General features: G+C 41.7%; 61 protein-coding genes and 1 riboswitch (2 of these 62 running past the window's edge). Of the genes, 19 read left to right on the forward strand and 42 right to left on the reverse strand.

The window, feature by feature from the left end; translation table 11 throughout:
- Positions 1–454 carry the 3' portion of a tRNA 5-(aminomethyl)-2-thiouridylate-methyltransferase MnmM gene (gene mnmM / locus D469_RS0102550; RefSeq protein ID WP_018921795.1) on the forward strand. 122 nt of this gene lie to the left of the window's left edge, so 454 of the gene's 576 nt are visible here — the last part of the coding sequence; its start codon lies beyond the left edge, outside the window; the stop codon is at positions 452–454.
- A gap of 236 nt (positions 455–690) precedes the next feature.
- Positions 691–1,344, forward strand: coding sequence for a YczE/YyaS/YitT family protein (locus D469_RS0102555; protein WP_018921796.1), 654 nt, complete (start codon positions 691–693; stop codon positions 1,342–1,344).
- Between the two features lie 228 nt (positions 1,345–1,572).
- Here D469_RS0102555 and D469_RS0102560 read toward each other — a convergent pair whose 3' ends face one another.
- Both D469_RS0102560 and D469_RS0102565 read right to left on the reverse strand, forming a co-directional pair.
- Positions 1,573–2,631 carry a tetraprenyl-beta-curcumene synthase family protein gene (locus D469_RS0102560; protein ID WP_018921797.1) on the reverse strand — a complete coding sequence of 353 codons (1,059 nt, stop codon included), beginning with the start codon at positions 2,629–2,631 and terminating at the stop codon, positions 1,573–1,575.
- Between the two features lie 57 nt (positions 2,632–2,688).
- Entirely contained in the window at positions 2,689–3,483 is a 795-nt protein-coding gene (locus tag D469_RS0102565; RefSeq protein WP_018921798.1) for an alpha/beta hydrolase, read from the reverse strand.
- Positions 3,484–3,572: 89 nt separating this feature from the next.
- Here D469_RS0102565 and D469_RS0102570 point away from each other — a divergent pair, with 89 nt between their 5' ends.
- Entirely contained in the window at positions 3,573–4,130 is a 558-nt protein-coding gene (locus D469_RS0102570) for a gamma carbonic anhydrase (protein WP_018921799.1), read from the forward strand.
- A 149-nt stretch (positions 4,131–4,279) separates the two neighbouring features.
- On the opposite strand, the gene metK is transcribed toward D469_RS0102570, so the two are convergent.
- Both metK and D469_RS0102580 read right to left on the reverse strand, forming a co-directional pair.
- Positions 4,280–5,482, reverse strand: a complete 1,203-nt coding sequence (gene metK, locus D469_RS0102575; protein WP_018921800.1) for a methionine adenosyltransferase — start codon at positions 5,480–5,482, stop codon at positions 4,280–4,282.
- A gap of 270 nt (positions 5,483–5,752) precedes the next feature.
- A riboswitch (SAM riboswitch) is annotated at positions 5,753–5,868 on the reverse strand.
- Positions 5,869–5,940: 72 nt separating this feature from the next.
- Entirely contained in the window at positions 5,941–6,348 is a 408-nt protein-coding gene (locus D469_RS0102580; protein ID WP_018921801.1) for a thiol-disulfide oxidoreductase DCC family protein, read from the reverse strand.
- A gap of 151 nt (positions 6,349–6,499) precedes the next feature.
- Between D469_RS0102580 and pckA the strand changes: the two genes are divergently transcribed.
- A complete protein-coding gene (gene pckA, locus D469_RS0102585; RefSeq protein ID WP_018921802.1) occupies positions 6,500–8,083 on the forward strand; it encodes a phosphoenolpyruvate carboxykinase (ATP) in 1,584 nt (527 codons plus the stop codon).
- A 192-nt stretch (positions 8,084–8,275) separates the two neighbouring features.
- On the opposite strand, the gene ytkD is transcribed toward pckA, so the two are convergent.
- On the reverse strand, positions 8,276–8,752 hold the full coding sequence (gene ytkD, locus D469_RS0102590) for an RNA deprotection pyrophosphohydrolase (RefSeq protein WP_018921803.1): 477 nt from the start codon (positions 8,750–8,752) through the stop codon (positions 8,276–8,278).
- Between the two features lie 478 nt (positions 8,753–9,230).
- Here ytkD and D469_RS0102595 point away from each other — a divergent pair, with 478 nt between their 5' ends.
- On the forward strand, positions 9,231–9,851 hold the full coding sequence (locus D469_RS0102595; RefSeq protein WP_018921804.1) for a stage II sporulation protein M: 621 nt from the start codon (positions 9,231–9,233) through the stop codon (positions 9,849–9,851).
- 14 nt (positions 9,852–9,865) lie between these two features.
- Here D469_RS0102595 and D469_RS0102600 read toward each other — a convergent pair whose 3' ends face one another.
- The 4 genes from D469_RS0102600 to D469_RS21925 form a co-directional block, all read right to left on the reverse strand.
- Positions 9,866–10,351, reverse strand: coding sequence for a YwpF family protein (locus D469_RS0102600; RefSeq protein ID WP_018921805.1), 486 nt, complete (start codon positions 10,349–10,351; stop codon positions 9,866–9,868).
- Between the two features lie 178 nt (positions 10,352–10,529).
- On the reverse strand, positions 10,530–11,720 hold the full coding sequence (locus tag D469_RS0102605) for a MalY/PatB family protein (protein ID WP_018921806.1): 1,191 nt from the start codon (positions 11,718–11,720) through the stop codon (positions 10,530–10,532).
- A 374-nt stretch (positions 11,721–12,094) separates the two neighbouring features.
- On the reverse strand, positions 12,095–12,328 hold the full coding sequence (locus D469_RS21920) for a hypothetical protein (protein WP_156816879.1): 234 nt from the start codon (positions 12,326–12,328) through the stop codon (positions 12,095–12,097).
- 191 nt (positions 12,329–12,519) lie between these two features.
- Complete coding sequence (locus D469_RS21925) at positions 12,520–12,684, reverse strand: hypothetical protein (RefSeq protein WP_018921808.1); 165 nt, start codon at positions 12,682–12,684, stop codon at positions 12,520–12,522.
- Positions 12,685–12,937: 253 nt separating this feature from the next.
- Here D469_RS21925 and D469_RS19435 point away from each other — a divergent pair, with 253 nt between their 5' ends.
- Positions 12,938–13,957, forward strand: coding sequence for an ion channel (locus D469_RS19435; RefSeq protein ID WP_018921809.1), 1,020 nt, complete (start codon positions 12,938–12,940; stop codon positions 13,955–13,957).
- On the opposite strand, the gene D469_RS0102625 is transcribed toward D469_RS19435, so the two are convergent.
- Positions 13,946–14,344, reverse strand: coding sequence for a YugN family protein (locus D469_RS0102625; RefSeq protein WP_018921810.1), 399 nt, complete (start codon positions 14,342–14,344; stop codon positions 13,946–13,948). The genes D469_RS19435 and D469_RS0102625 overlap by 12 nt on opposite strands.
- A 272-nt stretch (positions 14,345–14,616) precedes the next feature.
- Positions 14,617–15,975: a glucose-6-phosphate isomerase gene (locus tag D469_RS0102630; RefSeq protein WP_018921811.1), complete on the reverse strand. Its 1,359-nt coding sequence runs from the start codon at positions 15,973–15,975 to the stop codon at positions 14,617–14,619.
- 213 nt (positions 15,976–16,188) lie between these two features.
- Here D469_RS0102630 and D469_RS0102635 point away from each other — a divergent pair, with 213 nt between their 5' ends.
- Positions 16,189–16,416: a DUF378 domain-containing protein gene (locus D469_RS0102635; protein ID WP_018921812.1), complete on the forward strand. Its 228-nt coding sequence runs from the start codon at positions 16,189–16,191 to the stop codon at positions 16,414–16,416.
- A 99-nt stretch (positions 16,417–16,515) separates the two neighbouring features.
- On the opposite strand, the gene yugI is transcribed toward D469_RS0102635, so the two are convergent.
- Complete coding sequence (gene yugI, locus D469_RS0102640; protein WP_018921813.1) at positions 16,516–16,935, reverse strand: S1 domain-containing post-transcriptional regulator GSP13; 420 nt, start codon at positions 16,933–16,935, stop codon at positions 16,516–16,518.
- A 169-nt stretch (positions 16,936–17,104) separates the two neighbouring features.
- Here yugI and D469_RS0102645 point away from each other — a divergent pair, with 169 nt between their 5' ends.
- On the forward strand, positions 17,105–18,469 hold the full coding sequence (locus D469_RS0102645) for a sodium-dependent transporter (RefSeq protein ID WP_018921814.1): 1,365 nt from the start codon (positions 17,105–17,107) through the stop codon (positions 18,467–18,469).
- 165 nt (positions 18,470–18,634) lie between these two features.
- Here D469_RS0102645 and D469_RS0102650 read toward each other — a convergent pair whose 3' ends face one another.
- Together D469_RS0102650 and D469_RS0102655 are read right to left on the reverse strand one after the other, a co-directional pair.
- A complete protein-coding gene (locus D469_RS0102650; protein WP_018921815.1) occupies positions 18,635–19,807 on the reverse strand; it encodes an aminotransferase in 1,173 nt (390 codons plus the stop codon).
- A complete protein-coding gene (locus D469_RS0102655) occupies positions 19,804–20,298 on the reverse strand; it encodes an Lrp/AsnC family transcriptional regulator (protein WP_018921816.1) in 495 nt (164 codons plus the stop codon). The genes D469_RS0102650 and D469_RS0102655 overlap by 4 nt, the downstream gene beginning before the upstream one ends.
- Positions 20,299–20,472: 174 nt before the next feature.
- Between D469_RS0102655 and D469_RS0102660 the strand changes: the two genes are divergently transcribed.
- Positions 20,473–21,099: a cysteine hydrolase family protein gene (locus tag D469_RS0102660; protein WP_018921817.1), complete on the forward strand. Its 627-nt coding sequence runs from the start codon at positions 20,473–20,475 to the stop codon at positions 21,097–21,099.
- Positions 21,100–21,193: 94 nt separating this feature from the next.
- Here D469_RS0102660 and D469_RS0102665 read toward each other — a convergent pair whose 3' ends face one another.
- From D469_RS0102665 to D469_RS0102675, 3 genes are all read right to left on the reverse strand, one after another.
- Positions 21,194–21,664 carry an S-ribosylhomocysteine lyase gene (locus tag D469_RS0102665; protein WP_018921818.1) on the reverse strand — a complete coding sequence of 157 codons (471 nt, stop codon included), beginning with the start codon at positions 21,662–21,664 and terminating at the stop codon, positions 21,194–21,196.
- A gap of 66 nt (positions 21,665–21,730) precedes the next feature.
- A complete protein-coding gene (locus tag D469_RS19440; RefSeq protein WP_018921819.1) occupies positions 21,731–22,492 on the reverse strand; it encodes a glycerophosphodiester phosphodiesterase in 762 nt (253 codons plus the stop codon).
- Positions 22,493–22,511: 19 nt separating this feature from the next.
- Positions 22,512–22,778 carry a late competence development ComFB family protein gene (locus tag D469_RS0102675; protein ID WP_018921820.1) on the reverse strand — a complete coding sequence of 89 codons (267 nt, stop codon included), beginning with the start codon at positions 22,776–22,778 and terminating at the stop codon, positions 22,512–22,514.
- A 250-nt stretch (positions 22,779–23,028) separates the two neighbouring features.
- On the opposite strand from D469_RS0102675, the gene D469_RS0102680 reads away from it, so the two are divergent.
- On the forward strand, positions 23,029–24,255 hold the full coding sequence (locus D469_RS0102680) for an MFS transporter (protein WP_018921821.1): 1,227 nt from the start codon (positions 23,029–23,031) through the stop codon (positions 24,253–24,255).
- Positions 24,256–24,356: 101 nt separating this feature from the next.
- On the opposite strand, the gene D469_RS0102685 is transcribed toward D469_RS0102680, so the two are convergent.
- The 3 genes from D469_RS0102685 to D469_RS0102695 form a co-directional block, all read right to left on the reverse strand.
- Complete coding sequence (locus D469_RS0102685) at positions 24,357–27,506, reverse strand: YhgE/Pip family protein (protein ID WP_018921822.1); 3,150 nt, start codon at positions 27,504–27,506, stop codon at positions 24,357–24,359.
- A gap of 101 nt (positions 27,507–27,607) precedes the next feature.
- Positions 27,608–28,195, reverse strand: coding sequence for a TetR/AcrR family transcriptional regulator (locus D469_RS0102690; protein ID WP_018921823.1), 588 nt, complete (start codon positions 28,193–28,195; stop codon positions 27,608–27,610).
- A 186-nt stretch (positions 28,196–28,381) separates the two neighbouring features.
- Positions 28,382–28,780: a hypothetical protein gene (locus D469_RS0102695; RefSeq protein WP_018921824.1), complete on the reverse strand. Its 399-nt coding sequence runs from the start codon at positions 28,778–28,780 to the stop codon at positions 28,382–28,384.
- Positions 28,781–28,926: 146 nt separating this feature from the next.
- Here D469_RS0102695 and D469_RS0102700 point away from each other — a divergent pair, with 146 nt between their 5' ends.
- The gene (locus D469_RS0102700; protein ID WP_051081163.1) at positions 28,927–29,562 is read left to right on the forward strand and encodes a biotin transporter BioY; all 636 of its coding nucleotides are present in this window, start codon (positions 28,927–28,929) and stop codon (positions 29,560–29,562) included.
- Positions 29,563–29,753: 191 nt separating this feature from the next.
- Here D469_RS0102700 and D469_RS0102705 read toward each other — a convergent pair whose 3' ends face one another.
- The 3 genes from D469_RS0102705 to D469_RS0102715 are packed head-to-tail and all read right to left on the reverse strand — an operon-like array spanning position 29,754 to position 32,766.
- Positions 29,754–30,839: a DctP family TRAP transporter solute-binding subunit gene (locus tag D469_RS0102705; protein ID WP_018921826.1), complete on the reverse strand. Its 1,086-nt coding sequence runs from the start codon at positions 30,837–30,839 to the stop codon at positions 29,754–29,756.
- Positions 30,840–30,890: 51 nt separating this feature from the next.
- The gene (locus tag D469_RS0102710) at positions 30,891–32,165 is read right to left on the reverse strand and encodes a TRAP transporter large permease (protein WP_018921827.1); all 1,275 of its coding nucleotides are present in this window, start codon (positions 32,163–32,165) and stop codon (positions 30,891–30,893) included.
- A gap of 19 nt (positions 32,166–32,184) precedes the next feature.
- Positions 32,185–32,766: a TRAP transporter small permease gene (locus D469_RS0102715; RefSeq protein WP_018921828.1), complete on the reverse strand. Its 582-nt coding sequence runs from the start codon at positions 32,764–32,766 to the stop codon at positions 32,185–32,187.
- A gap of 475 nt (positions 32,767–33,241) precedes the next feature.
- On the opposite strand from D469_RS0102715, the gene D469_RS0102720 reads away from it, so the two are divergent.
- On the forward strand, positions 33,242–33,721 hold the full coding sequence (locus D469_RS0102720) for a divergent PAP2 family protein (protein WP_018921829.1): 480 nt from the start codon (positions 33,242–33,244) through the stop codon (positions 33,719–33,721).
- Positions 33,722–33,747: 26 nt separating this feature from the next.
- Positions 33,748–34,551 carry a cobalamin-binding protein gene (locus tag D469_RS0102725; RefSeq protein ID WP_018921830.1) on the forward strand — a complete coding sequence of 268 codons (804 nt, stop codon included), beginning with the start codon at positions 33,748–33,750 and terminating at the stop codon, positions 34,549–34,551.
- Between the two features lie 4 nt (positions 34,552–34,555).
- On the opposite strand, the gene D469_RS0102730 is transcribed toward D469_RS0102725, so the two are convergent.
- From D469_RS0102730 to D469_RS0102745, 4 genes are all read right to left on the reverse strand, one after another.
- Positions 34,556–35,197 (reverse strand): 3D domain-containing protein, encoded by a 642-nt coding sequence (locus tag D469_RS0102730; RefSeq protein ID WP_018921831.1) that lies wholly within the window; start codon positions 35,195–35,197, stop codon positions 34,556–34,558.
- Positions 35,198–35,339: 142 nt separating this feature from the next.
- The gene (locus tag D469_RS0102735) at positions 35,340–35,663 is read right to left on the reverse strand and encodes a YuiB family protein (protein WP_018921832.1); all 324 of its coding nucleotides are present in this window, start codon (positions 35,661–35,663) and stop codon (positions 35,340–35,342) included.
- A gap of 182 nt (positions 35,664–35,845) precedes the next feature.
- A complete protein-coding gene (locus tag D469_RS22255) occupies positions 35,846–35,983 on the reverse strand; it encodes a YuiA family protein (RefSeq protein ID WP_169577106.1) in 138 nt (45 codons plus the stop codon).
- 217 nt (positions 35,984–36,200) lie between these two features.
- Positions 36,201–37,412 carry an NAD(P)/FAD-dependent oxidoreductase gene (locus D469_RS0102745; protein ID WP_040606461.1) on the reverse strand — a complete coding sequence of 404 codons (1,212 nt, stop codon included), beginning with the start codon at positions 37,410–37,412 and terminating at the stop codon, positions 36,201–36,203.
- A gap of 564 nt (positions 37,413–37,976) precedes the next feature.
- Between D469_RS0102745 and D469_RS0102750 the strand changes: the two genes are divergently transcribed.
- Entirely contained in the window at positions 37,977–38,966 is a 990-nt protein-coding gene (locus tag D469_RS0102750; RefSeq protein WP_018921834.1) for an NAD(P)/FAD-dependent oxidoreductase, read from the forward strand.
- A gap of 352 nt (positions 38,967–39,318) precedes the next feature.
- On the opposite strand, the gene D469_RS0102755 is transcribed toward D469_RS0102750, so the two are convergent.
- The 3 genes from D469_RS0102755 to D469_RS19445 form a co-directional block, all read right to left on the reverse strand.
- Positions 39,319–39,900 carry a hypothetical protein gene (locus tag D469_RS0102755; protein ID WP_156816881.1) on the reverse strand — a complete coding sequence of 194 codons (582 nt, stop codon included), beginning with the start codon at positions 39,898–39,900 and terminating at the stop codon, positions 39,319–39,321.
- A gap of 566 nt (positions 39,901–40,466) precedes the next feature.
- Complete coding sequence (locus tag D469_RS0102760; protein ID WP_018921836.1) at positions 40,467–40,820, reverse strand: HesB/IscA family protein; 354 nt, start codon at positions 40,818–40,820, stop codon at positions 40,467–40,469.
- An 81-nt stretch (positions 40,821–40,901) separates the two neighbouring features.
- Entirely contained in the window at positions 40,902–41,105 is a 204-nt protein-coding gene (locus tag D469_RS19445; protein WP_018921837.1) for a hypothetical protein, read from the reverse strand.
- 338 nt (positions 41,106–41,443) lie between these two features.
- Between D469_RS19445 and mqnE the strand changes: the two genes are divergently transcribed.
- A complete protein-coding gene (gene mqnE / locus D469_RS0102770) occupies positions 41,444–42,538 on the forward strand; it encodes an aminofutalosine synthase MqnE (RefSeq protein ID WP_018921838.1) in 1,095 nt (364 codons plus the stop codon).
- Positions 42,539–42,909: 371 nt separating this feature from the next.
- Here mqnE and dapF read toward each other — a convergent pair whose 3' ends face one another.
- Genes dapF through D469_RS0102785 form a run of 3 tightly spaced genes read right to left on the reverse strand, consistent with a single transcriptional unit; the run spans position 42,910 to position 44,309 of the window.
- A complete protein-coding gene (gene dapF, locus D469_RS0102775; protein ID WP_018921839.1) occupies positions 42,910–43,770 on the reverse strand; it encodes a diaminopimelate epimerase in 861 nt (286 codons plus the stop codon).
- A gap of 9 nt (positions 43,771–43,779) precedes the next feature.
- Positions 43,780–44,019 (reverse strand): hypothetical protein, encoded by a 240-nt coding sequence (locus D469_RS0102780; RefSeq protein WP_018921840.1) that lies wholly within the window; start codon positions 44,017–44,019, stop codon positions 43,780–43,782.
- A 53-nt stretch (positions 44,020–44,072) separates the two neighbouring features.
- Positions 44,073–44,309, reverse strand: coding sequence for a YuzB family protein (locus D469_RS0102785; RefSeq protein ID WP_018921841.1), 237 nt, complete (start codon positions 44,307–44,309; stop codon positions 44,073–44,075).
- A gap of 241 nt (positions 44,310–44,550) precedes the next feature.
- On the opposite strand from D469_RS0102785, the gene D469_RS0102790 reads away from it, so the two are divergent.
- Complete coding sequence (locus D469_RS0102790) at positions 44,551–46,179, forward strand: FAD-dependent oxidoreductase (RefSeq protein WP_018921842.1); 1,629 nt, start codon at positions 44,551–44,553, stop codon at positions 46,177–46,179.
- A 370-nt stretch (positions 46,180–46,549) separates the two neighbouring features.
- Here D469_RS0102790 and D469_RS0102795 read toward each other — a convergent pair whose 3' ends face one another.
- Positions 46,550–46,849, reverse strand: coding sequence for a DUF1462 family protein (locus D469_RS0102795; protein WP_026286070.1), 300 nt, complete (start codon positions 46,847–46,849; stop codon positions 46,550–46,552).
- A 244-nt stretch (positions 46,850–47,093) separates the two neighbouring features.
- Here D469_RS0102795 and D469_RS0102800 point away from each other — a divergent pair, with 244 nt between their 5' ends.
- Complete coding sequence (locus D469_RS0102800; RefSeq protein ID WP_420834846.1) at positions 47,094–47,318, forward strand: NifU family protein; 225 nt, start codon at positions 47,094–47,096, stop codon at positions 47,316–47,318.
- A 104-nt stretch (positions 47,319–47,422) separates the two neighbouring features.
- Here D469_RS0102800 and thrB read toward each other — a convergent pair whose 3' ends face one another.
- The 4 genes from thrB to D469_RS0102820 form a co-directional block, all read right to left on the reverse strand.
- Positions 47,423–48,346: a homoserine kinase gene (gene thrB / locus D469_RS0102805; protein WP_018921845.1), complete on the reverse strand. Its 924-nt coding sequence runs from the start codon at positions 48,344–48,346 to the stop codon at positions 47,423–47,425.
- Entirely contained in the window at positions 48,343–49,407 is a 1,065-nt protein-coding gene (gene thrC, locus D469_RS0102810; RefSeq protein ID WP_018921846.1) for a threonine synthase, read from the reverse strand. The genes thrB and thrC overlap by 4 nt, the downstream gene beginning before the upstream one ends.
- Positions 49,404–50,723, reverse strand: coding sequence for a homoserine dehydrogenase (locus D469_RS0102815; RefSeq protein WP_018921847.1), 1,320 nt, complete (start codon positions 50,721–50,723; stop codon positions 49,404–49,406). The genes thrC and D469_RS0102815 overlap by 4 nt, the downstream gene beginning before the upstream one ends.
- Before the next feature lie 452 nt (positions 50,724–51,175).
- Positions 51,176–52,186: a protein kinase family protein gene (locus D469_RS0102820; protein ID WP_018921848.1), complete on the reverse strand. Its 1,011-nt coding sequence runs from the start codon at positions 52,184–52,186 to the stop codon at positions 51,176–51,178.
- 129 nt (positions 52,187–52,315) lie between these two features.
- Between D469_RS0102820 and D469_RS0102825 the strand changes: the two genes are divergently transcribed.
- Positions 52,316–52,801: a phosphatidylglycerophosphatase A family protein gene (locus tag D469_RS0102825; protein ID WP_018921849.1), complete on the forward strand. Its 486-nt coding sequence runs from the start codon at positions 52,316–52,318 to the stop codon at positions 52,799–52,801.
- A 392-nt stretch (positions 52,802–53,193) separates the two neighbouring features.
- On the opposite strand, the gene D469_RS0102835 is transcribed toward D469_RS0102825, so the two are convergent.
- Together D469_RS0102835 and D469_RS0102840 are read right to left on the reverse strand one after the other, a co-directional pair.
- Entirely contained in the window at positions 53,194–53,988 is a 795-nt protein-coding gene (locus D469_RS0102835; RefSeq protein ID WP_018921851.1) for a TIGR01457 family HAD-type hydrolase, read from the reverse strand.
- Entirely contained in the window at positions 53,975–54,442 is a 468-nt protein-coding gene (locus D469_RS0102840; protein ID WP_018921852.1) for a DUF86 domain-containing protein, read from the reverse strand. Before D469_RS0102840 ends, D469_RS0102835 begins: the two co-directional genes overlap by 14 nt.
- Before the next feature lie 354 nt (positions 54,443–54,796).
- Between D469_RS0102840 and glpX the strand changes: the two genes are divergently transcribed.
- Positions 54,797–55,774, forward strand: a complete 978-nt coding sequence (gene glpX / locus D469_RS0102845; RefSeq protein WP_018921853.1) for a class II fructose-bisphosphatase — start codon at positions 54,797–54,799, stop codon at positions 55,772–55,774.
- Positions 55,775–55,898: 124 nt separating this feature from the next.
- Here the strand turns inward: glpX and D469_RS19450 are convergent, their stop codons facing one another.
- Complete coding sequence (locus D469_RS19450; protein WP_018921854.1) at positions 55,899–56,219, reverse strand: YutD family protein; 321 nt, start codon at positions 56,217–56,219, stop codon at positions 55,899–55,901.
- A gap of 191 nt (positions 56,220–56,410) precedes the next feature.
- A protein-coding gene (lipA, locus tag D469_RS0102855; RefSeq protein WP_018921855.1) for a lipoyl synthase crosses the window boundary here: on the reverse strand, positions 56,411–57,283 show its 3' portion. Its footprint extends 51 nt past the window's final position; the window shows 873 of its 924 coding nt (coding positions 52–924); its start codon lies beyond the right edge, outside the window; the stop codon is at positions 56,411–56,413.

Here is a 57,283-nt window from a genome sequence, read left to right on the forward strand (position 1 = left end):
AGTTGGAGAAAAAGGCCGCGTCCATAGCTTTGATATTCAAGAACAAGCTCTAACGAACACCACTCAAAAGCTTCAAGAACACGAAGTTTATTCGCGGGTCAATCTGCATCATGCTGGACATGAACAACTGAAAAAGAAAATAGATCAGGAAGAATGGCCTCAGGTAAAAGCCGCTATTTTTAACCTGGGGTATTTGCCAGGCGGGGATAAATCCATTGTTACTACAGCTGATACTACGATTACTGCCTTACAAACACTGAAATCATCCCTCTCTCCTGGCTCCGTTATCCTTTTAGTCGTTTATCACGGCCATGAAGAAGGTAAACAAGAACGCGACGAATTAATGAGCTATGTCCAATCATTAAACCCGGTTGACATACAAGTCGCCAAATATGAATTTATGAACCAAACTAACAATCCTCCCTTTTTGTTAATCATGGAACGAAAAGGGTAGATACTCCTGATCACTTTCATAAACATAAAAAGTTTTCCTATCTGCTAAAACCGTCCATCATGGGCGGTTTTTTTGTGGGGAAGGGCAGACATCTATTCAGTCTGTACAAAATTTTTTGTATTCACCGCTTGCCAAACATGATTAATTCGGTTTACAATTCCTCTTACGCCATATAGAGACTATTAAACTGATTATGTTTAAATAAATAACTACAACTCGCCCGGAGGTGATTATACATGCTTTTTTCTCGTGTGCTCTTATATTCCATTGGAATGCTAATCAATTTTTTCGGGGTAGCGCTTGTCATCCACTCCACCTTAGGAACTGGCTTTTGGTCAGCACTCTTTGTCGGTCTAGCTGACTTGGTTGGGGGGACTGCTGGTTTATGGTACGGTATTTTCCAATTTATATTTATTTTTGTAAATGCTCATCTAATGGGCGCACGACCTGAAGTTGCCGCCCTTATTCCGCTCGTGTTAGAGAGTTTTATATATGATTTCTGGCTTGAAATTGTTTTTGCTGGTCTTAATTTAGCACAGGCCCCCTTGTACTTGCAGGTTGGTACATTTGCTGGCGGCTTGCTATTAATCGGCCTGGGAGTTGCTTTGTACATTTTGCCGATGTTCCCTCGTGCCCCAGTGGATCAGCTATTTTTAGCTATCAGTCAACGCTTTCAATTTAGTATACGTACGTCACAGACTCTGGTGGCAATAGGAGCCGCCACAGGTGGTTTGCTTATCGGTGGTCCAGTAGGTGTTGGCACCATCATTGTAGCTTTTACATTAGGCCCTATCATTCAATTCTGGCATGAAAAGCTACTAGTCGTTTTTCCTGATTTCCATGAAGAAGTGATCTGGGAAGAAACAGCTTGGGACGAAGTATATGAATAGTCAATCGATCAGCCTTGCCTGATATTTCTTTCTTATTTGCTGCCGCGTAAAAAAAACCGATTTCAGGTCTTCTCACCTGAAATCGGCTTTTTTAAACGGTTGCTACTTAGTAACGGGGTGACACTTTGAATTCACTACAGGCGGATGCTTTCATCACAGCAATAGTACCGCCTTTTGCTTCTTATAGGTAGCGAAACAAACAAGTATGTTTACGATGACAGCCTTTTATTATGAATAGTTTTTTCTAAACATCCAGCTGTTCACATAAAAGAAGATCGTCGGTAAGCCTCCTAAACGTACAAAGCGTTTAGCCGTTTCTTTCACTTCTTTTTGTTTCTGCACCTTTTCATCAGCAAGGTAAAGAGCCATGATTCCACGATTTAGCAACTTATGAAATTCTGCATCCGGAAGACGTTGTAAGTGCTTTTCTGCTTGCGCTTTAAAGTACGTAAACCGCTCCACTAAATGATCTTCATTTTCATAATAAAAACAGAAGTTCAATTCCCCATCTTTTAAGTCTTCTTCTTGATCTATAAAGTAATCAAGTAAAATATGAAAACCTTGCACCCATGGAAAATAACCATTTTTAATCAAAGTTGCTTTATTTTCAGCCATCTTTCCTTGTGAGGCATATCCAGCCAGAGAATATACACCTAAGGTAGAGCCAGTACTAGCAGCAAATTCAAACCAGTGCATGCCAGGGAACTTAGCTTCTTCTCCTTCAAACCACTCTTTTAATAGGGGGATCCTGTCTTCTTCACGAACATGTTTGTAGACTTGTAAATCTCGATAGTAACGGGACAAATCCTCCATTTGATTTTGCACATCATAAAAACCAGGCAATTTTAAAAGTGCTTGCTGACAGGTCTCAACAAGTCCCACTAAAAAGCCGTTGTCGCCCTGATGGTTGCGGTAGCGGTAATAATCCGTCTGCTCCATGTCAGGGTGCAATGCTTGCTCCATCGCTTCATGGAGTGCCCGAAAATCATCAGGGTCCTGCGATTCACTTTTATCACACAGATTATCTAAATAATCCGCAATTGTTTGGTACGCTACAATAAAACGAATGACATTTTTTCTCCCACTTGGAGCAAGTAATGCATACGAGCCCCCGCCTTCACAATGAAAAGTCTTTTCGGTTAAGCAATGCATTGCCTGTTCCTTAAATAACGGATCCGGAATATTTACTGCTTGTTCTTTCCATCGTTCAATTTCTTTATGAACCTCTGGGATAATCCTTTTGTTCATCTTATATAGTAACGTCCATGATTGAGTTGGTACTTTCACTTTGCGCCTCCTTCTCCTGCCTTCAGTTCGAACAATAATAACTCTCGACAAAGAGTATCATATTGTGGCAGATACCGACAGTCTTGCATCGATAAATGTCATCATGTATTCAAAAACATCATGTTTTTCAGGCTCATTAAACAATTCATGGTATAACTCTGGAAAACGTTTAAACGAACGGTCAGAAATCCATAAAGCGTTGAACCACTCATTCGTCCGGTGGGCATCAACCACAAAATCGTCCCCTGCTTGCATAACAAGAAGTGGTATATCAGGAAACTGATTCGCATATTCAAAACTTTCTCTTATCGCTCTAAGCAATTCATTATACCAGCGGAGAGTTACAGTAGAAACACGGTACTGATCCTTGATAAATTCAGCACGAATCGATGGATCTCTTGTAATAGACTCGGCAGTAATCCTGCTTTTCACGCTGAAACCCGGAAGAATCCGGTGCAATACTTTGCCAGTAACCGCCACTGCTTTATTAGGGTTGGTATACAAGCCAAAGCAAGGAGAAGACAAAATAATACCTGTTATGTCCATATATTTATACAGAGCTGTCTGAACAACGGCAAGACCACCCATACTATGACCCACTAAATAAATCGGCAACGAAAATTGCTCTGCTTCTTTATACCAGCTGTACACTGTATCAATATATTGGTCAAAATGTTCAACGTGGCCGCGCTTGCCTCGTGTCCGGCCAAAACCAGGAAGGTCCCCGCTTATAACATGAAAACGCTGTTGTTGAAACTGATCTATCAACCATTTATACCTTCCATGGTGCTCACCTGCTCCATGCACTACAATGACGATTCCACGTGCTTGTTCCACTTCCCACGTTCGCATACAGGCACCCCTTTCCCTTGCTCTGCTGTCATTTTTCAAAATATTTTGCTACACTTACACCAATCACTTACAGAAAGGAGCAGTAGCCGTTGTTTTATACGTATGGCGACAAAACACCACAAATTGCACAAAGTGCTTATATAGCTGATTATGTCACGATTACAGGTGATGTCAAGGTTGGAGAGGAAGCAAACATTTGGTTCAACACTGTAATACGAGGCGATGTAGCCCCTACACTCATCGGCCAACGCGTTAATATCCAAGATCAATGTGTGTTGCACCAAAGCCCAAAATATCCGCTCATTTTAGAGGATGATGTCTCTATAGGTCATAAGGTGCTGTTACATAGCTGTACTATTCGAAAAAATGCACTAATTGGCATGGGAGCACAAGTGTTGGATGGTGTCGAAATTGGAGAAGGAGCATTTGTCGGTGCAGGGAGCTTAATTCCACCTGGCAAAACAATCCCTCCGCGCACGCTTGTTTTCGGTCAGCCTGCTAAAGTAATTCGTGAATTAACCGAGGACGATATCGAAGAAATGCAACGGATCCGTGAAGTCTATGTAGAACGTGGCCAATACTATAAAAATTTACAAGAGACCCAGCAGCAGTTAAGCCGGGAAGATGTAACTCCAAAAGAAGGATAAGAAATCATCCTCATTCAAGTTTTTTGTTTACTTCATTCTTTATTAGCGAATTCGTTCACCATAAGAAAACCCCAGTCAAAGGAGACCGGGGTTTTTCTTATATGGTTCTCGGACAAACTCCTCCGTAGTGGAAGATCTCCACTCATTCTTTAAACATACGCCTGGTCACGCAACACACTTGCTTTATCTGTAGCTTCCCATGGGAGTTCAATATCCGTGCGGCCAAAATGACCGTACGCTGCAGTTTGTTCATAAATAGGACGGCGCAAGTCGAGCATTTTTATAATGCCAGCCGGTCGGAGATCAAAGTGCTCACGAACTATAGCGACAAGTACTTCTTCAGATACGTTGCCTGTGCCAAATGTATTAATAGAAATAGATACTGGACGGGCCACGCCAATAGCATAAGCGAGCTGGACTTCGCACTTCTCTGCAAGTTCTGCGGCCACAATATTCTTTGCTACGTACCGCGCTGCATAAGACGCCGAGCGATCTACTTTTGTAGGGTCCTTACCGGAGAAGGCTCCGCCTCCATGTCTAGCAAAGCCGCCATACGTATCTACAATAATTTTTCGGCCAGTAAGGCCCGCATCTCCCTGTGGGCCTCCGATAACGAAACGCCCGGTTGGGTTAATATAATACTGGGTCTGCTCGTCCAGCCAGTCTTCAGGAACTACAGCTGAAACGACATGTTCCTTTAAGTCTTTTTCAATCGTCTCCATTGTCACCTTAGGATGATGCTGTGTCGAGATCACAATAGCATCCACCCGCTTAGCGTTGCCTTCGTCGTCGTATTCTACAGTGACTTGCGTTTTGCCGTCAGGCCGCAAATAAGGAATGGTTCCGTCTGTGCGAACTTCGGTTAAGCGGCGGGCAAGCTTTTGGGCAAGGGAGATAGGCATTGGCATCAATTCTTCTGTTTCATTATCTGCATAACCAAACATTAATCCCTGATCACCAGCACCAATACTTTCAATCTCTTCTTCTGTCATTTGCCCTTCTCTTGCTTCAAGGGCTTCATCTACTCCTTGAGCAATGTCTGCAGACTGTTCATCAATAGATGTTAATACAGAACAGGTATCTGCATCAAACCCGTATTTCGCCCGTGTATATCCAATTCGCTTCAACGTATCACGTGCTACTTTGGGAATATCTACATACGTAGAAGTAGTAATCTCTCCTGTTACAAGCACTAAGCCTGTATTTACCACCGTTTCACAAGCTACCCGAGCATTCGGGTCTTCTTTTAACATCTGATCAAGAATCGCATCAGAAATTTGATCACAGACTTTATCAGGATGGCCTTCTGTCACTGATTCAGATGTAAATAATCTTCGTCCTGTATGTTCCACGTCATTTCCTCCTTTTAGAGCTCTATGATACGGCACTCATTCCCGGACCAAAAGCCGGTAGGAAAAGAGAACGACATCCAGCGGTTTAGGTACTATCAGCCTAAAAAGAGAAAATCTCCGCTTCATATCCATGGAGAAAAGCTTTTATTTTAAGGAATAAAAGCTTTTCTTATCCTTTTTACATTTAAGAGAGCAAAGCTTTCTTAAAGTGTAAAAATACCCTTTTCCATTAGGCGAGGAAAAGGGTTATTGTCGGTTCACCTTTTTCGCCTCTTATCTTCCAAGGCATATACGGCCTTGCCAGGTTAGCACCTTTCCTCCATTGTTACCTGGGGATGGTTGCTGGGTTTCATTGGGCCTGTCCCTCCACCAACTCGGGATAAGAGTATCCGTTCGCGACATATGATATCGTTTTTCCTCGACCATGTCAACGAATGTTGCTTGATTCTCCTTACTTTCTATTTGTTTCCCCCTTGCTTTTGTTGAATTTGACACAAACCATCATTACAAGATGGTGCTTCTTTTTTAAACCGGTAACGATTATACGCAACCCAAGCATAGAGACGTTCTCCTAAAGGCCGTGCCATTGGAAGATAAGATAATAAAGCAAGAGCAGATGTAAGAGGAAGGGCAAGCATTATTCTCCTTACTGCGCTAAAACCGTGATACACATAGGTATCATCAACAAGAAGGTGCATTGAAGCCTGGACTGCCTCTTCTGATAAGAAAAAATAACTTTCGATAACCCCATTCTCATGTATCGATTTCCATTCGAGGCGGTTCCACCAGTCCAGTTGTTCCAGCCTGCGTTTGGTTTCTACGCACAGCGGGCATTTTCCATCATAAAATACGAGTAAAGACTGCATCCTAATTCTCCTCTCTTTTAACTAATTAATCACACTATATTTTGAAGTTTTTTAAAAATAGTGTGGACCAAATGAATAAATGTGTTATACTAATTCCAACAAAGCGATTACAAATTTAGTTTTGCACATTTGCAGAAAGGGTTTTGCCTTTATGAGTATTGTGAGCCTTACAAGCGAATTAGAGCGGATGATTGAAAACCGGCCTACAAAAACAGACTTAGCTGTTTCTTCGCTCGTAGAAGAAGCACTCCATAAGAAGGAAGGACACCTTACCGCCTCAGGAGCCTTAAATGTTTCCACAGGCTTATATACGGGCCGATCCCCGCAAGATAAATATATAGTAGATGAACCTTCTGTACGGGAACGCATTGATTGGGGTCCTGTTAATCAACCTATGGAAAAATCCACTTTTAAAAATTTGTATAAAAAGGTGCTCACATACCTTGAAACTAAAGATGATTTATACGTTGGCCATGCATTTGCAGGTGCAGATCCCTCTTATCGGCTTCCACTTAGGGTGGTAAATGAATATGCCTGGCATCAACTGTTTGCCCGGCAACTGTTTATCAAGCCTACCGAAGAAGAATTAGAAGATATCGTACCAGAATTTACGATTGTCTCGGCCCCAAATTTTAAAGCAGACCCTGCTATTGACCATACCCGCTCTGAAACGTTTATTATCATTTCGTTTGAAGAACGGATTATTCTAATAGGCGGAACGGAGTATGCAGGAGAAATGAAAAAATCTATTTTCTCTATTATGAATGCACTTCTGCCTGAACGAGATGTACTACCCATGCACTGTTCAGCAAATGTCGGCAAGGAAGGTGAGGTCTCCCTCTTCTTTGGCCTTTCCGGCACAGGCAAAACTACCTTATCAGCCGACCCTAACCGTTACCTTATTGGAGACGATGAACACGGTTGGTCCAGCAACGGCATTTTTAATATTGAAGGCGGTTGTTATGCAAAATGTATAAACTTGTCTGCTGAGAAAGAGCCTGAAATCTATAATGCTATTACGTTTGGGTCCGTGCTAGAAAATGTAGTAACAGAACCAGCTTCCGGCCAACCTGATTATGACAATACCGATTACACTGAAAACACACGGGCAGCTTACCCTATCCAACATATCCCGAATGCCATCACACCTAGCAGGGCAGGGCACCCGCACACAATCATTTTTTTAACAGCAGATGCCTTTGGAGTCTTACCTCCTATTAGCCGTTTAACAAAAGAACAGGCAATGTATCATTTTCTAAGTGGTTATACCAGTAAATTAGCTGGTACAGAACGCGGAATCACCGAGCCAGAAGCTACCTTTTCAACGTGCTTCGGTTCACCATTTCTGCCGCTGCCGGCTTCAGTATATGCAAAAATGCTTGGGCAAAAAGTGCTCGAACAGAATGTTAATGTATATCTAGTCAACACCGGTTGGTCTGGAGGGCCTTACGGAACTGGAAAGCGCATGAATTTAACCTATACTCGTGCTATGGTGCAAGCGGCCTTAGAGGGCGATCTGCAATCAGTTGAAACTGTCGTGGATCCCATTTTTGGTCTTCATATACCGACACGCTGCCCCGGGGTACCTGATAATGTACTGCAGCCCCGTCAAACCTGGGAGGACCCCCATGCTTATGACCAAAAGGCAAATGAACTTGCTGAACAGTTCAAGCAGAACTTCAAAAAGTTTGCAGACGTAGACACTTCGATTCAACAAGCTGGCCCACAAATTTAAGACTACTCATTTATACGTTGTGCACTTCTGAAGCAGATAAAACCTCTCCATCTCTTTTTACGAAAGGGTGGGGAGGTTTTAACGATGGCAGAGTTAAGCCGAATTAAAATGTTGAATCATATACTTCCTACTGAATAGGAATGCTGGCCAGAAACGTGTGAAAAGGGGGAGTAGCATTTCCGTTTCCCTTCTTCATGTGGACATAAGGTGGTTCTTTATATATGTTAATGATTCCTTTAAAACTTCATCTTTCATTATAAAACTAAAGGAAGAGTCTTCGCGGATATTTTCTGGAAGCAGGTCATATATGGCAGGGCCTTTTGTTTCCATATAGTCCCTTTTTTCAATCAACTGGCTTAAATTAGCGGCGTAGATATTCTTAATTACTACATCAGCTCGTCCGCTAACTTCATATTGCCCCAGATAGTGTAAGTTTTCAATTCGCCCACCCGTTTCTTCCCATACTTCACGTATAGCTGCTGCTTCAGGCAATTCTCCCTTTTCCACCTTGCCGCCTGGAAACTCATATCCTCGTCGTGGGTGGTTAGTTAACACCCAGCGTCCTTTATATTGGCATATCACCCATACATGTTTGGCCTGGGTAGAGAAAGGTTCATATTCAAAAGATAGACGAACTTGATTGTTATAATAATCCAAAAATGTTTTCATGAAATGTACTTCCTCCGCTCCTAAGTATGCTACCTATGAAGAAGCTTACACTTCTCTGCTGCAATTTTATTAATTCATTATTGCTTGCTTTTCCTCTTGGTACGTTTATTCACTTTGACTCTCTTCCCCCTTCTATTCAGCAAGGTACAAATACGGGACTAATGCGGCGTAATGATCGTTGATTACCCCCGGCAGCCGGGACAGTACTAATAGCTCTCGTTATCCAGCCTTTAATTTAAGCTAGAGAATGTGTACGTAGACAAAAAGTGAACTTCATATAAAATAACCTTTATTCTCATACCCTTCTAATTCGCTAAATATGCTAGTAAAAGTCCTACATTTTTGCCTGCGCTAATTCAGGTAATTTAGAATATAGAAAAGAAAGCTACATCGCTTATGAGCAGGGTTTAGGTAATTTACCAAGAGGGTAAAACCGTACTAGCTGTGTACTAAAGGTTTGAAGAAAGGGCGGCAACTGATGAAGACTTTTTACAAGGAACAATGGGAGCAATTTAAAAATAAATATTTAATGGCTTTCCTAGTAGCCATGATAGTTTCACTAGTGGCCGGTATTGGCGTTTATGCATTTCTTCTGGCTAATTCCGGGCTTCTTGAAATGGTTATGGGAGAACTAGAAGCTCAGTTTTCAGACCTCGGTGTGCAGTCAGACACCGGCCACCAAGAGTTGTTTTGGGTTATTTTATTAAATAACCTGCAAGTTTCCTTGCTCGTTGTACTGCTCGGTTTTATCCCCATTGTTGTTCTTCCTCTTCTAAGTCCAATAGCTACTGCAGGGTCAGTAAGTGTAGTTATGGCCTATGTACAAATTCACGGCGGCGAAAGCCCGCTCCCGCTTTTTGTTACTGGTATTCTTCCACACGGCATTATTGAAATGGTTGGCTTATTTTTAGCCAGTGCCGTAGGAATTGTCCTAAGTATCGATACAGCCAAAAAGCTGTTCACTGAAGCACGACGCGACATTCGTTTATCCGAGTCCATACACCAGGCCTTTAAAATGTATATCGGTGTGGTTGCTCCGCTTATTGTGCTAGCAGCTCTCATAGAAGGGTTTATTACACCTTTATTATTAACCTCATAGTCAGGTGTAATAAACTACTTCTTATACGACTCACGTTTAACCTCGCTATAAAGTTTTTTGGCCACTTGTTCGGACCACGATCCTTGATTTTCTTTGCGGTTTTTAAATTCTTCCAATAAGGCATCCCCAGAATAACCGTCTGCAATTAACGTCTCTAAAATAAAATTAAAAACGTCTTCTTGCTGAATCGCCATTTTCGCATCAAATAAAACTCCCAGCTCTTCCGATAATTCATGAATTTCTCGGACATGGCCAATCATTGTCGCCGGGTCATTATTTTCATCAGTAATGGTCACTTCCATTACGAAAGGCTCTTGGCTCTCGAGAAGAGTGTTAAACCGTTCTCTATACTTAGGCGAAATAACAGCATCAACCAGCCACCAGCCAGTTCCCTCTTCACGGTTGATAACAAGGCCTTCCTTATAGGAAATTGACTCATGAACAGGAGACTCATCCTTTAAAAATACTAATTCCAATCCTTTAAGTCGAAAGGTTTTCATCCTTGCCCCTCCTGTTTTCTTTCTCTCATTTAATCACACTTTTACCCATTAAGAAAAGGCTAGCCCATATTAGAATAGAACGTTCAAGCTGCCTGCCCCATTTTGTTAAAGCCCCCTACCTTTCACCACAGTGAGAAGGCAGAGGGCTCAAGTTTTCCCAATCTATATTAAGTTCTGTTTAGGAAGATGAATGTTCCTGATGTTTAGGCAGCTTTTTGTAAGCTTCTTTTAATCGCCGCACCCCTTCTTCGACATGACCTTTTGGACAAGCCACATTCATTCGGGCAAATCCACTGCCTTCTTTTCCAAATACGTGCCCTTCTCCTAACGCCAAACCAGCCTCTTCACGCAGCCATTTTTGTAAGGAAGTGCTCGTAAACCCAAGCTTGCGGAAGTCAATCCAAATTAAGTAGGTTCCTTCTGGCTCATGAACTGTCACTTCAGGCAGGTGGTTTTTTATTTCTTTCTTTACATAACTAATGTTTTCTTGGATATAAGCAAGAAGCTTCTCTAACCACGGCTCTCCTTTACGATAGGCAGCTTCACAAGAGGCGACTGCAAATGGACTGATGCCACCGACAAAATTTGATTTTAACTGAGCTTCATAAGACTTCTGTAAGGTAGAATCATCAAAAATGACATAGGACATCTGCAGCGCAGCCAAATTGAAAGTTTTGCTAGGAGCCATACAAGTGGCTAGATTTATACTATAGTCTCTTGCCACATTGGAAAATGGCAGGTGCTTCCCTTTAAAAATTAAGTCAGCATGAATCTCGTCGGATACTACAAATACTCCATATTTTTCACAGAGCTCTGCTAAACGTCTCTGTTCTTCTTCTGTCCATACCCGGCCGATTGGATTATGGGGACTACAAAGAATAAGCATTTTAGCTCCGTTCTTAAACTGTTCTTCCAAATGCTCAAAATTCATAGTGAAGCCTGAAGTCTCATCTGTCAGCGGATTTTCAAGAAGCTTGCGGTTATTTTCTTTGACAAGCGCAAAAAATGGATAATACACAGGTGTCTGAATAACAATGCCATCACCTTCATTTGTAAAAGTCTGTATCAAATGATGGATTGCCGGTACTACCCCAGGGGTAAAGACAATTTGTTGAGGGTTAATCGCATAATCAAAGCGTCGGTCCAGCCAAGACCGGATTTCTTCTTTTAACGAATCTGGAGGGAAATGGTAACCAAAGACACCGTGGTCCACGACCTCTTGCAGGGCATCTAGAATTTCCTGTGGCACTTTAAAGTCCATATCAGCTACCCACATAGCCCACAAGTCGTCAGACTCATAACGTTCTTGCAGCATATCCCATTTCATAGAATGCGTATGTTTTCGTTTAATCTCTTCATCAAAGTTCACGAAACGATCTCTCCTTTTCCAACTTCCGAATTCAAACTTTTCAATTCTCTCCTCATTCTACTGGACGATCAAAAAAGATGGAAGGTGGAACACTTATTTTACTTTCCCCCCTTGCCTTTTAATCGTCAGATCTTATCCTTGCTTTTAAGCTGCGCTGTGGATTAGAGGACCACGGTTTAGAGGAGCTCCTTAATGTAACCAACTCTTTCGATTTATACTCCTTCTCCATCTTTCTCCTCTATGTAAAGAAAACTTAGCAAAGCCAAGCCTACGGCGAAGGAGGAGCCTTAGTTGCACTTATACCGCTTCCTTCAACTATTTATTCATTCTTACGGTGCAAAAAATCGCCGTGGCATCACGGCGATTGTGAAAGCTTATGCAGCTGTTTTAAGTGTTGGCTTTTCTCTTTTAGGGAGAGGATACTTTTGAAACCATTCCCGCAAGTGGGGCTGAACGTAACGATCACCACCAAAACGGCCACTGTTATGCCCTCCAGCCATTAAGAAAATAGCAAGCAGAATTATAAGCGGATTGGTGGATACGGTGCCAGCAAACAAAAAGGCAAAGTTCATAACTGAACCAAAGAACGCTGCGTAAACAGTGAACATGCCTACTATCAATCCTAGCCCTACGAAGATTCTCCATAAGCTACCATAAAGCTGAATACACCTGACATTGGATCTGTTACTACACTCTCTTTTGGCAATATCTATAAGCACTTCCTATCTCTGTATATGTATTCTGTTCCAACGTTTCCTTTTGCTTTTTAACGTTACCATTCATTCAAAGTGCCACCATCTTAGAAGCTTAATATCACATCTAAAATCAACCAGCCTCCTGCCCCTATGGCCGCTGCAATCAGGGCTTCAACTACTTTTTCTTTACGAATCCGTTTTTCATTCATCCAATCAAGGAATAACCAGCCGACAAACATGGCAATCCCGAAAGAAATTGCTTGTATCATGAGCTCATCCCAATCTCTTTTTCTTTGATCTTACCAAGTAGTGATTAACACTGCAATAATTTGGTGAAACTACTTATGGACCGCTTCTCTATCATAATAAGCACCTGTATAAGCTTAGTCTGCCTCGATTAATAAAGAAACTTGGCAAAGCCAAGCCTACGGCATAGGCTGAGCCTTAGTTGCACGTATACTGTTTCTTTAACTAATTATACATTCTTACGGTGTGAAAAAACGAAGAAAAGGAGAACCCTTTATGGCTTTTCAATCAAACTCTAATTCGTCTAATAATCCAAGCCGTTCTCTTTTGTTCCGCCTTATATTAGTACTTACTCTCCTATTATCAACAGCCGCCTATGTAGCTACAAAATTGGAACCTGATACCTTCCCCCACTTTACTGACGGCTTATGGTGGTCAATTATAACTTTAACTACCGTCGGTTATGGAGACTATGTTCCAGAAGAAGGTATAACCCGTGTCGTGGCTGGGTTGCTTGTTATTGGAGGCTTCGGCTTTGTCACTGTTTTTGTATCTAATTTTGCTTCCACCATTATTACTGACAGAACGAAACGAGAACAAGGCACCAAACCATTTCACAAGGAGAATCATATGATTATTATTGGCTGGAATGCCCGTTCGAATAAAGCTATTAAACAGCTTACATCACTCTATCCTACTCTCAGAATTGTACTGATCGATAACCATTTAGAAGAACACCCGCTTCCTTCCGTTCCGCAATTAACGTTTATAAAAGGTGACCCCAGTTCACAGGAAACACTTAAAAATGCAAATACCACCCAGGCGAGTACAGTTCTTATCACTGCTGGGTCCGCTAGTGAAGATGAAACTACAATCGATGCGTTAAGTGTGATGACGTTATTAACAGTTAAAGCTGTTAACCCTTCGTTGTTTACTGTTGTGGAACTTTTAACTGAAGAATATGTTTCCCATGCAAATCATGCAGGCGCAGATGAGCTTATTTCTTCATCGAGCATTATGAGTACGATCATGGCCGATACTTCCCACCAGCATGGTACATCGGAACTCTTTGTTGAACTAATGACCCCAGGCCATAACGCCTTACAACTTCAGGCCATTCCGCAAGTTTGGGCAGGAGATTCGTTAGAACGCCTTAGCGAACGACTGTTTAAAGAAAACAAAAAAGTGATTGGCTATCAAAGAGAAAAGGTTAATTATTTTTCCCCTTCTCCGACCACCCCTATTTTCAGTGAAGATCGATTAATTGTTATTCAATTAGCTGAATCAGGGAGTTAAGGTCTTTTCTAAAGAACGAAGGACCTTCTCCCCTTCGCTGAGATCATCAGGGTCTACTTTCGCGTCGGGGTCTTCTGGGCTAGCGAATTGATTCATAAGAGCATTGTAATTATCTACCTCTTCATCCACTCCGTCCTCATAAGCATGGTTTAATACAAAGGGCTGTCCTAATTTCACCAATGCTTCTTTATCACTAACTTCTCCGGAGACCGCAAAAAATGGAATTCTTACAAAGTGGTACATCCCGTCGTCTTTTACCTTATAATCCAAATAACCGTGATCGTATTCCCAACCCCCTCCGACTTCAAAACCAAGCGGCTCACTTTGCTTTATCAGCTCTTTCATGGTTATCTCCATACCCACTAACTTTGATTGAAGTTCTTCCATGATTAAACCTCCTTTTGTTTAACGCCTAGCTTTCCCTCTGCCCCCTTCACCTATGCACTCTGCCACACCCCAATCAAATTGGATAAACTATTCCATTAAAAAGACAAGGCCCATCTTTACCGACGGAAACCTTGCCTTAGTGTTAACATAAACTTTTCAAAAATGTGGTGTTCTCCCTGCTAAAAATCTTCAAGAAGCCGAAGCTAAGACACCGGTGAGAAAAATAGTTTGAAGCGAAAGCCACCTTTACCCAAGTCGTTTAATAAAGCAGCCTACTCAGAACGAAGGCGCTGTTCAAGCTCTTCTTTTCTTGCTTCAAACCCTGGTTTACCTAAAAGAGCAAACATATTTTTCTTATATGCTTCAACTCCCGGCTGGTCGAATGGATTAACTCCTAATAAGTACCCGCTGACGGCACAGGCCTTTTCAAAAAAGTAAACAAGGTAGCCAAAGCTCTCTTCGGAAAGTTCAGGCAAGCGAATAACCATATTCGGCACGCCTCCGTCCGTATGAGCAAGCAATGTCCCTTCGAATGCTTTTTTATTAATGGTGTCTATGGTTTCGCCTGCTACGTAATTAAGGCCGTCCAAATCATCTTCTGTCTTAGGCAGCTTAACATCCTTTCCTGGTTCATCTACTTGAATGACCGTTTCCAACAGATGTCGTCGGCCTTCTTGTACATATTGGCCCATCGAATGAAGGTCGGTGGAAAAGTTTAAAGAAGCTGGAAAAATACCTTTATTATCTTTTCCTTCACTTTCTCCGAATAATTGTTTCCACCATTCAGAAAGGTGGTGAAGCTTTGGTTCATAATTGACAAGCAGTTCAATTTCTTTTCCTTTTTGGTGTAAAGCCGTCCGAACAGCCGCATAACGATATGCTGGGTTTTTCTTAAGATCTGGCTCGGACAATTCCTCTTTTGCCTTGGCAGCCCCTTTCATAAGGCCATCAATATCAAGGCCACTTGCTGCAATCGGCAGTAACCCAACCGCTGTTAACACGGAGTAACGACCGCCTACATCGTCTGGCACGACAAACGTTTCATATCCTTCTTCGTCAGCAAGGGTTTTGAGCGCGCCTTTTTCCCGGTCGGTTGTCGCGTAAATGCGCTTTGCCGCTTCTTCATTCCCATAAGTATTTTGCAACCATTCGCGAATAATACGAAAAGCAATTGCTGGTTCTGTCGTCGTTCCTGATTTAGAAATAACATTTACCGAAACATCTTTACCCTCTAGTGTTTCCAGCAAATCCTGAATATATGATGGGCTCATATGGTGGCCAAGGAAATATATTTCTGGTGCCTGTCTCTTCTCTTTACTCAACTGATTGCGAAAACTATGCGACAGTGCATCAATTACTGCTCGCGCTCCTAGATATGACCCACCTATACCAATGACAAGCAGAACATCTGATTGCTGCTTGATTCGTTCAGCAGCTTTATGAATGCGGGGATATTCTTCCCCCTGTATGGCTTCAGGCAAATCCAGCCATCCTAAAAAGTCAGAGCCTGCTCCCGTTTGGTTGTGTAACTGCTCATGGGCAAGAGAGATTGCTGGCTGCAGTTGCTCTAATTCTTGAGCAGAAACCCAGTTTAACGCATAACTCTCGTCTAATTGAACATGATAAGTCATGTTATGCCTCCTTTGTTAGATCTAGATTGAATAGCATTTCACATTCATTTACCGAACATGCAAAGATTCTTAAAGTATAAGAAATTATTGGAATAAAATCAAGAACTGGACCGCGATACGCAAAGCAGCGCTATATTTATGTAAAGGGTACGGCCTTAATCTTATGAAGTCGCTCCCTGGTCCATCCATCATTTAGTGAAGGGAGGTGAGAAGATGAATGGATTGCAACGCACATCACTCGTTCTCATCATCATAGGAGCCATAAACTGGGGGTTAATTGGCTTTTTCGGATTTGACCTTGTAGCTGCCCTTTTCGGTGGCCAAACAGCTGCTCTTTCCCGGGTCATTTACGCCCTTGTTGGTCTGGCTGGTCTTTATGCAATTACCTTATTGTTTAAACCTAGTGATGAATTTGAAAGAGACCCTGAGCCACAAACGTAAATATAAGCGGTGCTTCTGTTGCATGGGTTTCTGAAGATTAGAGCACCTTCCGTAAAAAAGACCCTGAGCAAATCTGTGCTCGGGGTCTTTTCACGCCTTTTATTTACGTGCACGCTTGTTCAAATCTGCTTGAATTTCATTAGATTGTTTTAACCAATCCTTCAGTTTGTCTTCAAGCGTGTTGAAGCCTTGATTTTGTTGTTGGTTTTTCTTTTGGCCACCTTGTTTTGGTGCGCCTCCGCCTCCGCTACGACGCTCTTTGCGCTCTGGAGCTTCTTGAGTAGCGCGGATTGATAGAGAAATTTTCCCTGAATCTTCTTCAATGGACTTCACTTTAACTTTCACTTCATCACCAACGGAAAGCTCGTCATTGATGTCTTGAACGTAGCCGTGAGCCACCTCCGAAATATGGACCAAACCTTGGTTGTTATCATCAAGCGCAACGAAAGCACCAAAAGGTTTTACACCGGTAACTTTTCCTTCTACAATGGTGCCTACTTCGTATTGTGTTACTGACATGCAAACATCCCCTAACTATTTATTAACTACGTTAGGGTAACATATTTTCGTTGATTTGACAACGCATATCCAAGGAATTAGCGCAATGACCCCCTTGCCCACTTGACAGAATACAAAGGATGTTGCAACTTAATACTATTACATTTTACTGATTTAAAGGAGAAGAATCGTGACTAATCAATCTGAACAGTGGACATCTAAAATTGGGTTTATCTTAGCAGCTGCCGGTTCTGCCATTGGATTGGGGGCCGTGTGGAAACTTCCTTACGTTGCCGGAACTAATGGCGGAGCGGCTTTTTTTCTAATTTTTATTTTATTAACGCTTACGTTAGGGGTTTCCTTGCTGCTCGCGGAATTTATTTTAGGAAGAAGCACAGGGAAAGATGCCATTCAGGCCTATAAAACAGCGGCTCCAGGGACGCCGTGGTACTTTGTCGGTCTCCTCGGTATTGCGGCCTCTTTCTTGCTGCTCTCTTTTTATAGTGTCGTGGGCGGCTGGATCGTGATTTATTTTGTTCGTAGTATTACTGGCCAGTTATCACCGCCGGACGGAAATTTTGAATTGTTGTTTGAATCTATTACTGCCAATCCATTAGAGGTAGGTTTGGCTCATCTGGCATTTATGGTAATGGCAGTCCTGGTTGTTCAAACTGGTATTCAAAAAGGAATTGAGCGAGCAAGTAAATGGCTCATGCCTGCACTCTTTATATTATTTATTATCATTGTAATTCGTTCAGTAACATTGGACGGAGCCATGGAAGGCGTAGCATTCTTTTTGCAGCCTGACTTTTCCGAAGTGACTGGAGAAACTTTTTTATTTGCCTTGGGTCAAGCCTTCTTTGCTTTAAGCCTGGGCGTCTCCGTAATGGTTACGTACAGCTCTTACGTCCCCAAACGTGAAAGCTTAACGCGTTCAGCAGGTTCTATAGTTGGCTTAAGCTTATTCATTGCCTTACTGTCAGGTCTTGCTATTTTTCCTGCTGTCTTTGCACTAGGTTTTGAACCAAGTGAAGGACCACCTCTCATTTTTATCGTTTTGCCGGCTGTATTTAATGAGCTTGCATTCGGAACTTTCTTTTTTGCATTATTTGCAGCTCTGCTTTTATTTGCAACGCTCACATCAGCTTTTTCATTGCTAGAGATACTGATTGCACCATTCACAAAAAAAGATCCGAGCAAACGTAAAAAAGTAGCTTGGACCTCAGGACTGCTTGTCTATTTGATGGGGATACCTTCTGCCCTTTCATTCGGTATTTTAAGCGATTGGCTGATCTTTGGAGACATATTTTTCAATCAAATGGACTATCTTGTAAGTAATATTCTACTTCCACTTGGAGCATTGCTTATTTCCTTATTTGTCCCATGGAAAATCAGCAAAAGTGTCTTAAGAGACGAACTGCTGCAAGGAAGTAATCTGGGGAGCGGATTTTTCTCAACTTGGCTCTTCATGCTGCGGTTTGTTACTCCGTTGGCCATTATTATCGTTTTCCTTTATGTACTGGGCTGGTTGCCTGGCATCGGGCCGACTATTTAAACTATTTTTTGCTAGTGAACTAAAATTACATCTTAGGAGATGGATTAAAACCTTAAAAAGGGGGAATACTTTTAGTAATTCCCCCTCTATATAGGCAGAGCCCCCAGGCTTTGTCTTTTTTAAATTGTGCATCTTTTTCAGGCCGTTTCATGACCAAAATCTTACTTACTTTCTGCTCGACGTAAATTGTTCAATTCGTTCAATCGCTAGCTTCAAGGACTCTAAAGAAGTTGCATAAGAACAACGAATATGACCTTCTCCTCCAGCTCCAAACACATCGCCTGGTACGACCGCTACTTTTTCCTCCAATAGCAATTGTTCGGCAAATTCATGCGCGTCACTGTTAAACTCTTCTACAGAGGGAAACGCATAAAATGCCCCACCTGGCATATGACAAGAAAGCCCAATGTCAGTAAAAGATTTCACAATATAGTTGCGTCGCTGCCGGTAACTGGCCACCATGCGTTCCAGGTCTTCCCTGCCATTTTTAAGGGCTTCCAGTGCTCCGTGCTGGGCTTGAGACGGAGCGCACATCATTGCGTATTGATGAATTTTAAGCATAGCGCTTACAATATCCTCAGGTCCGCAGACATAGCCAAGGCGCCAACCGGTCATGGCAAATGCTTTAGAAAATCCAGAAATGACAATCGTCCTTTCTTTCATTCCTTCTAATCGAGAAAAGGCATAGTGCTCCTCTTCATATGTTAATTCAGCATAAATTTCATCAGAAATGACGAGCAGGTCGTGGCGTTCAATCACATCAGCAATTTGGCGAAGCTCTTCTTTCGTCATAACAGCGCCAGTCGGATTGTTTGGAAAACAAAGCATCACTGCTTTTGTCCGGCTCGTAATTGCATTCTCAAGTTCTTCGGGGGTTAACTTAAAGGCATTTTCTTTTTTCGTGCCAATCGTTTTGCACACCCCTCCAGCTAGAGAAACGATCGGAGCATAAGAAACAAAGGTTGGTTCTACAACAATCACTTCTTCTCCAGGATCTACAATCGAGCGGATCGCTAAATCCAGCGCTTCACTCGCACCTACCGTTACTAGAATTTCCTCCATAGGGTCATAGGAAACGTGGAAACGCCCCTCCATATAACGGGCAATTTCTTCACGTAATTCAGGCAATCCAGCATTCGCTGTATAAGCGGTGTACCCTCTTTCCATGGACGCAATACTTGCTTCTCTTACGTTCCAGGGAGTAACAAAATCTGGTTCGCCAACGCCAAGAGAAATAACATCTTCCATCGTTGAAGCCAAATCAAAAAAGCGTCGAATGCCAGAAGGTTTAATACGTTGGACAGCTTGAGACAATCTTGATGTTTGTTTTACAGTCATGGTGAGAACACAATCCTTTGATCACCTTCACCCTTTTCAAATACCACACCATCATGCTTATATGTTTTTAATTGAAAATGAGTGGTGGTTGAAATGACAGGATCAAGTGTAGATAGCTTTTCTGACACAAAACGAGCAATCTCGGCCATCGTTTTGCCTTCAATTACGACAGAAAGATCATATGCACCAGACATTAAATACAAGGCACGCACTTCTGGAAAGCGATAAATACGCTCTGCTACTTCATCAAAACCTACTCCGCGCTGCGGCGTTACTTTGACATCAATCATTGCTGTTACGCCTTCCTGATCACTTACTTTACTCCAATCAATCACAGCAGTGTAATTAAGCAAGATTTTTTCATTTTCAAGGCTTACAATTTGTGCTTTGACTTCTTCTTCACTTTGATCTGTCATTTTAGCGATCGTTTCTATATCCGTTCTTGCATTTTCTTCTAAAATACGAAGAACTTCTAATTTTTTAGCATCCATTTAATCGGTGCTCCTTTCTCATTCCCTTTTCATAGGACAAGCTAACACTTTTCAGATATCGTCTATGTTATCATACGTAAGAGGATGGATGGTTGTTTGTTTTTTAAAATTCAGACGATACGTTGTAAAAGATTCGTTATAAAATAAGTCAATTCGATATCAAGGAGGCCCACAATGTCAACGATTGATAAAACAACTGGCCATGTACCTGATACCTCAACAGTGGCACTATTATTCATTGATTTTATAAATGACTTAGAATTTGTGGACGGGGAAAAGTTATATCCTCACGCCCTTGAAGCGGCAAAAAAGGCTGCTGCTTTAAAACAACAAGCAAAAGATCACAACATTCCCGTCATTTATGTGAATGATAATTACGGGCGCTGGCAAAGTAACTTTGAACAAATTATTCAGCACTGCCTGCAAAAAGAAATGCGCGGCAGTTCCATCGTCTCTTATTTAGAACCCGATAGAGAAGATTATTTTGTATTAAAGCCACAGTTTTCCGGTTTTTTCTTTACGCCGCTTGAACTCTTGCTCGAATACCTAGATGTAAAAACTTTAATCATAGCCGGGGTGGCTACCAATATGTGTGTCCAATTTACGGCAAACGATGCCTATATGCGTAAATATGATTTAATTATTCCAGAAGATTGTTCGGCATCGAATACGAACGAAGACCATAACTTTGCAATCCGCCACCTTCAAGACGTATTAAAAGCCGACACTACACCTCAGGCCGAATTGGACATGCCCCAGATCATTGAAAAAGCAATAGCCTATTATCAAAGCTGCAAATAAAATAGTAAAGCTAGTTTTCCATTTTGAACAGTATAAAAAAGCCCATTTCTCTTGTGAAATTAAAGGAAATGGGCTTTTTCTTTATCACTGCTTATTAAAATACGTCATGAAGACTTTTTTTATCTTGGCTGAGCCAATATTTCATCCATTTTTTCGCACCATTTAGATCGTGAAGCTTCGCCTGTCCGCACTGTTCTTCTGTAGCGGCTGGCACTTCCTCATAATCCAAAGCATACTCCATTGTTTTCTCTAAAATATCAATGATTTCTTTGACTTTTGGTTCGCCGTTCATGATGAGATAAAAACCAGTCTGGCAGCCCATTGGCGAAAGGTCAATTACTTCAAAATGCGGATAATCTTCTGTAAAACGGCGTATATTTAGAGCAAGTAAATGTTCGAGTGTATGAATAACCGGAGGCTGCATGGCTTGCTTATTCGGCTGGCCAAAACGGATATCAAATTTATTTACAACTCCATCAGTCCCTACTTTCTCTGTTCCTGCCTGGCGCACATAAGGTGCTTTGACGATGGTATGATCGAGTTCAAAGCTTTCAACTTGTGGCAAAAGGATCCCTCCTATAAATTAAGGATTATACTCCCTATGATACTACGAAACTTAAGTTGAGCCAAATCATGGCCTCTTACCTTCTGTCACGCTGTTTTCAAGCCACTCATCCAGCATTTCTGAAGCGCCGTGTATCTGGTCTGTCATAATACCATCTGCGTGTTTTTTCACTAGTCGCTTAATACGCTTTAAATCATTAACGGTCCAAACATGCACCGGACAGCCTATCGCATGCATACGGCGGACAAATTGAAAACGAATCAGTCGAAAATGAGGACAAACCACATCAGCTTGTACTTTTTTTATTCTTCGTTCCGGAAATAAGTCGCTAATATAAGCGGTGAAACGAAACTTATGTTGGAATAAGCTTTTTCCTAGCAATAAGCCAGTAGGAATAGACTCGTCGAGTTCTTTAATTTTTTCAATAACCGCATCATGGAAGGAGGACACAAGAACTTGTTGATTCAGGCCAAATTTGGAAATACAAGTTACCACATCTGCTTCGATTCCACGCTCTTTTAATTCCAGATTAATATGTACACGACCTTTAGCATAGTCCAGAAGCTCTTCTAACGTAGGCGGGGCCCAGCCCAGCTCTTCCGTTTCTTCAATAAAGGATTGGTAATCCAATTGACGAAGAGGAATACGCCGCCATTTGCGATTATGAAAACAGACCAATGTCCCGTCCCCTAATTGGCGTACATCCGTTTCAATTGAATCTGCTCCTCGCACCACCGCTTCCCGGAAAGCTTGCATAGTATTTTCTCTTGTCTGATTGGCCACGCCACGGTGAGCAATTAAAAGAGGACGTTGAAAAAATTGTGCCATCACATGCAACCCTCCTGACCTAGCCCTGATGTGATTTGTGTTTTGAAACGATTTGAGCAGCTTCGGCAAGTACACTGAGAATCTTGGTGCTTTCTTGAGAATCCATATATTTGGCTTTCACATAAGAACGACCTTCATTATTTACATAGTACTGTGCAGGCAGCCAGTTTAAAGCAAGGGCTAGTGTATCTAATTGACACTTTTCACATGTACAATCCATTTTTAAATCATCTAAGTGTTCATTTAAAGTATGCCTCGTCAATTCTTCCATTGCATTTACTAACATAATACCTCCCGTACTGTAATGATTGTAATTGCTGAGAATTCGCTTGGATTCACTTCTAATTATACACGAACGAACGCACTATTTTCGAATCCCTGCCTTCTGAACAACAACAGATGACACTGGCTGACACCAATGGAATTCATCTTTCATTCTTCTGATACCTTGGCTGCGACTTTTCATAGATTAAAACTTACGGTATACTATTTAGTGTAACGAAACATATTGTTCGTTACGGAAGGTGACATCGCTTATGAAGATTGAACAACGAAACTTACGTATTATGTGGTTTGCCAATTTCTTCATCGCAGCCAGTGCCACAATGGTGCTTCCATTTTTATCACTATACATTGAAACGTTCGGCAGCTACTCTGACGCTTATGTCCAAAGATGGTCGGGCTATGTGTTTGGCGTCACATTCTTGGTGGCTTTTTTATTTTCTCCTATCTGGGGAAGGTTTGGTGACCGCTTTGGCCGAAAAAAGATTTTAATTATTACCGGCTTCGGCGTCGCCGTCAGCCTCTTTCTCATGGGCTATGTCCAATCTGTCATGGGCCTCTTCATATTACGAATGTTTATGGGGATTGTAACAGGCTTTATTCCAACAGCTATTGCACTCATTTCTGCCCAAAGCAAAAAGGAAACCGCAGGGCGTACGCTTGGAACACTTCAAACCGGAACGGTGTCAGGAGGATTGATGGGGCCACTGTTAGGCGGTGTAGTGGCTGATACAGCTGGTTTTCAATTAACGTTTTTATTGACCTCGAGTGTTATTTTTTTGGCTACCTTTTTAGTCTTATTTGGAGTAAGAGAAGTCATTCATCATGAAGAAGGGGAAGACACTACGATCTACAGTCGCAAGGAAATCCTGCGCCATATTGTCACCCACCCTGTATTATTAATGGTTATGGTCGTTTCTTTAGTAATCCAAACCGCAAATTTCAGCGTACAGCCTTTACTGGCTTTATATGTTAATGATTTAAATAGCACAGAGAACATTGCATTTTTAGCGGGAATGGCGTTTTCTGTGACTGGCTTAGGTAATTTAATTGCTACCCAAAAATGGGGGGACATCGGAGATAAAGTCGGCCATGTACGTATTTTGTTATTGCTGCTTATTTTGTCAGCTGTCTTTTTTATTCCGCAAGCCTTTGTTACAGAGCTTTGGCAGTTAATCATACTCCGCTTTTTATTTGGGCTGCAGGTCGGCGGGCTGATTCCATGCATGACGGCCTATATCCGGCAAGTGTGCCCGGTAACTATGCAAGGTGAAGTCCTGGGCTACAACCAAAGTTTTCGTTTTTTAGGTAATGTGATTGGCCCAGTCAGCGGCGGTATGCTGGCAGGGATCATGGGAATATCCTCCGTATTTATTATATCTGGCTTATTATTTGCGGTCTGTGCTGGAGTTCTGTGGATTATCATGTCGAGAAATGAAACAGCTGTTTTGCCCTCTTCCTCTAAACATCATGCCTCTTAATGACTAGAAACAAATAGAAGCAAGAAGAGGCAGCTTATTCAAGCTAAGCCTTCTTGCTTCTTCTCTAAACAGGGACAGACAATCGCCTCTACGGGTTCCACTTATGCTATTTCTTCCCTCTCGCTATTTTTATATTGCCGCTGTCGTAAATAACAATACAAATAGGACAGCATCATAAATATGAAACTAATGCCTAATAAAATGAGTGATGATTGGAGGAACACCGACCAATCTCCCAGGGCAATGACTGAACGGAAACCTAAAACCGCATAGGTCATTGGCAAAAACGGATGCAGCATTTGTAACGGTTCAGGTACAAGTTCAATTGGAAAGGTCCCGGCACTAGCTCCTAACTGTAAGATTAACAAGATAATAGCAATGAAACGGCCTGGGTCTCCCAACCAAGTGATTAAAGTGTGGACAATCGTCATAAAGGTGAAGCTCGTAAGCAAGGTGAATACTACAAACCGCCATATACTTTCTACTTCAAGACCAATTCCAAATAACATAGTTAAAATGATAATAAGGGCTTGAGCCGCCCCAATCGATATAATAAAGCCAAGCTTGCCGCTAAACCAGTTTAACGCACTGGACGGAGCGCCTAACGGGTCCCTGAAAGGAAAGACAATGGATAATGTCAATGCTCCTACATAAAGGCCTAATGACAAAAAGTAAGGAGTTAACCCGAACCCATAATTTGGAATTTCTTGCTCTTTCATTTCGCTTGATTCAACAGGTGCTGCTATTTTCTTTTCAACTTCTTCACCTCGTTCTAAATCAGCTAGTGCTTGTTTTCCTTCTGTTAATCCCTCTTCCAATTCACGACTACCGTGTGAAAGTTCAAGTAATCCTTCTTCTAACTCGACACTACCTTCATGGATATCATTTGCTCCGCTGACAAGGTCATTTCCTGCATCTTCTATGCTGTTCCATGCGTCATGAAGCTCAAGCACCCCGCTCTGCAAATCCTGATGCCCTTGATGAAGCTGCAAAGCAACACTTTGCAGACGCGTAGCGTATTCAGGAAGCTGCTCGCTTTGGTTTACTACTTCACGTCCGGTCGTTTGTAGCGTCTGTAGTTGATGGGTCCCTTCTATTACTTGAGGGTGATACTTCCCAAATAAATAGTCCAATTCATTTTTTGCTGCTTCTTCTCTCTTTTGTATTGTAGTTTGGAGTTGCTCTTTTTCAGCTGCAAGCTCACGTTCTACTTCCTCCTTCACAGCCTGCAAATAAGTAGAAGCATGATCTGCTCGTGTCGTCACTAGTTCTTGCCTTTGTGTACTTTCAATATCATTACCTTTGGGAGTAGCGTTGCTATTCGTATTTTGTTCTACGTTCGCCTTTTTCCACATGGTGGATGAGAAGCTTTCTTCCAAAGAGACCAACTGCTCCTGTTGTTGATGATAAAGCTCCTCCAGAGCGGTGAAATCCAGCTCATGAGTACTCTGGTCTGCCACAGTTTCATCAGGTACAGCCGCGAGAGCATTCATTTGCTCTTGAAACTCCATTAATGTTTCTACTTGCTCATTTGTATCAATGTGCGGTTCTACGTTTCTATGGTCCTCTGGCATAGCAGGCAGTTCAACGTCCTGAATTCTCGTATAGTGCTCCTCCCACGCTTCTTTACTTCCCCCGTCTGTTGCTCTTTCTTCCTCAGTCAACCTTTTCCTTTCATCTAGTTCCCCATCGATAGCTTCTAAATGATCTAGTGCTCGCTCATAAAAAGCATCAACCTTCTCAGCTTCATCTCCTTCAACATTGTCTCTTAATGCTTCTAGTTCTTGCTGAAGGGACTCTGTCTGCTGATGGATATGAGAGTCACTAGTTTCTACCTTTTCCCAGTTCGGACGTTGTTGACGAAACTTCTCGTCCCATTGATTGACCTCTTCGTTCAGCACGGCCCATTGGTGCTTTACATCATCGTGCCACTTTTTAAAATTTCCTTCAGTTCTATTTAAGCTTTCTTGGTCCCATCCCTCCAACCTTACAAGCGTAGCATCTATCCATTCGTCCGTAGAGGCAATCCAATCCTTCCATTCATTAGCAAGCGTTTCTTTATTATTGAAATTACGAAATGACTCGAGCTCTTCATGCCACTTCTCATTTAACCGTTTCAGCTCTGTTATCATTTCTTTTACTTCATTTTCATATTCTGCCACCTGATTCATTGTTTCATTGCTGCTAAGAGTTCCAGTTTTATAGTCGAGTTGTTCAGCAAACCTGCCGTCTGCCGCAGTGAGAGCTTCTTCTTCCACCGCCTTTATATAAGCATCAATTTGATCCCAGCCTTTTTCCCATCTATTCGCCAGTTTTTGTTCTTGATAAGTGATTGCACCTTTAACCTCATTCCAACGCTTCTCCTCCTCTTCATATACAGCTTTGAATTGAGATGGAAGAGCTTCCAGCTTTCTTTCCATTTGATTAGCTTGAGCCAACGCATCCTCAGCCCGGTTTTGAAAAAACGGAAGCGCTGCTTCAAGTTGAGTTGCAACTTGTTCTGAGCTTTCCACTAATCGTCCACTTCCATGTTTTAACTCATTTGCCCCTCCCAAAAGCTCGGCATTTCCTTCGCTTCCTTTACCTGCTCCTTGATATAAGGCCATAAGCTCATGTGTTAATGTATCTAAATGGCCTTCTATCTCATTAGCTCCTCTTTCTAACTCTCGTGAACCTGCGGCTACTTCCCCTGCTCCTTCCACTGCATATGCTAAATCGTTTTCACCGTCATCTAATTGCTCAAAAGCCATCGCAGCATAGGTGGATATTAGAGCCCGTTCCAGCTCCTGCTCTAATTCTGTCACTGCCTGTTCCCCTACTTGTGCCGCTACAAAATTATAGCCTGGCTGCAAGCTGTAGGTTAACTTTGCTTTTTCAGGGTCAGTAGTCAGGACTTCCGTTGCTTGTTCGCTAAATTCTTCTTCAATAAAAACAGCAAAATAAAAAGAGTGGTCCTCTAATCCTTCTTCTGCTTGCGCTCGATCAACACTCTGCCAATCAAAGGTATCCTCTTTCTCTAATTCTTGGATAAGTTCATTACCAACCTGTATGCTCTCTTCATTGATGTTTATCCCTTCATCTTCATTTACAACCGCTACTGGTAAATTCTCAGTTTGGGCATACGGGTCCCAAAACGCCCATAACAATAACGCCCCATATAAGAAAGGAATGAGACAAACACCTATTACAGGAACGAGCAATTTACGATTCTTTACTGTTTCTCTCCATTCACGAATAACCCCTTGAAACATATTATTTTCTCCCTTTTATATTTGTCATTGACTTATTGACCAAATAAGTTTTTTGGTCAAAATCTCTTAAAAAAGAAGTTCGGCTTCAACCGAACAATTGGTTACTTTTTTAAACCATCTAACATATACAGGCGAAAAGAAGCTGCAATTTCATCTCGCGATAATGGTTCTCTACGTTCTTCCCAATCAGAAACGAGTGCCGTATACATTTTAAACATGATAAAAGCTGTTAATTTCGTGTCGCATGGTTTAATTAGATTTTGTTCAAGCAACCGCTCTACCCGCTTTTGTATTAACGAGACGGTTTGTTCTTCTAAAAACGAAAGACCTTCTTCTGCTTTTTTAGTACCTACCTCTTTTACTTCTTGAACTAATTTTAAAATCAGGTGGTGATCATTTCGAAATTGAAGCATCTCAAATAATACATTTTGTAAATTTTCCTCTGGAGAAAGTCCAGGAATGGTTGCTTTTTCAGCCACGCGGTCCATCTCTTCTATCATTTGTTGCAAAATAAACATAAAAAGTTCTTCTTTGTTCTTGAATTCATTATAAACGCTTCCTTTTGAAACATCAGCCCGTTTGGCAATTTGGTCCATTGTAGTGCCTTTATATCCAAAGGCATCAAAGGAAGTCCGGGCAGCGTTCACAATCATGCGAAATCGCTCAGGATCAATGGCCTGTGTCTTCATAGCAGCCACCCCTCTTGGGAAAATAAAATGACTATAATTAAATTATAGTCAAAAAGGCACTCAATTTCTAGCGGCAATTATTTTTTCTTTATAGAAGTGTTAACTGTACTAGATAGGTTCCATAATAAAAAGGGCTAACGAAAGCTCTTCTTGGCCTAATTACACGCTAGAACGTTACTCTGAAGATTATTCTTCTGATATGTTTAGTTGGGGGTGGAATACAATGATAGCAAATAAAAAGAAACTAAGCGCTAGTACACTCCCACCGACAATATAAAAAATTAGATAGACAACATCTGGAATCCCACCTGGCTGAAAATAATGGAGGTACATACCTAGAGTTAATCCAATTGACCCCAAGGCCCCGGTCCAGGCTTGTGAATTTGCAAGTTTAGAAGATTTCGGTATTGAAAAGACTTTATAAAACACGGCAAAGGCAAATAAAGATAGCCAGCCGACAACGAGAATATGAGCATGAATGGGTGAAAGGGAAGGTGAACCAGCTCCAGCCATATGTGAACCCATAATCACACCTATTACAGCAAACACTGCAGAAAACTTTAATAGTAAGCGAGTTCTATCCATTAACGACACTCCTCATTCCAACATCGTAAATATTAATAAACCGAAAATATTATTGCACACTTAACCTAGGAGTTCAATTTTTAACTCTTTTTATCATTACGTTAACCTCGTTCGATATTTAGTTGACAATGTATCTTTATTTTTCTATGATAAATAAAGATATAATAGGAGGTGATGACTTGCGTTTACGTCCTCTTGAGATGATGCTTGCAGCAACTTTCGCTGCTCTAATGGCAGTTGGCGGCAATATTACGATGATTGCTCCTTTTCTTGTCGTGGGAGATGTACCCATTACATTTCAACCTTTTGTAGCCATATTGGCAGGAGCTGTTCTAGGAAGTCGACTAGGAGCATTATCAATGGTCATTTATGCTCTTGTAGGCCTTACAGGAGTTCCTGTGTTTGCCCAATTTAGTGGTGGGCTTGGCTCTATTGTTTCACCGACCTTCGGCTTTATTATTTCTTTTATAATTATGGCGTACGTAGTCGGAAAGATCATTGAATTACGGCCTGGACCCTCATATGGCACGTATCTTTTGGCTGCATTTTCTGGCTTAGCCATAAACTACTTAGTCGGAACAAATTTGATGTACTTTTCTTATATGTTTGTTGCCGAAGCCCCTGAAGGATTCTCTTATCCTTATGTATGGATTATAATGGCTGCCCCTTTTGTAAAAGATGTAGTCTTTACAGCACTGGCTGCCTCTACTGCCCCAAAACTTGCCCGTATGGTGAAACAACCGAATCATCGAACGGGTTCTTCGCAGCCCAAAGCATCATAACAAATTAATTATTTTAGTTTTAGGCTCTTTGTTGAAATGTGAAAACGTAGCGCATGCGGCGATTTCTACGTGACAGAAGGGGCCTATCCGCGGTAAACATCTGCCAAATGCACAGCATAAACCAACAATGTTGTTTCACAGAGCCTTGTTTTAAAACAAAAACGCCGGTTCCCCGGCGTTTTTGTATGTGTTTAGCTCATTTCTTCAATTTCTTCTTCAAGCATATCAAGAATCATGCCCGCGTCATCGCCTTCTTCTTCACGGAAGAATTCACGTACAGGCTCTGCCAACTCGCGGAATTCATCGCGTTCTTCCTCAGAAAGCTCAATGACTTCTGTTGGGTATTCCTCGTTCTCTTCAATTTCTTCTAAGTGCGATTCGTTCAATTCTTCCTGAAGTTCAAAGGCGACATCCTGCATTTCTTCAACAGTTTCTTCAATCATCTCTTGCAGATCTTCATCCAAGCTATCAAACCAATCATTGTTCACTGAGGTAGTAGCTACATAATTGTTATGATCTGAAATAATCAAATAATCTTGTACCTCGTGGAACGAAGCATCCTCAATGAAGAAAATTGGGTTTTCTTGACCTTCAACTTGCCCTTGCTCTAGACCTGTATAAAGATCACCCCAACTCATTGGTGTAGGATTAGCACCATATGCTTCATAAGACTCTAACATAAGTGGAGATTCCTGGGTACGCATCAAAAATCCGTCAAAATCGTCTGGTGAAGTGAGTTCTGTATTGGAAGTCCAGGCCATAGCACCTTCAGTCCAGAAAGAAAGAGGTGTAAATCCTTGCTCTTCATAATTGGAACGAAGGTGTTCGTTAATTGCTTCACTTTCTGTCAAAATTTCTTGTACGGTCTCTTGATCATTTGGGAAAAGATAATGCAAAGAGAACACTTGTGCTTCGGGTACAATTGGACCTGTAAAACCGGGAGATACAATGCCCATCTCGACTTGACCGGTTTGAAGCTGTTCAAGCTGGTCTACTTCATCCCCTAAGCCGCCAAATTCGTGAACATTAACTTCAATGCTTCCCTCTGATTTTTCTTCAAGCCGTTCAGCAAATTCAAGACCATATTCATGCTGAACTTGTCCTGGCGTCTCTTCAGTAATAAAATCCCATTCATGCTCTACTTCAGCACCGTCATCTCCATTATCACCGTCATCATCACCAGCTTCTTCATCGCCATTACCTCCACATGCTGTTAAAGCAGCTGCTGCGAACACGGCCGTGCTGGCACCAAATAATGATTTTTTCCACTTCTTCATGAATTGTTACCCCCTATTTTATAATGCACAAATAATCTATTTCCAACTTTTCTAAAACGGCAAGTACCGATAGAAAAGGGAAATCTCTTCAAAAACAATTACAAGAATTGATACAATCACCATGATAATAATGAATGGCGGTGTACCACGAATAACGTCTAGATACGAGCGGTTAAATACTGCACTAGCAGTAAATATATCCACACCAAATGGTGGTGTAGCAGAACCAAGAGCTGCCTGGAAGACAACAACTACCCCCATATGAATTGGATCTACACCTGCCTGCTCAGCTACAGGCACAAAGATTGGTGTTAAAATCATAATCACGACAATTGGGTCAACAAACATGCAGCCAATAAAGAAGAAAATGGCAACCATAAATAAGACATACAGGGCAGTTGGGTCACCGCCAAAGAAAGTATCTACGATCATTTGCGGCAAGCCAGCTACATTGATTGCCCAAGCAAATGCCTGACCAGATGCAACTAAAATAAAAACAGCTGATGTAACCAGCCCTGTCGATAGGGCAATACTCGGAATACGGAATATAGACATCGAACGAAAAATAAGTAATTCCAAAATTAAAGCATACAATACGGAAATCCCTGCAGCTTCAATTGGCGTGAATACTCCTCCGTATATTCCACCTACGATAATTACTGGAAACCCGAGTGGAAAAAGAGCTTTCCAAGTAATATTTAATCGATTCTTCCACAGCACTTTATCGGCTAACGGTATATCAAAAACGCGAGCATGTATGTACGCATATCCCGCAAAACAGAGAAATACAAGCACACCCGGACCAATGCCGGCTAAAAACAACTGACCGACTGAAGCATTTGCAAATAAGGCATAAATAATGAAACCGATACTTGGTGGAATAAGCAAAGCGACATCACTGGCATTTATAATGAGAGCCAGGGCGGTTGAGTCTTTATACCCGACGCGAAGCAGCCGCTCCCGCATCGGCTTACCAATTGCCACAACCGTAGCCTGTGTCGAACCTGAGATTGAACCGAATAATGTACAAGCAGCCGCCGTTGTAATGGCATAACCGCCTCTTAAATGTCCAACGAATGCTCCTACAAAATCGAGCAAACGCTCAGATGTTCTTCCTGAAGTCATAATATCCGCTGCGAAGATAAAAAGCGGGACAGCAAATAAGACCTCTGATGAAATTCCCCCGATCATTTGCTGGGTCATAATGTAAGGATCTTGCGGCAAGAAAAAAATAGCGAGCACAAGAGGGCCTAATACGAGAGGAATCATCATTGGAAACCCTAGTAAAAGAAAGATCACCATAACCAATACGAGTGTTGTAACCATAGGCGACTATCCTCTCTAATTAAATTTTTGGCATTTCTTCTTCCAATTCACCGCGCTGACGGTCCTTTTGTTCCGTCGCAATATATACATCTTTATTTACTAAGTTCACAATCATATTTCTGATAAACTGCAGTCCACCTAAAAATAAGCCGACCGGAACCGGGGCAACCACCCACCAATAAGGCATTCGGAGCGCCGTCGTTGTACGGCCTGTTTCATATTGGGACACAACATATTCTATTGAATAGTACGTTAATACAAAAAGCACAAGCGCTGTGCCAAAGGGAATTAAAATAGCAAGAGTTTTCCTAATCGGGTAGGGAGCAATATCAAAAAAAGCTGACATCGTTAAATGCCTTCCTTGCCTTGCCACATAACTGACCCCCATAAAAGTGGCAAAGTATACACACCACAGAGCAATTTCACTCGAAAACGCCCAACTCGTCCCTAATAAATAACGACTGAGCGCGTTGCCAGAAACCATTATGAAAATAATGATTATTGCAAAACTTAAGATAAATTCTTCGGTACGCATTAGTAAACGATCTAAAAAACGTAAAACTTTTACGATAGAAGCCCCGATCGCTTTAATCCCATTCAATGTGAAAGCTCCTCTCTTTTTCGACAAGCAAGCTTTATTCTTGTTGCTGAAGGATAGATGTATTTTACTAAAGTCTTTATTCTAAAACAAATCTTCTTAAACCTTCTCTAGGACGATATCACCTTCTATGACTAGTTCTTAACTCATTAGTTCCATGAGAAGCTAACAATCCATGGACCTTCAAGCTACAACACCAATTTTCAATAGTGAAAATATTTTATAAAAAACATATTACACCATTAGCCCTTATTACATATAAGGTTATAAGCCCTTTATGTATATATTCAACAAATTCAGTACGAATTCCTTTTTTTAGGACGAAACTCTTGAATTTTCTTATCATCAGGTGCATAGCTAGTTTAATTTTACTTGTGATATAATAAGTTTACTTAAGGCAACTTAAACTATAGTAAATATGCAGCAACTAGGTCTCCTTTATTTATAATTTGCATACAGAAAGGACGTCCGCTCTGGCATGGAATTGCTTCATAACTTTCCTTTAATCATTGCTTTTTCGGCAATACTTATTGCTCAAGGTGTTAAAGTTCCACTGGTCTTTATTGCTGAGAAGAAATGGGATTTAACGCTTGTCACGAGTACCGGAGGGATGCCGAGCTCTCATTCTGCAGCTGTGACAGCTTTGGCAACGGCTATTGGGCTGGAACAAGGATTTGACTCCCCCTTATTTGCCATTTCCACTATTTTTGCAACGATTGTCATGTTTGATGCTACTGGAGTCAGGCGTCACGCTGGCTATCACGCAACAGTAATTAATCAGCTCGTAGAAGATCTTAATAAAATGGTCGAAGAAGTAAAATCATGGCCTTCAAAAGAAGAAAGGGAAAAGCGAGAAGAATTAAAAGAATTGTTAGGACACCAACCAATCGAAGTATTTTTTGGAGCCCTTTTAGGGATCGCCTTGGCTTGGTCTGCTCACGCATTGCTCATTGTGTAATTCACTTTGCTGGAAGGGGGATAAATGTGCGCCTCATATCACTTTGCCCAAGTAATACCGAACTCATTGCTTATTTAAATTTGACTAATTCCCTCGTGGCAGTCGATGATTTCTCTGACTGGCCTGAAGAAGTTAATGAACTACCTAGGTTGGGTCCTGATTTGTCGATTGATATGGATAAGGTTGAAGCATTTCAACCTGACCTCGTACTCGCTTCGCTCAGTGTGCCGGGTATGGAAAAAAATATAGAAGAACTTGAAAGGAGAGGGCTTTCTTTTATTACTTTTAACCCTCAAAGCCTAGAAGACATTCAGGAGAATTTAAAAAAGCTCGGTTCAATTACTAACCGAGAAGACCGTGCCAATGAAGTTGTACATTCATTTCAAACGATGGTAACAGCGTATGAAAAACTAGCCCAACGTGTAGAACCGGTCTCCCTTTATTGGGAATGGTGGCCAAAACCCGTGTTTACGCCAGGGGGGCCAAATTGGCTCACAAAAATCAGCCAGCTTGCCGGCGGCTATAATATATTTCAGCACGAGCAAAAGGCAAGTATTAAAACAGATTGGGATACCATACGAGATAAGAACCCAGATCATGTTTGTTTAGCTTGGGTCGGGGTACGCACAGAACAAGTCAAACCGAAAGTGCTGTATAAACGGCCTGGCTGGTCTGAGCTTGAAGCATTAAATAAGAATCTCGTTCATATTCTCGAAGAACCACTCTATTGCAGACCTTCCCCACGACTGATGTTAGGATTAAAAAAACTGGCTTACCTCCTCCATCCCACCATTTACCCAAAGAATGATGATACCGATCCTCTTCTGTAGGACTTTAACCGACGGCATCATACCTTTCATTTAACTGCTCAACTTTCTCTTCATCCAAGGTGCCGTCCCCTTCTTCTATGACGTAGACTTCCACCTCCTGTTTGCCCCACTGATCAAAAACATCATCTACAGTTTCATAATACAAATCGATGATATCGCCCTCAATGGCAGAACCAGTATCGGCCACTACAGCAAAGCCGTAATCAGGGACAAATAATATAGTCCCAATCGGAAATACTTCGGGGTCAGCAGCAATAGTCGAATAGACATCACGTTGAACCGGGACGCCGGAATACGTAATACCATAGCCAGGATCGCCCTCTTTTTTTCCCGTAGATTCAACTCCTGCAGTGTATCCGGTTGCTTCCACTTGCTTTGAAGGGTAATCGGAAATGCCTAACGAAGGGTCAAGTTGACCTTGTTGGTCTGTTAAAGACCCCATAGCTTGTACTGGCCAATTTTTCTCTTCGGGTTCTCTTTTAATTTCAGCCACCTCTTCAGATACATATGACGATTGCTCACTCATTTGATCATAAACATAATCTCGCAATTCAGGTATCCCCACACCCGTTAAAGCATGCCATGTACTAAATAAAGCAATTGTAAACAAAAACGTCATAATTGCACGCTTGGATGCATGGTTCATGTATGTCACCCTCTATATAAATTCTTAGTTAGAGGATGCCCCATCCGTACGGTTTCCATTCAATATTCAACTGTGGACAATGAATTTTACAATGAAGCCCTTCTCTCATAAAAAAACCTTAGTGAAGTAACAATCACTAAGGTTAAAACATTTGGTACCCTCGTACCCTAAGCATACGAATGGCTATCCCAGCCAGAACAGTCCCGACCAATCCGCTGCTTAATATCAATATATCTGCCAAATATAAAGCTCTTAGATCACTCATCAATGCGGTTATAGAGGCTACTGGTGCTGTGAAATATTCCAGAAAGTTGATGCTGTCAACAATCCACACCACAATTAGAGGATAGATGATAGCCATGATCCAGGTGGAACGCAGTAACATATTTAACAAAAATCCAATACCAAAAAAAAGTATTAGAAATAAAATCATTGATATAATCAACTGAGGTAAACTCTCAATCATTCGTCCAACACCTCCACATCACTAACAGTTTACATAACCCCCTTTCCGCCGTCAACATACGACTTTACCTTTCCAACTACCGTCAACAATCTGTCACTAAATGTGAAGAAAATATACTTAAACTTAAAATGCAGAATGTGTACTTATTATTTGATAATATACTCCTCATAAAAAACCCCTCCTTATAAAGGAGAGGCTTCGCCTTCGCCATCACAGTTAGGACATGTCTCTGTTCCGCCAAGTCTTAAGTTAAAATATCCTTGACCTTTGCAGTACGGACATTTCTTTTCTTGAGGAGTTCGTTTTAAGTTTGGAGCCACATGATCGCCTGCCCTTTCATTTAATTGAATGTTCTGATAATAATAGCATCCTATTTTAATCTGATAAAGCGGTCAATTATGGTCTAACCCTCAGTGTAAGCGCATTCATAAATCATTATCTGCTACATTCTTTTGTTTTTTTATCTTTCCTGCTTCAACCATAAAAGGCTGCCAGGATATAGGATTGACCCACCCTGGCAGCCATGACTATTCAAACTTAAAATGGATTTTTCCCTTTTTTCATAACTAGGCCGGGTCCACCCAAGATCCACAAATAGCGATTGTCGATCATTTTTTTCATGAAGTTTGCTGACGTACCAAATAATTTTTTATTACCTACAATACCAATAGCTTCTTTTCCACCAAGAGAAGCTACCGTTCCTTTAATGTCCGGAGTGAACTCTTCCAAGTCTCCACCTTTAATAAGAGCTCTTAAATTCTTTGCACAAGTAACTGCCTGCTGCATGGCAATTTGAGCTGTTGGAGGATACGGGCGATCTGCTTCTTCATTTATAACTAAGGAACAATCACCAATAATGAAAACATCTTCATGATCTGGGGCGCGCAGGTCTTTGTCTACTTTTACACGAGCACGATTTGATTCAAAGCCAGCTTCTTCAATAATTGGATTGCCACGTACGCCAGTAGCCCATACGACTGTATTAGTATTAATTTCCGTGCCATCTTTTAACGTAACGCCATGTTCGTGAACTTCGCTGATTGGCATGTTGATTTTAAATTCAACACCGCGATTTTCCAATAAGTTCATCGCGTATTCTACAAGTTCAGGATCAAAACCAGGCAAAGCTGTCGGCGCCGCTTCAATGACATACATTTTGATTTTTTCACGAGGTACGTCATATTTTTCACAAAGCTTAGGAACTCGCTCCGTTAACTCACCGATAAATTCCATCCCTGTGAAACCAGCACCTGCAACCACAAATGTCAAATCACCATTGCGCATATCTTCATTGTTATGATATCTGGAGAATTGGTATTCAATGTGGTCTTTAATCTCTCTGGCACCATTAACTGTCCACTTATGGTAAGCGTATTCATATACTCCCGGTACGCCAAATGTTTCAGCCTGAGCTCCAAGCGCTACTACGAGGTAATCATAATCGACAGACCCTTTGTTCTCAAGTTCTACTTGCTTGTCTTCTCGATTAATGCTTACAACAGAGTCTTCAATAAAGTTTATTTTTGACGTATCAAGCACATCGGAAATTTTCATTCGCGTTTTATCTGGTTCCATGGTCCCAGCCGCTGGCTCATGAAGCCATGTAGTTTGATAATGGTAGTCATGCTTGTTAACCAGGGTTACATTTACCTCATTATGTCCCAATTCTTTAGTCAGTTGGTTAGCGGTTACCATGCCGCCATACCCAGCACCAAGAATTAGGATGGTTGGCTTTCGTTCCAAATCCATCACATCCAATTTTAAAATTTCCGTGCAACTACCGACGAACAACTGTTCAAATGGAAAACAACCGCATCTTTGTGATTGTTTTCACGTAACTCTCCACACTTCACGTTCATATTCTCATCACAAATCACATCTAATATAATAGAAAAAAAAACGCTACATTTCAACAGTTTTTTTACTTTTTAACCGTTTTTAATCAATTTAGTTCTAGTTAAAGGTTGGTGTTGAAAGGTTAAAAACGTAACCTGGGCGGTTCGAAGTCCTCACAGCAAATCGAGAAGGCTGGGTGACGATCCAGCCGCAGAAAGCGTTCAATTAACAAGGACATGTAACCGTACCATCATGTTAAGGTTTGGATTTCCAGCTTAGTTGGTATTTGCTTACTATCACCTTTATTCCATTTACTATAATTTATAATGCTAATAGTAACTATTCCCCTGAATAAAATCCTTTATTTGGAGGGGATTGACTTTTTCTCCTCTGAAGCTTAAACCTTTCAATGACTATCTAAATTGATTATAATGGGGTACGGATGATATTTCTTTTGGTTTCAGTGGAGGTGCAACCATGCAAGAAGATAAAAATCTTTATGATATTACCATTATAGGCGGAGGGCCTACCGGATTATTCACCGCCTTTTATGGAGGAATGCGGCAAGCAAGCGTCAAAATTATAGAAAGCATGCCACAACTCGGGGGCCAACTTTCCGCATTGTACCCTGAAAAATATATTTATGATGTAGCTGGATTTCCAAAAGTACGTGCTCAAGAACTAGTAGATAATTTAGTAGAGCAAATGAACCCATTTAACCCAGAAGTAGTATTAGAACAGGCAGTAGAAGACGTAGAAAAACTTGAGGATGAATCCTTTAAAATCACAACAAATTCAGGCATTCATTATTCTAGAACGATTGTCATTACAGCGGGCGTCGGTGCCTTTCAGCCTCGCCGTTTGAAACTAGATGAAGCAGAACAGTATGAAGGAAACAATTTACATTATTTTGTTCAAGACTTAAAACAATTTGAAGGCCAAAATGTGCTTATTTGCGGTGGTGGTGATTCGGCCGTAGACTGGTCCTTAATGTTAGAAGATAAAGCAAATGTAACCTTATCCCACCGCCGGGATAAATTCCGTGCCCATGAACACAGCGTGGAACAGTTAAAAAATTCAAACGCCAACATTTTAACCCCTTATGAGATTTCTGAACTGATTGGAGATGGCACTAACATTTCTCAAGTCGTTCTAAAAGAAACAAAAGGAGAAGGGACTAAAACCGTGGATGTAGACAGCATAATCGTCAACTACGGGTTCATGACTTCTCTTGGCCCGATTAAAGAATGGGGCTTCGATATTGAACGAAATTCCATCCTTGTAAATAGCAAAATGGAAACATCCATTAAGGGGATTTATGCAGCTGGAGATATTACAACCTATGATGGCAAGGTGAAATTAATTGCTTCAGGGTTTGGAGAAGCTCCGACAGCTGTTAACAATGCAAAAGCGTACATGGACCCTGATGCTAAACTGCAGCCAGGCCATAGTTCCCACATGTTTTAACAGCAAAGTTGCGGAATACGGTGCTGCATCGTTTCCGCTCCCTTAAGTCCAGGTGAAATAAGGGAGCACGCTCGGACGGTGATCAGCTCACTTTACGGTCCTCTGTTCCGCTATGTACAAGGAATTGTCGGATCGTTAAGTGAAATTGCGGAACTCATGGCCCCTACATTTTCTGCCGGCCATCGTCCTTCAAAAGTTGAGGAAAAATCCACCATACATTTATACCTTCCAGAAGCTTGTAAAGTACAGGCTTCTTTTTTTAATGGGAGACTCTCCTGCCTACTTCAAACGAACAGTCTAAATTGATAGTACTTAAAGTTAGAGTCTTGGCCCTGGATCTCTTTTACCTACCTTAACTCTCGTTGTTTTTGTGTTCTTTCACAAGTTCTTCTACTCTTTCATACTTAACGCCTGTATAACCTGAATTTGTTGTTTCATAGTAAGTTGCCTCATAATTATTGTGAACTACATCTAAATCGTGAATAATTCGATGACTGTAAAGGAGGGCTTCATGGTCCCGCTCTTTAGTTGCGAGGCTGGCTACATCTATAAAATTTTCTAAATCATGCTGAAGGTTATCATGCCCATAATCATTAACGGTTTCTACAGCTTCTTCAATTATTTCAAACGTTTGATACATTTCACTCTCCGTCTCTTCCCAAGCTTCGCTGTCTTCCTCTAAAAATTCTTTGTGTCCTGCAAAACCGGTGATATCATTCCATATCCTATGCACATTAGCAATGGTGTCAAGCACCTCTTCATTTTCAAGTTTCTCATCTGACAGGTCTTCGACATCAACTATCACTCCTTCATCGGCTTCATTTCCATCCACCAGCCCTGAAAAGATATTTAATCCCAGCACGCTAGCAGCCAAAAGCAATATTACCGATCCACCTATTATGATACCGCCTAAAATCGCTAACCTTTTCTTCATGAGTATAAATCAACCTTTCACTTTACAACCCGCTCCGATATAAAATTCAACTAAACATTTGCCGACCCTTAATATCCATAGTTGCAAAAAACAAAAGATCCACTTGTTTCTTAAAACCAGTCGTGCCACTCACAATGTATGTAATACCTATATGATGAATCGACGATTGTTTCCTTAAAACACGTTTACCGAGCTTCTTGCTCTTCTCTTAATCTTATGCTTAAAGGCAGCTTGTAAATTCTTTGCCGATGCAAGAAATCTCCTGACAACATCGTTAATGGCGAAATGACTTCTCATACATTTTTTATAATCTCCCAATGGAGGCTCTTTTAGACCTTCTGCTTCTTTTATCACCTCTATTCATTGTTTGATCAAAAATTTAGCGTATGTCCACTGCCCCCTCCTTTTTCCTTTTTTGCTTTCATAAAAGCAAGGCAAAAACCCCCTAACGGTTAAGGGAACCGTTAGGGGGTTAAGGCTTCGCGGCTTTTCTCACATTTTTGTAAACAAAGCCGTAGGCAAAACGAAGAATCGGCGCGAAGGACTTATTTGAATGTAGGGGAATATTAGCAGTCTTCTGGTGTACCAGCGTTTGTAGCTGTCCGGAAAGAACTTCCGCAGCCGCAGGAAGCGATAGCATTTGGATTTTCAATTGTGAATCCGCCGCCCATCATGTTTTCTTTATAATCTACTTCAACACCATTTAGAACCGGCAAACTTTCTTTATCAATGACAATGTCAATGTTCCCCATTTTATATTCTTCATCATCATCGGTTACTTCAGTGTCAAAACCCATACCATATGATAACCCACTGCAGCCACCGCCTTTAACTCCGACACGGAGCTTTAGGTTTGGGTCTTCTTCATCTTCTTTCATCTTTTCAATAGCCGCCAAAGCAGCATCTGAGATCGAGATCACTTGAATACCTCCTTAAAGGTCTTTCCTTCTATCTCTTTTAGACCTGACTTACTCCAAGTGTATCGACTCTTTCACGATTCATCAACCCATTTGCATTTCATTTTGACATTCGACCGGCTGACGAGAGAGCTCATCTGCCAGCAAACGATTATGATAAGCATCAATTAATCGACTATAATGGAGCACAAGTGGGTGATTAATCCCATAAAGACTAGCTGCTTCCAACATTTTCACTCGCAGAGATTCAAGATCATGCCCTGTCTCAACGCTCGTAACCGTTGCCATTTCAACTCTCCTTTCCGTTCATTCGTTACCTGTGGAAAAGAATCTCTGAAGGGCTACTAAAGACTTCAAGGTAGTCTGTAACCTATTCTTATCTCTATTATCATTATTTTACACTAAAAGCCAGTCCATGACAAACATTTTTTTCCACAAATGGCTTGTTTTCTGCTATTTTTTTCAATTCACTTTATTAGCTTGTTCTACTTCTCTTTTATTTCCTTATCTCTCCTAGTATAATAAAGAAGAAAATATCACGTATCCTTTTGACAAAACAAGCTGCTCTTATATGGATAGACCTTTCGCAGTACTCTTGCGTACGTAATGTTAAGGAGGCACATTATATGACCGTAACTATCGGTGATACTAGATTAAAAGCTATAGCTGAGAAAGTAGAGAATGGAGAACGACTTAGTATAGATGACGGCCTTTACTTGTATGAAACGCCTGACCTGCTAAGTGTGGCCCAATTAGCTGATCGTGTAAATTATTCAAAAAACGGGGACAATGTCTATTTTATTGAAAATATGTACATTAACCCTACGAATGTTTGTGAAGCCAATTGTGGCTTCTGTGGCTTTAAGCGCAAGCCTGGTGATGAAGGTGCTTATACTATGCATGAAGAGGAATTGCTTCAGTATGTAGAAGAGCGCTGGAATGATAACATTCAGGAATTTCATATCGTCGGCGGCCATAATGTAGAAGTACCTTTTGATTATTACTTAGACACATTACGCGCCCTCAAGAAAAACTATCCCCAAGCTACGATTAAAGCATACACTGGCGCAGAAATTGAATTCTTTGCCCGTCACGCCGGTCTTACGATGCGAGAAGTGTTAATTGAACTGCAAAAAGCAGGTCTGGATACCTTGCCTGGCGGGGGAGCCGAAATCTTAACTGAACGCTACCGGGAAAAAATGAGCCCGGAAAAAGCTTCTACCTATGAGTGGTTGGAAGCGCACGAATTAGCACATGAACTTGGCATGCAAACCCATGCGACAATGCTCTATGGCTCCATTGAATCCTTCGAAGAACGCCTTATTCACATGGATCGTTTGCGTCAGCTTCAGGATAAAACGAATGGCTTTATGGTATTTATCCCGTTGGCCATGCAACCAAGAACAGTAAATGCAGGTTGGAACCGCCGCACCTCTGCCTATGATGACATGAGGACCGTGGCTATTTCCCGGTTAATGCTTGATAATTTCGACCATATAAAAGCCTATTGGATTAATATCGGGGCTCAATTGACACAAATGGCGCTCACCTTCGGGTCTGACGACATTCATGGCACGTTAATTGAAGAAAGAATTTCTCATTCTGTTGGAGCCCTTACTTCTTCTGGCTTAACACGCAAAGAATTAATCCACTTAATTAAAGGTGCCAACAAGACCCCCGTTGAACGAGATACATTTTATAATACGATTAAGACGTATTAAAACTGGATAACCACAGCATTTCGGTTCTCTTAAAAGCCCTGCTTGATAAAGTAGGGGCTTTTTCGTTATTGGCTTTGTTAATGATTATTAATGATTTTTAATTATTAGTGAATGAAGTGGAACGTACGAATTGCTTACTGGAAAAGCAGAATGAGAGAATTGTACATACACGCAGCGTAGAGAAGGAACCTGCATCTCCTGCAGCAAGCAATGAAGATGCTGCGAAATCAAAGGAAGTGAAGGTGAAGTAAGTGCCGCTAGTGCTTGTAGTGAAAGCGAGCAACCTTACATGAACATCACCCCCCACGTTAAACAGACCCTTACGGTTTAAAAAAGAAAACTGTAAGGGTCTACTGCTTTTTATCTATTAGTTAAAGATTTCTTACATACTCCCCCGTGCAAATCGTCTCTGCTGCACCTTTCATCCAAACTGTATCTGAACTAGAGTCCCAAGTGATATACAAATCCCCACCAGGAAGGTGAACGGTAACTTCCTGGTCTTTTTCGCTCTCGCCATTTAAAATCGCAGCTACTACCGCAGCACATGCTCCTGTTCCACAAGCCTGGGTGATGCCAGACCCTCGTTCCCATACCCGAAAGTCTATTTCTGTACTTGATTTTACTGTGATAAACTCAACATTTACTCCTTCAGGGAATAATTCATCTTTTTCAATTATAGGTCCTGCGGTCTCTACAGGCGCTTTCTTTACATCTTTGCTGAAAATAATGGCATGAGGGTTGCCCATCGACACTGCTGTCAATTCATAAAGAGCGTTCTCCACCTCCAGCTCTTCACCAATTACGAGGTCTGCTGGAGAACCTCCTCCCATTGGCAGGTCTTTTCTCTTTAAGCCGGGCTTTCCCATATTAATGGTCACTTCATGGACATATCCATCAGGGCTGGGATTGACATGAGCTTCTACATTGCCTCCTTTTGTTTCAATATAAAAGGAGGTTGCAGCCACATACCCTTTTTCATATGCATACTTAGCTACGCAACGCAAACCATTACCGCAGTTTTTCGCTTCAGAACCATCATTATTAAAGATACGCATGCGCACCGCAGCATCCTTTGATGGACCAATTAATATTAAGCCGTCTGAGCCGATTCCTGTATATGAGTCAGCCACAGCTATACTTAAAGGCGCTAGCTCATCTTCTTGTAGTGCGACTTCCCATTCATCCACATAAATGTAGCTGTTTCCTAATCCATGCATTTTTGTAAATTGCATTTTGTTTCCTCATTTCCGTAAAGACTCTGTTGTCCAAAAGTAATCTTCATCTGCTTGAGCAATGATTAAATGGTTATGGCAGCAAGGCAGAATTAGTTTGGTTTTAATACCTTCAAGTGCGTGCTGCAATTCTTCTGGCCGCATGTGAGTCAGCACTTGTTCGCTTCCACATTTTGGACACTCTGAAAGGTATATATCTTCTATCATACGTTCATACGGCCATGCATTTTCAAAAGGGATTAGGTCCATACAATGGTTCCTTTCTCTTGCCTTTATGATTAAACGTTCCGCAAGAAGGGTATCTAAATCATCGGGTTTTCCTCGAGAAACTGATAAATATTAGCTAATAATTCTTCATTCGTCTCTCCTGTTACCATCTCACCATTAACCAGGGCAAAGGCATTTTCAGCACATTCAGCACAGTGAGCCAAGCATCCATATTCTACTACGTCTACATTAGGATCTTTTTCGAGCTCTTCCATCACAGGATGGGTGCCGCTCGCTAAATTACTCATGCAAAACTCAATGATTGGATACAATAGCGGACACCTCTTTTCTATAATTAATGTTCTTTTTGTTTTTAGTTCACGCTTTAATCCTACATCTTCGTGCACAAACTGACAAGATAATTACTTTTAACTGAGCAAATTTCCATGTCTCATTGTAAATTCTCCATAAAATCGTTATAATTTAACTGACTCAGGTCAGTTTTCCGTTTATTTCAATGAATCTATTATTATTTAACTAAGGTTTAACAGATTTTCGTCAGGATGACTTTACATGAAACGAAACAAAAAGCGAGAGGAAACCCGAAGGCGTATTACAAAGCATGCTTTTGAGCATTTTTATGAGAAAGGGTTTGAAAAGACTACGGTTGAAGAAATTACGACATCGGCTGGTGTAGGGAAAGGGACATTTTTCACATACTTTCCTACTAAAGAAGATGTGCTTCGCGAGCTTGCTCGGGAACGGATCGAAGCTGTCCAAAACCAATTTTCACTTCAGCTGAGAAACCAGCCTGTAAAACAACTGCAAGTCTTTATCTCCTCTCTTTTAAGCGACTTTGATGAACGCCCTCTTTTTTATGCAAAACTATGGACGGAAGCAGCCCGCCAAGAACCCTTGCTCGTTACTGCTTGGCAAAATCAGCTGCTAGCCGCTATGTCTGGGCTCAATTATGAAAACGCTCTACACTACGCACATATTGTAAACAGCCATTTTTTATATATTCTCATAACAGAAATGCCACGCTCAAGGGCACGTTTATTGGCTGCTGTCATTCAACTGATTGAATATAGTTTGTATACGATACTTGAACAAAGGAGTCCTTCTCATATGAAACGATTAGTCGTACTTGGCGGTGGTTATGGTGGTATGAAGATCCTTTCCCAGCTTCTGCCAAAAGACCTCCCGGAAGATATTGAAATTACCCTCGTTGATAAACTGCCTTATCATTGTCTAAAAACTGAATATTACGCTCTGGCTGCTGGAACAGAATCTGACCAAGAGGTACGGGTCCCTTTTCCAGAACATGAACAGTTAAATTATTATTTTGGAACAGTGGAAGAGATTGACCTTGAAAATGAACAGATAAGCTTCCAGGATAAAGAACCGATTAACTATGATTACCTTGTGATCGGTCTTGGCGCGGAGGATAAATACCATGGGGTGCCGGGTGCGGCTGAATATACCTATAGTATTCAAAGCATGGAAGAAACCAGGCGGACGTGTGAAACATTAAATAATTTGCCTCCCCAGTCTAATGTTTCAATTGTAGGGGCTGGTTTATCCGGGGTCGAACTTGCGAGTGAGTTAAGAGAAAGCCGAAGCGATTTATCGATTAAACTGTTTGACCGCGGCGATACGATCTTACCGATGTTTCCAGATCGTTTAAGTAATTACGTACAAAATTGGTTTGAAAAACACCAAGTTGATGTTATCAGCAACTCCGACATTACAAAAGTTGAAGAAAATGGCTTATACAATCATGAGGATTGGATCCCTGCCGATGCAACGATCTGGACTGCGGGCATTCAACCAGCAAAAGTGATTAGGGACTTGGACGTTGAAAAGGACAAATCCGGGCGGGTTATCCTTACCAAACACCATTTCTTGCCTGACAACGACCGGGTATTTGTCGTTGGTGATTGTGCCAGCCTACCCCATGCCCCAAGTGCGCAATTAGCCGAAAGTCAAGGCGAACAGATTGTCAGCATCTTAAAAAAACAATGGAACAATGAACCGCTCCCTGAACAAATGCCTAAAATGAAACTAAAAGGCGTACTAGGGTCGCTTGGGAAAAAGCATGGCTTTGGCATGATGGGTGAAAAAGCAGCGGTAACAGGCCGTGTTGCCCGCCTGTTAAAAAGCGGAGTCTTATGGATGTATAAATACCACTCCGGCGTTTAAATCCTTTTCAAAGGTCATGTAGCCATGTAGACGTTTTATAACAGGCGCTCCGAGGAGCGCCGTTTTTTATGATTTAGGGGGGCCTTATCTTTATCAGTTGCCATTAAAGGAATATCGCATAAATCAGTTGAGGCAGAACCAGCTGAAATACTTGCTTTTACCACAGGCGCACGTGCAACATTGGCATCACTTTCACTACGTTTGATAACGCATGTCTTCTTTGCAGGCGAAGCACAGCTACTCAAGAGCAAAAAACGCTCTCTGCAGTTTCTTCTGCTGGTAGTCCAAAGGAACCTCGCATATTCCGGTTGCTGGCTCCTTTCATACCTAATACGAACCTTTTCCCCTCTCCCCTTTTTTAAGTTTTGTATTATAACGCTTCGATTTTTTCTTTAATTACCTTCATGCGTGGGTTCCCTTCAGCGATCACTTCATCCTGGATCGTAACAAGTGGATAGAGACGATCATTTTCTAAAATGTCTGCTGCCATTTCTTCTTCTCCTTGGGGAGGTTCTTCGATATCAATATAGTGAAATACAAAGGGTTTATCATTGTATTTACGAACTAAAGCAGCTTCCAGCCATTCAAGTGTTTCCTTTGCTGACGGCATGCTTACACAGCTTGGACATTTTGTCTTTGCTCCGTAAACTTTAATCATAATCTCGTTCATTGGCATTCCTGCTCCTTTGTTTTTTTCTATCATACTAAGCCGGACGCAATTCAGCAATGGACCGTCTCCATTAATTATATTAACGCTCATCGTTTTAACCCATATAATATATATTAGTTGCTATTACGCCAGCGCCTAATGTAAAATGTAAATTGTTCCGGTAAATCTGGATTTTTTCTTACTCAAGTACTATAATAAGGGATAAAGAAAGGAGTTGTTTTAGATGGCTGAAACGACTGACAACATGGTCCCACAAGTTCAGGAAGTTCTAGAAAAACTACGTCCATTTCTTCTACGCGATGGAGGAGATGTTGAACTAGTTGAGGTAGATGAAGAAGGAATTGTTAAAGTTCGCCTTATGGGAGCTTGCGGCTCTTGCCCATCATCTACGATTACACTTAAAGCTGGGATTGAGCGTGCGCTTATGGAAGAGGTACCAGGTGTAACTGAACTTGAACAAGTTTTTTAAACAAACCACTCATACTATACATGCGTAGTATATAATAGAGCTTCTATCCACAGAGATTTCCCTCTAGGATAGAAGCTCTTTTTTCGTAGTATAGCCAGAAGAGATTAAAGTGCAGCATTAACCCATCCTGTCAGGCTTTCTGTTTTCACGCCTGCTTCTGCTGGAGCTGCAGTCTGAACATTAAACAAAGGATACGCTTCTTCTAAACGTTTTTGCACAGATTGCCCTTCTCCTTTTGGAGCCAGACAAAGCACTGTCGGCCCCGCTCCGCTTAATGCAGCTCCGTATGCTCCGTATTCGCTAATATTTTTAAGCATGCCTGTTAATTCTGGGATCAATTCAGAGCGGTACGGATGATGAAAGACGTCCCGACCCATCATCTTGCCGGTAAGTTCCCAATTTTCTTTTAAAATTGCAGCAACCAGAACGTTACTAATTGAGCTTCCTTTGATGGCTTGATGGTACTCGAGCTGTCTTGGCAAAATTCCTCGCGCCTTTTTTGTCATCAGTGTTTCATCTGGAATTAATAAAACGAGATCTACATCTGGTACCCCAAGGTGGACGATGTCGGTGGAGTTAGGAGAATGGGTACCGACAATCATGCCGCCATACAGACACGGCCCTACATTATCTGGGTGGCCTTCCCATAGACTTGCAAATCTCATTTTTTCATCCTGAGTCAATTCAGTGCCAAGCAATTGGTCTGCTAATTCAATTGCCGCAATGATCGCTGCTGCACTGCTGCCAAGCCCTCTCGCCAATGGTATATCGCTTGTCATATGAACATGCTGTGGTGGGAGCTCGCCTCCCATTTTTCTTGCCACATGATGAGCTACTTCACATATTATGTTGTCTTCACCTTCTGGTACATCTTCCAATACCGCTGAATCGGACGTAAAAGACCATGCAGGAGCAGGCGTTACATCAAGCACGAGATGAAGATCAACTGCGATCCCAATGGAATCAAATCCAGGCCCTAAATTCGCAGAACTAGCTGGAACAGTAATACGTAAGTGCTCCTTACTCATGCCTTAACGCCTCCTTGTAACTCACGGCTTAATTGGTCAAAATCATTTGGAATAACCTTTGGTTTCACTTCTACATGTTCAATGGCTGTGCTCGGGTCTTTTAAGCCGTTACCCGTTAACACCGACACGACTTTAGCCCCTTTTTTAATTTCACCGCTCTTTAACTGCTTCATTAAACCTGCTATAGACGCACATGAAGCAGGCTCTGCAAAGATTCCTTCATTTTGGGCAAGCAGCTGATAAGCTTCTAGGATCTCTTCATCTGTTACGTAGTTAATGTCTCCATTCGATTCGGCAGCTGCTGCGGTTGCCGTATCCCAACTGGCCGGGTTCCCAATACGAATAGCTGTAGCCACTGTTTCAGGCTGTTCGATGATTTGATCTTTTACAATCGCCGCAGCCCCTTCTGCTTCAAATCCTCGCATCTCTGGAAGGCCTGTGTTGCGGCTCTGGTGATATTCTTTAAACCCTTTCCAATAAGCGGAAATGTTACCGGCATTGCCGACTGGAATCGTAAGTACGTCAGGGGCGCTCCCTAGTACATCACATACTTCAAAAGCCGCGGTCTTTTGGCCATCAATTCGATATGGATTCACCGAATTGACCAGGGTAATCGGCTGTTCTTCACTTAATTTACGCACCATTTCAAGGGCCTGATCGAAATTGCCCTGGATTTCAAAGACTTCAGCCCCGTACATCACCGCCTGTGCCAGTTTTCCCAGGGCAATTTTCCCTTCTGGAATAACAACGATCGTACGCAGCCCCGCTCTGGCTCCATAAGCAGCAGCTGAAGCAGAAGTATTCCCAGTCGAAGCACAAATAATTGCTTCGCTCCCTTCTTCTACTGCTTTAGCCACTGCCATCACCATCCCGCGGTCTTTAAATGAACCAGTCGGATTGGCCCCCTCCACTTTAACGTAAGCTTCGACTCCCCACTTTTCGGATAACCTCTCTAATGGAATAAGCGGAGTATTGCCTTCGCGCAAAGAGAGAAAGGGGGTTTTTTCTGTTATGGGCAATTGTTCCTTATAGTGATGTAATAATCCATTCCAGCCTGTCATTCGCTAGTTCCCCCTTCTACCCGGTAGCTGCTTTCAAGTTCATGAATGCTTTCCATACTTTTAAGTTTCTCATAAATTACTTCGTAGCTTGTTCTGCTCGTTTCATGTGTAATCATCACAACTTCTGCTTTACCAGCGCCATTTTTCGCAAGCGGAACTTGAAGTATTTTTTCAAAGCTGATGTCATGTTTAGAAAACAGCGAAGTAATTTCATCAAATACACCTGTTTCATCCTTAACATGCATCCGCAAAAAATATTTAGAACGAATATCTTCGTCACTCTTTAATGATTTCTCAAATTGAGGTGGGACCATGCTTCGTCCACTGACACCGAGATTGTTGTTTTTCACAACCGTGATCAAATCGGAGACAACCGCTGTAGCAGTTGGGAGTGAACCGGCTCCCGGACCGTAAAACATTGTTTCGCCTACTGCTTCTCCGTACACATATACAGCGTTGTACTCATTTTTTACTGCTGCAAGCTGATGATCAGCCGGAAGTAAAGCAGGCTGAACAGAAACATCGACTTTTCCTGTTTCTGTATCACGTTCGGCCAGGCCAATTAATTTGATGGTATAGCCGAGTTGTTCACTGTAATCCATATCTTCTGCAGAAATGGTAGTAATCCCCCGCACATCCACATCTTCGAGGTCCACATTCATAGAAAAGCCTAGTGTTGCAAGGATAGCCATTTTTCTTGCGGCATCCAGACCTTCCACATCTGCTGTTGGATCACTTTCTGCGAAACCAAGATCTTTAGCCTCCTGCAGCACATCGTCATAGCTGCGGCCTTCATCGTTCATTTTGGTCAAAATGTAGTTCGTGGTTCCATTCACGATCCCCATCATTTTTGTAATTTGATCAGCAGATAGTCCTTCGGTTAAACTGCGGATGATTGGTATGCCCCCAGCTACACTGGCTTCATAAAATAAGTCGCAGGAGTTCTCTGCGGCTTTTTCTAAAAGCTCTGCCCCATACATGGCAATTAAATCTTTGTTTGCTGTTACAACTTGTTTTTTATTTGCTAAAGCGTCTGAGATTAATTGGCGTGCTTCTTCCACGCCTCCAATTAATTCAATTACAACATCAATTTCTGTATCGTTAATTACTTCAGCTGCGCTTTCTGTCAGCTCTAAGTCATTCAGGTCAATGTCGCCTCGGTCTTTTGTTTTATCTGCAACCAGAGCCTTCGTAACGCGTACAGCTCCTCCCACCTGATGCTCAATTTTTTGAACGTGTTCATTAAGCAGTTGTACGACTCCTGTGCCGACTGTTCCAAGCCCAAGTAATCCAACTTTTACTTCATTTTGTCCCATGGCTTCTCCACTCCCCTAACTCCAGTTCCAATGTCTGTATAATAATTTTTGTTTATTTCCAGTGTACAATAGTCTCTTTATAATGGACATTATAGATTTTATTGCATCATTTTACAAGAGGAATTCATGTAGAAGCAGATCTTTTTTCAAATTCATAATAGAATGAATTTTATACATCAGCTCTCTATTAATAAAAAACGAACATTATTTATCCGGATTCGTTTTCATTCGATTTTCTCTTCAAGCGGACGCTTTCCGCGGGTTCGGCCTCAGCCTCATCGGCAGCAAACGTTGCTGCCGTGGGGCTTTACCTCAAGTTCATTCCGCTGGAGACCCCGTATCACGCTATAATCAACAGGTTCGTGTTTTTTATTCAGAAGACCACTTATGAAATTGATTCAGTCGACCAATTATTAACTCAAGTTAATATGCTTCTTCTTAACCCCCGCTGCTTACATCTGAGGCGGTTCAGTCTGCTCAAACCAAAGCAGCCCCGGATAGATTCCTGCTTCATTCTTGATCTTGCTAACGCCTTGCAGGTATTTTTCCTCCTCAGCAATAAGCTGCTCCAAGTCCTCTGTTTCAACAGCTTCTCTTCTTGTATCCTCAAGCTGATAGTAATTTTCAATTGCTTCCACATAGGCGAGCGGAAACATTAACCTGCCAAGAATCAAGCGATGATTCTGATACGTTTGCGGGTGATACCTTTGATAAGGTTCGATGAGATTCGGAAGAGAAGGTATACGTTCTTCTTCAAAAATACCTTGACGTACATATTCAGCAATGTCTCGGGTCGGGTGGTCCCACATCCAATCGGTCCACAATTTAATTTGGGGACCATTCGGATTGATAATAGGCCAGGTGCGGCTGTTAAATTTGTAGTGAGAAAGAGCAACTTCTTCTACATTTTCAGCAGGGGCATTAACGCAGTCCTCTATCCACTGAATGGCGGTTTCAATCCTGCCTCTATAATATGGAAAAGTTATTAAAAATAATTGATCAAAATTCGAATAATTTACTTGCTGGTTTATTTTTTGATGCCAGCCCTCCAACTGATGGAGCCGCTTTTTCCACCAAACAGGCCATCTCCTGACACTATAGGGGTTCATATGAGAAGGTGCTTGGCTCCGCGTTAATGTATGGAGAGTAGCTAGTTCTGTTAGTTCATGCTCCGAATGTGCTCTATCGTCTTTAGGCACTTGAAAAACCAACATCTTATTCTGAGGTGCTGAGGCTTTGGTTGATTTGTTCTCTAACGGATTTAAATAATGAGCTATATTGGCTACACCGGCACTTTTCAATTGCTCTGATAGTTGAATTTTAGTCTGGACGCTATCCAACGGTTCGCGCAGAGGAACAAAAAGATAATCTTTCTTTCCATCTGACGCCCCCTCGTAAAGACCACAGCTATACCATTCTTGAACTGAAATCCGATATTGGTCATACAACGTTTCTGAAAACATAAAAACCCCTCCAAAAACAAATGTTTGTACCATTTTATGAGAGGGATTCTGCATTTAGGTCTATGTATCAACTTTGAACTTAAAGGGAAGCTTAATCATACAATAGAAAAAAGGAGAGGGTGAGAACCTGTGACTGCTTCACCTCCACTTCGAAAGGCGATGTTTGAGCTTTTGGATGAACGTGGCGTAACTATTGATGACATTAGTGAACTTGTGTATTTTTTACAGCACGAATATGTACCAGAATTAAGTATGAAGACCTGCAGGGAAAATGTTCAGCAAGTGCTTTATAAAAGAGAAATTCAACACGCAGTTTTAACCGGCATTCAAATGGATATGCTCTGTGAGCAGAAACAATTTTTACCAAGTTTACAACCAATTATTGAACGAGATGAAGGGTTATACGGAATCGATGAAGTCATTGCTTTATCGATTGTAAATGTCTACGGCTCCATTGGCCTAACAAACTTTGGTTATATTGATAAATTAAAGCCTGGTATCTTAAAAAAATTGAACGAGAAAGGCACGAAAGAATGCCACACGTTTCTTGATGATATTATCGGTGCTATAGCGGCAGCTGCCTCCAGCCGTTTAGCTCATAGTGTTGAAGATTGAGGCTAAACCATAAGCATTTCTCAGTTAAAGAAACGGGAGTATGCTCGTTTTCACCACAGGTAGATTGCAACACCGGTTCCACCTTCACTATTTGATGAGGCCTTTCTGCCGGCGGAGTCCTTAGGTATTGCTTTCGAAGCCACTGAAAAAGGGAGAATGTCCTTTCAAAAATTTCTTCACTTTCACCACAGGCACAAGCGCGACATCGACTTGGTCTTCACTTCGTTTGACCTCGCCGTGTCTTCTTTGCCGCAGACAATGCTTCAGCTTCCTCGGGGAAGCTCTCTCCTGCGTGTTCGCAGGTGTCTCGCATATTCCGCTGCTGCCTATCTTTCCTCCCTTAAACTGACTTAACACGCTCTTCTACTTTACCCCTATCCTCTTATACAGTATTACCTGCACTCCCTTAGTTTGTTCTCCCATTCCAAAAGAGACATAGCTGTATAAGTAGGCTGCTTACTTTTTTGCTTTAATTCATGAGGTTGGGTGACCCCCGTATGAACGAGGAGTGTATCAATACTCGCATGAATGCCTGCCAGAATATCAGTATCATAATTGTCTCCGATTAGAAGCACGTTTTCCTTGTCCAATTCAAGACGCTCAAGTGCTTCATTAACAATGTGAGCTTCTGGTTTCCCCACAAATACCGGCTCCTTGCCTCCAGCCGCACTTACTGCAGCCACAATCGACCCATTCCCTGGTTGAAGCCCGTGCTCGGCAGGTACGTTTTTATCACCATTGGTGGCAAAATAAGCCGCTCCTTCATGCAGCGCTTGCGAAGAAATTCGCAATTTCTCATATGAAAACTCACGGTCAATCCCTACCACTACAGCTTCTGGCTGCTGGTCCGTCACTTCTATACCTTCTTGTTTAAGCGCCCCCAGCAACCCTCCTTCTCCAATTGGATAGACACGACTGATATTCTCTTCTTTTACTAGGGCGGCTGTTGTTAGCGCACTAGTAAATACTTGGCCAGCTGAAGCTTCCACTCCCATTTTTCGTAGTTTCTCGGCGACCTTTTCTCTTGTTGCTGACGAATTATTTGTAATAAATCCATATGTAATTCCTTTTTCTTTAAGTGCATTAATAAAAGAGATGGCTTCTTGAATACTTTCTTTTCCACTATAAACAGTTCCATCTAAATCAAATAAATACCCACTATATTGAGTAACATTATTGTTTGTCATTTGACCGATTCTCCTCTGCTGGCAAAAAAGCTGAAACAGGTCCTAATTGCTCATCTAAATACGTACGGACTTTTTGTGGAAACTGCAAGAGTACCTTTACATTAGCAGCCAAATCATTGTACAGCTTCTTATGATCTACCGCCGTATAATCTTGAATCAAAGGTTTACGCCACAAAATAATCTCTTTTAACGATCTTTCGTCAGAAGAGGAAATGACTTTCTCATCTTCTAAAATATCTATAATATCATCATAACTCCCAGGATCTCTCATAATGAACCCATCAATCATATGATTACCAACATCTATGATTGTTTCGATCGTCATGTGCCCTATTCGTTCAAGTGCTAATTGTTCGATAGCTGACTTCTGTTCCTTCAATTCTTCTAGCTGCGTTAGCGTCGCCTCCATATATGAAAGCAGGTTTTCTAACTGCGTACGATCTACAAAATACATCGTTCTCACCTCAATATGTACTTATGATTCTTTCTTTTGAGTATAGCATATTTCCACCGACTCCCTAAAAATCCGTAAACTCCTTCCTTTTCGCAAAGAACCAAGTGATGTATTATAATGAAGGTACGAATCTCAGAAAGAGAAAATCAAATCAATAAAATGAAACATTCTTCTATCACTCAAGGTTTTTAAAAACCTTGAGTGATAGAAGGTTTGAAAGATTTAAGTCTTTATCCGCCACTGAATAAACGTTTGACTATCAACCCAAACACCGCTTCGCTCTTTCAACAGTACCTTTTTCAAGAATATCATGTAACAAAACCTGTTAAAACGAAATATAGGGAGGATCATATAATGGACCGAGAACTAGCCTTAGAAGTCGTTCGTGTCACCGAAGCTGCTGCTATTTCTGCAGCACAGTGGCTCGGCCGTGGAGAAAAAATCAATGCCGATGAAGCAGCTACCTCTGCAATGAGAAAAATGTTTGATTCTGTGAACTGCAAGGGGACCGTGGTCATTGGAGAAGGGGAAAAAGACGAAGCACCCATGCTCTACATAGGTGAAGAAGTTGGCAACAATCAAGGACCGGAAGTTGATATTGCGGTAGACCCGCTTGAAGGCACAAATATTGTAGCAAAAGGACATCCAAACGCCATGGCCATTATTGCCATAGCAGACCGTGGAACGTTATTGCATGCCCCAGACATGTATATGGATAAAATTGTTGTAGGCCCACAAGCCGCTGGACTCATTCGAATTGATGATCCGATTGAAAAGACCATTGACATTGTGGCCAAGATGCAAAACAAGCGACTTCGTGATGTCACGGTGATCATTCAAGAGCGAGACAGGCACCAAGAGTTAATTGACCGTGTACGTAAAAAAGGGGCCCGGGTAAAATTGTTTGGTGACGGCGATGTTGCGGCCTCTATTGCAACTGCCATTCCTTCTAATGATATTGACTTATTCGTAGGAACAGGAGGAGCTCCAGAGGGTGTCATCTCCGCAGCTGCCATTAAAGCGCTTGGAGGAGAAATGCAAGCTCGTCTCGCTCCCAAGAATGAAGCAGAAGCAGAACGTTGTATTGAGATGGGGCTTAACAACCCGACGCAAATTCTAATGATGGATGACCTTGTTAAAGGAGACGACGCGATCTTTGCTGCTACAGGGGTTTCAAGCGGCGAATTATTGCAAGGAGCTCGTTTTTTAGGCGACGACGTTACCGAAACTGACTCCATCGTGATGCGCGCCAAAACCAAGACAGTGCGTTTTATTAAAGCTAATCACCACCTTAATCTAAAACCACATCTTCTCGTTGATGAAGATCTTTAAACGAGAAACCTCTATAAAAAGCCTTGGGTTCATATTTATGAAACCCAAGGCTTTCTTTTCTCTTAAACTCTATTAATGGTCAGTGGTTGATGGAATAAAAGAGTCTTTGATTGAGGTAAGACGGCTAAACTTCCTCCGGAGCTAATTCCTCATTCTTGTCCTCTTTAGAATTTGGTGTAACCCGTTTTAAAACAAAATAAGCACAGCCAAAGTTGCAATATTCATAAAGATAGTCATAGATGGAACTTACTTTTGAATCAAACGAAGCTTTTTTATGATTATCATGAAAAAAACCTCGTAAACGCAACTGATTATGTCCCCAATCGCCAACTACAAAATCATATTTATTTAAAACTTCACTATAGCGTTCTTTAAATGCTTCTTCATTCCAGCCTTCTCGTCCATTTTCAATCAACTCAAACTGTTGTCCTTGTACGTGAATCAAGTAATCACCTCATTATGTTTCCTTCTATGCCCACCATATAACAGCCTCTTCATTAAAGAGAAGCAGCTTCTCTAACGTTTTTTTCATTATAGCATACTCTTTTCCATTCACAGGAGCGTTGATTTACAGCTCTTCTTCCTCTGCATAAAGAAACCGCCTGTCCAAGTCGACAGACGGCTTCACTCTAACCTTTAAGATTCGGTCACGGAGCTTTGTTGATACTTTTTAGCTTCAGCTTGAACCTGTGCTTCATTAACTTGCTCATCGGCATGATAAGAAGAACGTACAAGTGGGCCGGATTCACAATGGTCAAACCCTTTTTCCATTGCTATATCTTTTAACTCTGCGAATTCATCCGGGCTATAATAACGTTCCACTTTTAAATGTTTCTTTGACGGCTGTAAGTATTGGCCGATAGTCATAATATTAACGTCTTGCGCACGAAGGTCATCCATGGTTTCAATGATTTCTTCTTTAGTTTCACCAAGACCAACCATTAAGCTTGATTTTGTCGGAATATCAGGATGAAGCTCTTTTGCGTATCGCAAGAACTCAAGTGAACGATCATACGTCGCCCGCGCTCGAACTCTAGGGGTTAAGCGGCGTACAGTTTCAATGTTATGATTCATGATGTTTGGCCGGGCTTCCATCAACGTTTTAAGATTTTCTTCAAGACCCATCATGTCTGAAGGCAGAACTTCAATCGTGCAGAACGGGTTGACTCTTCGTACCGCACGAACTGTTTCAGCAAACACTCCAGCCCCACCGTCTTTTAAGTCATCGCGCGCCACTGCCGTAATAACAACGTGTTTAAGGCCCATTTGCTCCACCGATTCAGCAAGACGCTTTGGCTCGTCCCAGTCAAGCTCGTTTGGGAGACCTGTCTTAACCGCACAAAAACGGCAAGCACGTGTACAGACATCCCCTAAAATCATAAAGGTGGCTGTTTTACGAACCGCCCAGCATTCATGAATGTTTGGGCACTTCGCTTCTTCACATACTGTGTTCAAATTCTTCTCGCGCATCATCTTTTTCAAGCCTTTATAAGACTCATTTGTATTTAA

Source organism: Salsuginibacillus kocurii DSM 18087, assembly GCF_000377705.1.
Lineage (GTDB): Bacteria > Bacillota > Bacilli > Bacillales > Marinococcaceae > Salsuginibacillus > Salsuginibacillus kocurii.

Excerpts from the sequence above, each read along its gene's own strand:
- D469_RS0102555 (WP_018921796.1), top strand. The coding sequence starts at position 691 with ATGCTTTTTTCTCGTGTGCTCTTATATTCCATTGGAATGCTAATCAAT.
- D469_RS0102565 (WP_018921798.1), bottom strand. The coding sequence starts at position 3,483 with ATGCGAACGTGGGAAGTGGAACAAGCACGTGGAATCGTCATTGTAGTG.
- D469_RS0102580 (WP_018921801.1), bottom strand. The coding sequence starts at position 6,348 with ATGCAGTCTTTACTCGTATTTTATGATGGAAAATGCCCGCTGTGCGTA.
- pckA (WP_018921802.1), top strand. The coding sequence starts at position 6,500 with ATGAGTATTGTGAGCCTTACAAGCGAATTAGAGCGGATGATTGAAAAC.
- ytkD (WP_018921803.1), bottom strand. The coding sequence starts at position 8,752 with ATGAAAACATTTTTGGATTATTATAACAATCAAGTTCGTCTATCTTTT.
- D469_RS0102595 (WP_018921804.1), top strand. The coding sequence starts at position 9,231 with ATGAAGACTTTTTACAAGGAACAATGGGAGCAATTTAAAAATAAATAT.
- D469_RS0102600 (WP_018921805.1), bottom strand. The coding sequence starts at position 10,351 with ATGAAAACCTTTCGACTTAAAGGATTGGAATTAGTATTTTTAAAGGAT.
- D469_RS21920 (WP_156816879.1), bottom strand. The coding sequence starts at position 12,328 with ATGTTCACTGTTTACGCAGCGTTCTTTGGTTCAGTTATGAACTTTGCC.
- D469_RS21925 (WP_018921808.1), bottom strand. The coding sequence starts at position 12,684 with ATGATACAAGCAATTTCTTTCGGGATTGCCATGTTTGTCGGCTGGTTA.
- D469_RS19435 (WP_018921809.1), top strand. The coding sequence starts at position 12,938 with ATGGCTTTTCAATCAAACTCTAATTCGTCTAATAATCCAAGCCGTTCT.
- D469_RS0102625 (WP_018921810.1), bottom strand. The coding sequence starts at position 14,344 with ATGGAAGAACTTCAATCAAAGTTAGTGGGTATGGAGATAACCATGAAA.
- D469_RS0102630 (WP_018921811.1), bottom strand. The coding sequence starts at position 15,975 with ATGACTTATCATGTTCAATTAGACGAGAGTTATGCGTTAAACTGGGTT.
- D469_RS0102635 (WP_018921812.1), top strand. The coding sequence starts at position 16,189 with ATGAATGGATTGCAACGCACATCACTCGTTCTCATCATCATAGGAGCC.
- yugI (WP_018921813.1), bottom strand. The coding sequence starts at position 16,935 with ATGTCAGTAACACAATACGAAGTAGGCACCATTGTAGAAGGAAAAGTT.
- D469_RS0102650 (WP_018921815.1), bottom strand. The coding sequence starts at position 19,807 with ATGACTGTAAAACAAACATCAAGATTGTCTCAAGCTGTCCAACGTATT.
- D469_RS0102655 (WP_018921816.1), bottom strand. The coding sequence starts at position 20,298 with ATGGATGCTAAAAAATTAGAAGTTCTTCGTATTTTAGAAGAAAATGCA.
- D469_RS0102660 (WP_018921817.1), top strand. The coding sequence starts at position 20,473 with ATGTCAACGATTGATAAAACAACTGGCCATGTACCTGATACCTCAACA.
- D469_RS19440 (WP_018921819.1), bottom strand. The coding sequence starts at position 22,492 with ATGGCACAATTTTTTCAACGTCCTCTTTTAATTGCTCACCGTGGCGTG.
- D469_RS0102675 (WP_018921820.1), bottom strand. The coding sequence starts at position 22,778 with ATGTTAGTAAATGCAATGGAAGAATTGACGAGGCATACTTTAAATGAA.
- D469_RS0102680 (WP_018921821.1), top strand. The coding sequence starts at position 23,029 with ATGAAGATTGAACAACGAAACTTACGTATTATGTGGTTTGCCAATTTC.
- D469_RS0102685 (WP_018921822.1), bottom strand. The coding sequence starts at position 27,506 with ATGTTTCAAGGGGTTATTCGTGAATGGAGAGAAACAGTAAAGAATCGT.
- D469_RS0102690 (WP_018921823.1), bottom strand. The coding sequence starts at position 28,195 with ATGAAGACACAGGCCATTGATCCTGAGCGATTTCGCATGATTGTGAAC.
- D469_RS0102695 (WP_018921824.1), bottom strand. The coding sequence starts at position 28,780 with ATGGATAGAACTCGCTTACTATTAAAGTTTTCTGCAGTGTTTGCTGTA.
- D469_RS0102700 (WP_051081163.1), top strand. The coding sequence starts at position 28,927 with ATGATAAATAAAGATATAATAGGAGGTGATGACTTGCGTTTACGTCCT.
- D469_RS0102705 (WP_018921826.1), bottom strand. The coding sequence starts at position 30,839 with ATGAAGAAGTGGAAAAAATCATTATTTGGTGCCAGCACGGCCGTGTTC.
- D469_RS0102710 (WP_018921827.1), bottom strand. The coding sequence starts at position 32,165 with ATGGTTACAACACTCGTATTGGTTATGGTGATCTTTCTTTTACTAGGG.
- D469_RS0102720 (WP_018921829.1), top strand. The coding sequence starts at position 33,242 with ATGGAATTGCTTCATAACTTTCCTTTAATCATTGCTTTTTCGGCAATA.
- D469_RS0102730 (WP_018921831.1), bottom strand. The coding sequence starts at position 35,197 with ATGAACCATGCATCCAAGCGTGCAATTATGACGTTTTTGTTTACAATT.
- D469_RS0102735 (WP_018921832.1), bottom strand. The coding sequence starts at position 35,663 with ATGATTGAGAGTTTACCTCAGTTGATTATATCAATGATTTTATTTCTA.
- D469_RS0102745 (WP_040606461.1), bottom strand. The coding sequence starts at position 37,412 with ATGGATTTGGAACGAAAGCCAACCATCCTAATTCTTGGTGCTGGGTAT.
- D469_RS0102750 (WP_018921834.1), top strand. The coding sequence starts at position 37,977 with ATGCAAGAAGATAAAAATCTTTATGATATTACCATTATAGGCGGAGGG.
- D469_RS0102755 (WP_156816881.1), bottom strand. The coding sequence starts at position 39,900 with ATGAAGAAAAGGTTAGCGATTTTAGGCGGTATCATAATAGGTGGATCG.
- D469_RS19445 (WP_018921837.1), bottom strand. The coding sequence starts at position 41,105 with ATGGCAACGGTTACGAGCGTTGAGACAGGGCATGATCTTGAATCTCTG.
- mqnE (WP_018921838.1), top strand. The coding sequence starts at position 41,444 with ATGACCGTAACTATCGGTGATACTAGATTAAAAGCTATAGCTGAGAAA.
- dapF (WP_018921839.1), bottom strand. The coding sequence starts at position 43,770 with ATGCAATTTACAAAAATGCATGGATTAGGAAACAGCTACATTTATGTG.
- D469_RS0102780 (WP_018921840.1), bottom strand. The coding sequence starts at position 44,019 with ATGGACCTAATCCCTTTTGAAAATGCATGGCCGTATGAACGTATGATA.
- D469_RS0102790 (WP_018921842.1), top strand. The coding sequence starts at position 44,551 with ATGAAACGAAACAAAAAGCGAGAGGAAACCCGAAGGCGTATTACAAAG.
- D469_RS0102795 (WP_026286070.1), bottom strand. The coding sequence starts at position 46,849 with ATGAACGAGATTATGATTAAAGTTTACGGAGCAAAGACAAAATGTCCA.
- D469_RS0102800 (WP_420834846.1), top strand. The coding sequence starts at position 47,094 with ATGGTCCCACAAGTTCAGGAAGTTCTAGAAAAACTACGTCCATTTCTT.
- thrB (WP_018921845.1), bottom strand. The coding sequence starts at position 48,346 with ATGAGTAAGGAGCACTTACGTATTACTGTTCCAGCTAGTTCTGCGAAT.
- thrC (WP_018921846.1), bottom strand. The coding sequence starts at position 49,407 with ATGACAGGCTGGAATGGATTATTACATCACTATAAGGAACAATTGCCC.
- D469_RS0102815 (WP_018921847.1), bottom strand. The coding sequence starts at position 50,723 with ATGGGACAAAATGAAGTAAAAGTTGGATTACTTGGGCTTGGAACAGTC.
- D469_RS0102820 (WP_018921848.1), bottom strand. The coding sequence starts at position 52,186 with ATGTTTTCAGAAACGTTGTATGACCAATATCGGATTTCAGTTCAAGAA.
- D469_RS0102835 (WP_018921851.1), bottom strand. The coding sequence starts at position 53,988 with ATGACAAACAATAATGTTACTCAATATAGTGGGTATTTATTTGATTTA.
- D469_RS0102840 (WP_018921852.1), bottom strand. The coding sequence starts at position 54,442 with ATGTATTTTGTAGATCGTACGCAGTTAGAAAACCTGCTTTCATATATG.
- glpX (WP_018921853.1), top strand. The coding sequence starts at position 54,797 with ATGGACCGAGAACTAGCCTTAGAAGTCGTTCGTGTCACCGAAGCTGCT.